The organism is Campylobacter concisus, assembly GCF_002913225.1.
Lineage (GTDB): Bacteria > Campylobacterota > Campylobacteria > Campylobacterales > Campylobacteraceae > Campylobacter_A > Campylobacter_A concisus_J.
The window spans coordinates 1-56,210 of the sequence record NZ_PPAW01000057.1 but is presented as its reverse complement, the minus strand read 5'-3'; the positions used below and the strand labels follow the sequence as shown (position 1 = coordinate 56,210).

Below are 56,210 nucleotides of genomic sequence, written 5' to 3'. Positions count from 1 at the left end.
GAACAACCTACTGCAAAAAATGCCATACAAACTATTAAAAGCAATTTTTTCATCGTTATCCCTTTATGTGGTTATTTTTGAAGTCTGGAGGCGACACCCGGATTCGAACCGGGGATCAAAGCTTTGCAGGCTCATGCCTTACCACTTGGCCATGTCGCCGTTTTGGTGGTGCCCGAGACCGGACTTGAACCGGTACGGTAAAAACTACCGAGGGATTTTAAGTCCCTTGCGTCTACCATTCCGCCACTCGGGCAAAATTTAATGGAGCGGGAAACGAGATTCGAACTCGCGACCCCAACCTTGGCAAGGTTGTGCTCTACCCCTGAGCTATTCCCGCGTTAAAGGTTGCAATGTTACCCAAAAGTTGCTTAAAAATTTATTTTATAAAAACAACTTTCAAAAAAATGTAAGCCATAAAAAGATAAAATACCAAATCCTTTTGGGGTTATAGCTCAGCTGGGAGAGCGCTTGAATGGCATTCAAGAGGTCGGCGGTTCGATCCCGCTTAACTCCACCAACAGACGTTTTCAGGGCTTTTCAAACCTTGCCAAAAAATGCTTCTTAAAGCCCAAATTTAGGGCTTTTACCACTTTTTAAGCTCTCATCTCTTATCATTGCATTTCATCTAATATCACTCTTTTGAGTGTATATCTGAGTGTAAAAAAATATTTTTAGTAACTTTTTACACTCAAAATTAAGGGTTACGAAATGGCAAGCTTTGCGAACGATTTAGCACTAAAAAAATTTACACTCAAAAATAAAATTCGTGAGTGGATAAAAGATGACGGAGTGAAATTTTTATATGTGCTTGCATACAAGACCCAAAAAGAAACCACCAAAACATTTTATTTCAAGTATCAAGAGAGCGACGAGAAGCGAACAACAAAACAAATCAAAATAGGCAAATACCCAAGTATCACACTAGCTGAAGCAAGAGCGAAAGCTTTGGAGCTTGAGAGGCTAAGAGATAGGGGCGAGGACTTGCAGACAGCCACGGCCAAGCAAAAGGCTATCACGTTTAAAGATGTAGCCGATGAGTGGATAGACAAAGAGCGGAGTAAAGGGCTAATCGCTTTTAATAAGCAAATCGGACGTATCGAAAAAAATCTAATCCCATATCTAGGCAGTAAAGAGATAACCGAGCTAAAACGCAGGGACTACGCCCACGCAATAGAGAAGATACAAGCACGAGAGGCAAAAAGAGGGATAACACATGAAACATCGTTAAGAACTTTTAGGCTACTTCGTAAAATTTTAGATTTAGCAGTAAATAAAGGCTACATCGAGCATAACCCAACAAGGGATATTATCTTTAACGACGCTTTCAAAACCTCAACAAATAACCACTTTAAAGCCATAACAGAACCTAAAAAGCTAAAAGAGCTATTAGGAGCAATGCAGGACTATCAGGGCTCATTTTGCACCAAGCAGGCATTAATATTTGGCGTGAATACCTTTTTGCGTAGTGCAAACGTGAGGGGGCTAAAATGGCAATACGTGGATTTTGAGAATGATTTAATCACGTTTCCAGGCGAGGCGATGAAGTTAAGAGAAGTTTTTTATATGCCAATGAGTAAGCAGGTCAAGAAGCTTTTAAAAACAATGCTGGAGCACAAAAGGGGCGATTTTGTCTTTCCTAGTGGCATAAGTGCGACAAGACCGCTAAGCGATAGCACACTCAACCAGGCGATTAAGCGGTTAGGCTTTGGCGATGAAATGGTATTTCACGGCTTACGCACAACAGCAAGCACGCTACTAAATGAAAACATCAAAAATCACGGCTTTAATAGCGACGTGATAGAGCTTTGCCTAGACCACAAAGAGCGAAGCAGTGTAAAAGCAATTTACGACCGAAGCCAAAGGCTAGACGAGAGGGCAAGATTAATGCAGTGGTGGAGTGATTATTTAGATGAGTTGAAAGGGGAGTAAGTGACAAAAGAACAAAAAGAGCAACAAGCACTAGAAAAATTACAAAAAGAGGCAAAAGAGGAAATTATTGCTGATATAGAAAGACGAGCAAAAAAGCAATTTACTAATACCCAAAAAGACGATTTAACAAATAAAATGTATTTTTTAGATTATTTTTTAAATGCTGAAAACGAAAAGCATATTATTTTTGTGGTAGCAGTAGCCCTTTCTGGATATATACTTTTTAAAAAGAACAGCAGAATAAAAGACGATACCGACAAGGAACTAGATTATTACAAAAAAAGAGCCGAACTCTGTAAGGATATGGAGCAACATTTTTCAAGTTTTGTGAAGCGAGATATTATCGAGTTTAAAGAACTAGAACTACATGCAAAATCATTAAAAGAATATTTTGAAAGTAGGTACGATAATATTAAATTAAGCAGAACTAACGCTCACAAAGATGCAGAAGGCATACTATTTACCAACCTCATAAAGCGCGGACAAGTGCATAGCGAAAGGATAAGCCACACAGACCTTTTGTGTGCCATAAAAGATTTAAGAGTAGCGGTAAAAAAATACTCTAAATAAAAATTTACATTATTTTTGATGTAAATTTTTTATTTTTTTACATCATTTTTCAATACTAAAAAATTTTTCTAACATCGATTTTAACGCCACTTTTACACTAGCTATTAACATTTTTATTTATTAGTATTCTCACATCAAACCAAGACAAACTAACAATACTTGCAAGTTTTTAACGTTAGCTTTTGTAAATCAAGACAAAGGATAAAAAATGACACAAGCACAACACTTATTCAACAAAAAAGAGGCGGCGGAGTTTCTAGGCATAGGCTTATCAACTCTTTATCGTTATCAAAAAATGGATGACTTCCCAAAACCTATTATTTACACAAATCAAACTATCCGCTTTAAACGTGATGACCTCGAAGCTTTTATGTATAAAAAGCAAGGCGGAGCGACACCAGAGCAAGGGGGTGAAAGATGAAGCCCTTAAAACCAAAATATGACGATATGAGCGAGGAGGATTTTTACTTAGGCTTTATGCTAATAGTAAAAGAGCGTAACCCTAGCCTATTTAAAGCCATAAAAGAGGGCGAAACTAGCAAGCAGACTGATGAAGCCTTAGATGTAGCCCTTAGCTTTTACGATACATCGCTACAACTAGCAAGAGAGATTAACAAACTAGAGGACAAAATCCGACGGCTAAAATCTAAGTCGTCGAACAATGCACCTCAACGCAAGAAAGGATAATAAGATGAGGTTAGAAATAACAACAGCAGGCAAAGGCGGAGCGATTATCGCTATCGAGCCTAAAAAGATAAAAGAATTTACTAGCCATTTAAGAACTTACGGCGTTTCGAGTGTGAAAGAAGCACCACAAGGGCTAATAAATATGGCTTACGATCTATTTTACATCAACAAAAATTTAAGAAAGCAGGTAAGAGAACTAACGGAGCAAGGATACAACGATGAATACAATAGTAACGTTTAATAATTTAGATTTAGAAGTTTTGGAGTATAAAGATACGTGGAGCTTATCTAATAAGCAAGTCGCAGACGGATTTGGCGTTAGCGAAAGCACCGTAAGAGAACAAAAGAGGACGGGCGAATACGTCGAGGGCGTGCATTTCTATCTGTCAGAAAATCTGACAGGTAACGCAAAGCAGACTTTTTGGACTAAAAAGGGCGTTATTACTTTGGGCTTTAAATTGCGCGAAACTCCACAGACGATTTTATTCAGGGACTGGGCGAGCGATTTTATCCTAAACAGCAGTAACCGCCCTTTGGATATTCAAAACGTCTTAGCAGACCCGCGCGTATTCGCACAGCTGGCATTAAGATACGCGGACGAGCAGGACAAAAATAAACAGCTAGAGCATAAGATAGAAGCTGACGCGCCTTACGTAGATTTCGCGCGAGCCGTTGAGGTTAGCAAGGGCGATATTAAAATAGGTGAATATGCGAAAATCCTTTGTAATAAAGATAAGAGCATAGACACGGGCGAGATACGCTTATTCGCTCTAATGCGCGAGCTGGGGATTTTGATGTTTAATAACGAGCCTTTGCAAAAGTATCTAAATATGGGCTATTTTAGGCGCAAACCGCAGACATTTACGAAGCCAAACGGCGAGCAAGGGCTAAGCTTCATCACTCTAATAACGCCAAGGGGTCAAGTAAAGTTAGCTAAAAAGCTAATCGAGGCTATAAAAGCTAAAAATACGCCTCGAATAAAGAGTTAATTAAAGAATTTTAAGGGCGGTCAAGCCGAGCAAGTTTAGCCGCCCTTAACAAGGTTACAAACGTGGATATTTTAGCAGAAGTTGAGAGTATTATCAACACAGCCGAGAGCAAAATTTACATAGACACGATAAGGGCGACTTTTTACAAAAAGGCTATCACGCAAAAGATCCATAAAAAAATCGACCTTTTAAAATCAATCGCTCGAAAATATGGCAAAAAATGGCTAAAGCTGGATAAACAGACAGCAAAAGCCGTCAAGATAGAACGCCGTTATGAGTTTCGAGATTATGAGATAGTAAATATTTATGCTCTTAGTGACTTGCCTATTTTTTACGCTACTTTAAAATCGTCAGGCAATGAGCCACAAAAGGCGTTATTTGAAGTTTATGGACTTAGACAATACAACAAGACACCACCACCAAAAGAGTTAATAGTGGAGCTCCTAGGCGTGATTAATAACGTTTCATCTCTTGACCTTTGTTTTGATAAGGATAGCCCCTTTAACCTTGAAGCCTTTTGCGATGAGGTTATTAACTTTGAAAATACCAAGTATCTAAAAAACAACGATGTATTAACTAGAGTGTATTTTTATGACAAGGCAAAAAAGAATAATCTAAACTTGCCTATCTACCGAGCCGAAGCCGTAGTTAGCATAAATCCCAAAAGCAAAGATAACCCCTTGCCTCTCAAACAAAGGCTAAATTTACAACTCCCTTATGTCCTAGATGAGTTTAAATCCATACTAGACAAGACCACTAAAGAGCAAGGCATAATCAAGCCCTACAAGTCAAAAGATAACAAAAGAGAGCTAAGAGCATAACCAGCCGAGATTTTGGCTCGTTACCTCAACGCACGGATGTTTTATGCGTTAGCCTAATTTTTGGCTTACGTAGCAAAGCCTTTAAATGTGAGCTTTGTCCGTCCCCTTAAAATTAAGGACGCGAGCCGACCCATAAAAATAGGCTATCCGCCCAACTAGCTCTAACAATAAAACCCAAACAGCCCTATTGTCAAAGCTCGAGCCTTGAAAGTGAAACGTAAAAGCTACCTACGTTAAACGTAGCCAGCTTTAAAATAGGGGCTAAAATATCGGTTACATCATCGTTTCAGAAAAAATTGAAACGATGACAGCTAAAGGGGTGGGTAAAAAATACCCCCTCCTTACAAAAGGGGGCAGTTTTCTACATTTTTGACGAAAACCCTAATAAAAAAATAGTTATTCAAAAAAAATTGAAAAACCCTAGCAAAAAAAGAAAACGGCTTTTAACCTTAAGCCAAAACAGCCATTTTTTAGCTTGCTTAAGGTTTCATAAAAAAGGGTATTGCAGAGAATGCCACCGCTTGCCATATTTTTAGCGTTTTTCGTCTATCTTTTAAAATCAAAAATCAAAGCCAGCACCGAGGGGCTAGAGCTTTGCACGCAAGCCACGTACGAGCGAAAATCACAATTTAAGAAAAGCAACGTATAGTGTGCCCTTGTAAAACTACCCTACAATGACCTTTTTATTACAAAAAATCTCCCCTTATCCTTAAATGAAAAAATTAATTATCAAGGGGCTAAAAATAATCGCGGTCGGCGGTTAAAAAGACGAGCAAGCTAAGCACTAGAAAGAGCGTAAAAGCCCTATTCTAAGCGTAATTTTGAGCTGGGTGAATTAAATACATACAGCTTTTAAAGGGGGTCATTAGTAATGACACCCTAGGGGTAACACGTGTAACGTTACATATAACGGACGAAAAAAGTCGCTCGTTACAAATAATGTTAATCCTCTTTGTTTTCTACCTCATCAAATATCGCTTTTATATCATCGTATTTTTTAGCCTTGATATGGCTAGTTAAAAAAGGCTCTACCCAATAAGGAATATTTTGAGAGCTACCCCAATTATTTACAGATGAGGGCAAAACTCCAAGCAAATCAGCAAAGCCTTTTTTTGATAAATTTGCACGTTTCAATAAATCGTTAAACTCTTTTTTATCCATTTTTACCCTTTATATAATTATTTAATTAGCTAATAATAGCAAAATATCATTAAAAAAGTATATTAGAGCTTGACAAGATATTTAATTAAGTATATAATTAACTAAAAAAATACTTATTTACATACTTTTAAAGGAGAACAAATGTTAATCCCAACCAATTCAGAAAGACCAATGTTTAAAAGGTTTTGCGAGTTTATTATCGAGCAGAACAACGGCAACACAGAGGCAAGCGAACAAACGCTTTATGATGTGGCATATTCGCTTTTTTATGAGAGCCATGCGCTAAAAGGCGAACGAGATAGAGCATTTCAAAGCCTAGGCAGAACAAACGCTTTATTTGCCAAATCAGAGGAGCAAAACGAGCAATTAAAAACCGAGATAGAGCAAGCAAAAGCAAAGTTTGAGAAGCTGGCTAGTAATTACGTAGCCTTGTGCGATGAAAACGATGAGCTAAAAAGCAAACTATCACTAAAGGAGCAAAAATGAAGTTAGTTTTTAACAAAATCAATGAGAATTTTGAGTTAGGCGTTGAAATAACTTGCGTATTAGGACAAGTATCAACGCTAATGCTGGCACTAGCAAATAAACACGAGAGCATAGACGACAAGGAGAGGCTAAACGCTACTTATTTACTAAGTGGCATTTTACTCGATATTGCCTCAACGCTTGATAATTATGCGCTAAAAGACACAAAAGCGACTAAGGAGCAAAAAAAATGACAGCTAAGAGATACGTAAAATTATACGAGCTTGAAAAGGCTCAAAGCTTTGATGAGCTAATAAGCACACTAGAGCAAAGCGAGAACCTCAGCAAAAGAAAAGCCATTTATCAAGCAGGGGCTAAAGCGTGGCTATTCGTAGATTATTACATTAACGAACTCAGGCACGCAGAAGCACAAGTAAAGCACTTAAAAAGACAGCTTGACCGCCTAAGTCCTAGCGATAAAAGCAAAGAGGACTTTAACAAAAATAATCCCTTAGAAGCCAAAGGGATTTTTAAATGGCATAAGCCCTTAAAAGGTGCGAGCTTGCAAAACGATATGCGAGCAAGCTAATCATAATCTAAAGGGGGCGAGGCTAGCCCCTAACCTCATCACTCCACGAGAGGACAAACAGCCTTTTTCATAAAATACTAAAAAAATCAAAAAGGCTAAATCAATGCTACCAAAAGAGCTTAACACGCTAGAAACCTTTTTTAAAATTCTCGATAAGTTTTACCCAGACTGGGAGAAGCGAGCAGATGATTATTACCTAACCGAAATAGCCTTTTTAATCCTAAAAGTGTTTAACAGCCCTTACACGGACGAAACTATCATTAACAATTTAAGAGTTATGAAAGTAAGCAAATACGATAAAGAGCTAGCTAAAATTTACGCTTTGCCACTAGAGGCTTACAAGTGGATTATGACAAATAGAATGAAGCCAGACAGAGCAAAGGCGAGCGTAAAACGATATGTAAAAAATGCGATACAAAATCCAAATTGCGAATATGAAAAATCCATTTTGCAAAAATGCGAAATGGAGCAAGTTAAAATACAAAGAAACGATATTTAAAGGAGCAAATAATGGCAAAAATAACAGACAAGATCAGAGAAAAAATATTAGCTGACTTTCATACTGGATTTTTTTCGATCAGGCAAATAGCAGAAAGAGCAGGAGTTAGCCACGTAGCAGTCCATAAGATAGTCAAAGGATTAACACCAAAATTTAAAGAAAAAATTAACGCAGAAGTAGCCTTTAAAACGGAGTTAGCAGACGAAAATTTACAACAAATTAACAGCGTAAATGAGGTAATAAGTGAGGCTACAAAACACCTCATCTTTTTTCAAAACGCAGCATTAACAAATCAAAAAAGAGCTAATGAAATGCTAAAAAATGCCAAAACAATAGGCGACATTGAAGCTCACAGCAGGATAACAGCAAGAAATAAAGAGACCATACTAGGCAAAGAGCCACAAACGATTATTAACAATAACAATACGCAGCAAAACCAAAAGCCAGAGCTAGACTTGTCAGGGCTAAGTGATGATGAACTCGAAACACTTGACGCAATACTCTCAAAAGCAAATTAAAAACGAGCTTGCAAGACGTAGCTTAATTCGCTTTGTAACTGAAATCAACCCAAGCTATCAGGTCGGCTGGTTTAACAAAGAAATTGCAGATAAGCTAGAGCGTTTTTATCTCAACATAATGGAGGGTAAGCAACCTCGTTTAATGATATTTGCACCGCCTAGAAGTGGCAAAAGTGAGTTATTTAGTAGGGCTTTCCCAGCGTGGGCTTTTGGTAAAAACCCAAATTTGCAAATAATCGCCAGCTCATACTCGAGCGATTTAAGCACAAGAATGAATAGGGACGTGCAGCGTATAATAATGAGCGAGCCTTACGCCGAAATTTTCCCAGAAACAAAACTTAATTCAAAGCGTGTCGTAACCGTAACGCAAAACGCCCTTAGAAATAGCGAAATATTTGAGATTGTAGGACACACGGGCGCGTATAGGAGTGCTGGCGTAGGCGGAGGTATTACGGGTATGGGTGCAGATATTTCAATTATTGACGACCCTATTAAGGACGCAGCAGAAGCAAATAGTGCAACTTTTAGGGATAGAGTGTGGGACTGGTATGTTACAACCCTTTACACAAGACTAAGCCCTAAGAGTGGCATATTATTAGGCATGACAAGGTGGCACGAGGACGACTTAGCAGGACGGCTAATAAAAGAAGCTCAAAAAGACGGCGACAAATGGGAAATTTTATCCTTTCCAGCAATAGCCGAACACGACGAGGAGCACCGAAAAGAGGGAGAGGCATTACACCCAGAAAGATACGATTTAAACAGACTATTAAAAATAAAGAGTGCCTTAGGGTCTTATGCGTGGAACGCCCTTTATCAACAGCACCCAAGCACTAAGGGCGGAGATATTATACAAGGGGCGTGGTTTGGTCGTTATGATGTAGCACCAAGAATTAAGCGTGTAGGCGTTTTTATGGATACAGCCCAAAAGACTGGCGAGCAAAACGATTACAGCGTTTTATTATTAGCTGGCTTAGGATATGACAACGCCATTTATCTACTAGACCTAAAACGTGGCAAATGGGACGCAGTAGAGCTTGAAAATACTACTAAAGATTTTTTTGCCAAGCACAGATCAACATATAACGGACTAATGTTTTACATAGAGGACAAATCAAGCGGAACGGGGCTAATTCAAAAAATAAAACGTGAAAATAATATCCCAGTAAGAGCCGTAACGCCACAAAAGGATAAATACACTAGAGTTTTAGACGTTGTGGGCTACATTGAGAGCGGATACGTAAATTTACCTAGTGTCGCAACGTGGGTTAGTGATTTTGTGGATGAGTGCGAGAAATTTACCGCCGATAACAGCCACTTACACGACGACCAGGTCGATACGCTCACAATGGCAATTAGTGAGTTTAAAAATAAGCCTAGTGGTATTTGGGGACACATTTCAGACTAAATTTTAACAATACAAGCTAAAATAATCAAAAGAAAGGGTTACAAATGCAGACATTAACAATACGAGCAGACGAAGCATTAATAAGCCAAATAGTAGCGATAAGTAAGGCTCTAGCTAACACGACTAATCAAAAGCTAATTATCGATGAGGATTATCCGATTTACGACGACGGCAAGACGATGAAGCAAAGGATAGCCGATTACGAAGCGGATATTGAAGCTATCAGACGCGGAGAGCTTGAAACCTATCCACTAGAAACGTTAAAAGCCGAGATGGAAAAATGGTAGTTAGACGCACAGCACGTTTTAACCACGAATTAAAAGCTGCGTTTGACTTCATAGCCAAAGACAGCCTAAACAGAGCACGAGAGTTTAGAAACGAACTTGTCGCAAAGATAGAACGCACAGCACAGACACCTTTTATTTGCCGTAAGTCTATTAATTTTAATGATGAGAGCATTCGTGACTTGATTTTTAAAAGTTATGTGATACCTTACTTGATAGATGATGAGGTTATTTATGTGCTAGGCATTTACAAGGCTAACGAGTGGCAAGCGTGAAACGTATAAAAGCGATAACGTTTCACAAAATAACCTTAATTAAGTTTTCGAGCAAAAAAGAGATGAAAACTAATTTTTCTTAAGCCAAAACGACTACTTTAAGCGTCTGAAACTTAAATCATTTAACTTTACAACTTCACAATCCCCTATTTTAGGCACTTATGATAGTTTTGTATTGAAAACTAAACTTTTCATAACCAAAAATTTAATCGCTTGAACCTTAAAAAACTCGAGTGCAAGTTTGAGTGTAAAAATTATTGATTTTAATTTTCTAAAAATACGATAATAACGGACTTTAAAGCTAAAATCATTTTTCGCTTAACTCCACCATGATTTTATTTTCTTTTTTTACTTACAAAAATTTCTACGTTTTTCATGAAATTTTAACTAAAATATATAAAAATTCAGAATTCTTCCGATATATTACGAAATGATGAATTTAAAACAATATGTAAATGAAATTTTAAAAGATCACCGCGACGAGCGTGTATTTAGCTTTGAATTTGATGGGCAAAAATTTTGGTTAAAACGCATTGAAAAGAGCATCGAAGGTGGCTTTTTAACTAAAATTTTTAAACCAAACCCTTATATGTCATTTGCTGCTGAGATAAAAAAGCTTAAAATTTTAAACGAAGCAAATGCTCCTGCGCCAAAACTCGTTTTAAAAAGCGATGAATTTTTCGTTATAGAAGATGTTGGCGAGCCAGTTGCTAGACTATTTAAATATAGTAACGATGAAAAATATAAACACGAAATTTTGCTAAAAGCAGCCCGCGCACTAGCTGGACTTCACGCGCTAAATTTCGCACACGGACGCCCAGCACTTAGAGATATCGCCATAAAAAATGGCGAGATAAAATTTCTAGATTTTGAGTCAAAATTTTTTACTCACGACATAGAACTTCAAAAATGCCGCGACCTATTAGTTTTCATCCACGAGCTCTGCCGACAAAAAATTTCACATGAGCTGGTAAAAGAAGTGGTCAATGAATACATTAACGCTGGTGGCGCTCAAATTTACTCGCGCTCGCTACAACTAATAGTAAAATTTAAGCCACTTTACTACCTGCTAAAGCCATTTAAATCTCTAAACAAAAAGGATCTAAACGCAGCCATCAAAACCTTTGAGTATCTCCTGCCGATCACTCAAAATAGATAAATTTACAAGGCAAAAAGCGCTTTTTGCCAATAGAACTCTTTTCCTAGTGGTCTATCGTGCCAATGAGTAGCCAAATTTTCTCTCATAACTTAAAAAACCTTCTAAATTTTATCTCTACTTAACAAAAAATAAATTAATATTCGTTATTAAAATCTAAAAGGAGATATATGCTTTTCAAGCGTAACAAAATCATTTTCAACATCCACCTAATAATCGGTCTAATCGCGACTATACCGCTACTTATCATGACGCTTGCAGCGCCATTTGCCTCTTACAGAGAGGAGATAAAATCTGCGATAAATGAAAAATATATAAATTTAGCACCTAGCGAAAAGCCAAATTTAAGCTTAAGCGAGATCCTCGCCAAGGCAAAAAGTGAGATCAAATTTGACACGCTTGAAAACGTACAAATCGGCGGTGAAAACAAAGCTTATAGCATCAGCGTCACTAAAGATAAAAAGCTCTTAAATTTCTTTATCGATCCAAGAAGTGGCGAGGTGATCAGCGAGGACTGGGGCGAGAAAACTCGCATGATAATACTAAGCCTGCATAGAAATTTAGGCCTTGCCCTGCTTGATAGCAAAGTCCCAGCCAACATCGGCAAGCAAATAGTCGCCATTAGCTCGATCATCATGGCTCTGCTTGCCATTAGCGGTCTCATCCTCTACGCCCCAGCGATCAAGCGAAATTTCCTAAATTCGCTCAAAATCAAGCCAAGTGCAAAAGGCTATGCCTGCTTTTACAACCTCCACACGAGCCTTGGCACATACGTGGCGATCCTGCTTGTCGTGATGTCGCTAACTGGCCTTTACTGGTCTTATGGCTGGGTCAGAAACAGCGTAAATAGCGTATTTTTCGAGCTAAAACCAAGTCAGGCGCAAAGGGCAATGCCTCAAAGAAATTTAATCCCAATAAGCGATGAAAAATTTAAAGAGATCGAGGCTGCAGAGCAAATTTTTAAAGAAAATGTCACGCTAGAGCTAAAATCTCTTACGATAAACGTGCCTGAAAACAATCAAAGCACCTACACTATAAACTACGAAACTAGCGAGAGTCAGGTAGGCAAACTAAAGCTTGACGCAAGCGCTGGCAAGATAAAAGAAAATAAGCTTGTTAGCAAGGCTGAAAGTATCCCAGAAGCTAAAAAAGCGGGCCGCAAGGTGCTTAGCTTGCACACTGGAGAGATGTTTGGTGAGATCGGTCAGATCGTCTTTGCCCTATCTTGCGTGATCGCCGTTTTACTAATAATAACTGGCTTTTTGATGACCATAAAAAGGACTAAGGCACTCTAAATAAAAGTAAATTTTTACCTTGCTTTGGGTAAGATTTTAAGAAATTTTTATCACAGACAAGAGAAAAATTTATGAACAGAAAACGCATTTACAACCCAAGTTCAAATGAAAATTTGACAGACAGAAGAGTCTTTAACGGCAACCCACACGGCATTTTAAATTTCACCAAGGCGAAATACGAGTGGGCGTTAAAGCTTTGGGACCTCATGGAGGCCAACACCTGGTTTCCAAAAGAGGTCGATACCACAGACGACGTGCGCGACTATGCCTACAACCTCACAGAGGCTGAAAAACGCATGTACGATCTCGTCTGGAGCCAGCTCATCTCGATGGATAGCTTCCAGACAAACAACCTAGCTGACAACATCAACCCTTACATCACCGCACCAGAGATCAACGCCGTGCTAAGCCGCCAAGCCTACGAAGAGGCAAACCACAGCAAGTCTTACGCTGTCATGGTCGAGGCGATCTGTGACAACACCGACCTCATCTACGAGATGGAGAAGCACGACGACGTCTTGCGCGAGAAAAATGACTACATCTCAAGCGTCTACGAGGAGCTTGCGGGCGAAGTGACTGACGAGAAGCTACTTCTTGCGATGGTTGCCAACCAAATTTTAGAAGGCATCTACTTTTACAGCGGCTTTACGGCGATCTACGCTCTAGCTCGCGCTGGCAAGATGCTAGGCTCAGCGCAGATGATCCGCTTTATCCAACGTGACGAGATCACGCACCTGCTTTTGTTTCAAAACATGATAAATTCAGTCCGCAAGGAAAGACCTGACCTCTTTACGCCTGAGACTGAGGCGAAAATTTATGATATGTTTGAAAAAGCTGGGAATTTAGAGATCAAATGGGGTAAATACATCACCCAAAACCAAATAATGGGCTTTACAGACGATATCATCGAGCAGTATATCCACTATCTCATCGACCAACGCCTAGTTGCGATCGGTCTAAAACGCAAATACAACGTCGCTCATCCGATCAAATGGGTCGATGACTTTGCGAAATTTAACGACCAAAAGTCAAATTTCTTTGAAGCAAAGGTGACAAACTACAGCAAAGGAAGTATCAGCTTTGACGACTTTTAAAAATAGTATCTTATCCCTTGCCTGCGTGCTTTTGGCTGGGTGTGCGAGCAGTAGCCAAAGGATCGTTGACATGGCAAACCGAGATAATCTCGTAAATTTCCCCGCCCACAAACTTGTTAAAGTAAAAGAGACAAGCCAAGCGGAAGTCTATCAAGAGATGCCAAACGGCGAAATTGCACCAAGTTTCGCACCGCTAGGATCTGTTCTAGGAAATGACGTGATGCTTGACATAAACAAGCAATGTGGCTTTGAGGCAAAAGACCTAAAAGAGATAAGAGTGGTCTTGCATGATGAGGTTAGAGGTCTTGGCTTCGAGGTCTGGATTTTTAACGACCCGCTCTCGCAGAGGGAAGACAAAACCACAGCTATAAGCGTTATTTTAAAAGCTACGCCAAACATCGGTGGCACGGATATAAACTACAAAATTCCAAAAGACTGCCATGATGAAAAACCTATGATATTTGTATTTGAAAAATAGATGAGAGAAAATTTAAACCTAATAAGCCTAACTTTAAAGGCAAAAAATGCTACCGAGCGCCTAGAAGAGCTTGCAAATTTAGTTGAGGCTGCGCCAGAAAACTCTCTCCTGCTTGCAAGTGAGCTTTGCATCAGCGGCTATGACTTTGACGGCTTTTTTGCTGGGGCGAACAAAGCGATGCTTGGTGGCATGATAGGCAGCTTTGATGCGATGCTGCTTGAGCGCTTGCAAGAGGCGCTTAGCCCAGATAAATTTCTAGGTTTTACGCACCTTACTAGCCTAAACAAAAGCGTAGGGCTCGCTCAAATTTCAAATATAAATCCACACCAACCAAAAATTTATAACGAATTTTTACTTCTTAACTCAAACAACGTCTTTCATTCGCAGTTTAAGGCTGAGCTTTTTAGGCCAAATTTAGAGCATGAGATCTTTACCGCCGGCGAGGTGAGCGATATAAATGCCTTTACATTTAAAGGGCTAAAGCTTGGCGTGCTGATCTGTTTTGAGCTGCGCGATAGCAGGCTTTGGGCAAAGCTAAAGGGGTGCGACATCATCATGGTGCCAACCATGTGGGGCAAGGCCAGAGAGGAAGCCTACCTCAGCCTTTGCAAGGCACTTGCGATCGCAAATAACTGCTACGTCATGATCTCAAGCTCGCTAGATCTTGAGACCGCCGGGGTCTTTTTGCCAGATGGTACGCTAGAAGCAAGCGCGGTTTTTGACGCAAATTTGATAGCGCAGATAAAGAAAAATTTAGGGCTTTTATAAATTTTAAGATAAGCTTTAAATCGTATAATAGCGATTTAAAATTTGTTTAGGATAGAAATTTTGACCCAATTAGAAGCGATAAAATGCCAAAATTTAGCTAGCGACATAGCCGACGAGATCACGCTAAGTCCGCTTTTGTTTGACGCGATATCAACGACCGAGCGCGAGATTTTCGTGCCTATCGCTGCACATGCTTACAAGCTTGACGCACAGCCAATCCTTGGCAACCAGTGGATTAGCTCGCCGCTAACGGTGGCAAAGATGACGATGGCGCTAGAGTGCGAAAATATGGACAATATCCTAGAGATAGGCTGTGGAAGTGGCTATCAAGCAGCTATTTTAAGCAAACTTGCACATAGAATTTTTAGTGTCGAGCGCATAGAAAAGCTAGCCATGGATGCCAAAAAACGCTTCGAGGCGCTAAAGATCAAAAACGTGCACGTAAGATATGATGATGGCAACAACGGCTGGCGAAGCTACGCGCCGTTTGATAGAATTTTACTCTCGGCTGCTGCTGATGAGATCTCGCCAAATTTATTTAGCCAGCTAAAAAATGGCGGTATCTTGGTCGCTCCGATGAAAAAAGATGGCAAGCAGTTTATCGCTAAATTTAGAAAAGACGAGAGTGGAAATTTAGAAAAAGAGTTTTTAGACGAGTGTCTTTTTGTGCCACTTCTTGAGGGCAGAGAGTAGAGGCATTGCCGCTACTGCCACCTAACTAGCCACTCACCGCTAGGGTGCTGCGTAAATATAATATCATCAAATTTTGTAGTTTCTTCGCCATCTGCTGTGATAAATGTAACGCTAAAACTAAATGCGTTTTTGTCGATAAATTTCACATTTTCTATACTAAAGATATCTACGCTGTCGCTACAAGTGCCACTAGTCCTTTTAAAATGGCTATCATCTCTTCTTAGCGCAGGTGCCCTTGTGCCACCCTCCATAAATTTATCATTTTTATTAGCCTTATAGCATGCCATATTTGCTAAAAATTCCTGCATCCTAGGCTTTGCGCTATCAAATTTAGCTTGATGCCCCTTTGGCACCCTAATGCCTAAAATAGCGCCTGGCGCCGTCTGACCAACCAAATCTCTACTTTTTGTTAGCATTGGCTCGCTTTTTGGTTCGCAAAAGGCAAGGCTACCAAAAACGGCACAGAGCACAATGGCAAGAAGCGATTTGGTTTTCATTTTTCTCCTTTTTAGATAAGAGCCATTCTACCTCACATCACTTAAAGGTTGCATGAGTTATAAATTTAAGATCAAATTTGAGTTTTTTGGGAGAGGCAAAGCCTAAGCCTTGCCATAAATTTAGAATTTATAAGTGTAGCCTGCGTAAATTCCCACACTTGTATCTCTTAGCTGAGCGCCGCTATTTTTCTTATAAAATGTCTTATCAGCTTTTAAGCCAAACTCAAGCGCGTTGTGAGCGTCAAACGAGTACTGACCGCCTGCTTTTGCGCCAACTAGCAAACCTTTAAAATTTTTCTTGCTAGTTTCGTTTTCAAATCTCTCTCTAACGCTTAGATAGCCAAGACCAGCGTAACCACCAAGCACAGCTTTAAAGTTTTCAGTGATGTTTGGAGCGTAGTCAGCATTTTGGTTTTAAAGATATTTAGTGATTAAATTTCAAACGACTAGGCAGAAAACTATAAAATTTCTCGTATAAGAAGCTGCGGCGTAACAAGCCCGCGGAACGAATTTTTAGACACGCAAAAGATGATATCCACCATCTCACCCACCCTAACGTGCCTTGTGAAGTTGAAAAATAGCGCCTCAAGCGTTTTATTATCTTTTTGCAAGATAAGTTTTAAGTGGTTTTGATCCCTGCCTATAAGCCTCTCGTTTTTAACGACGGCATTTTCTATCTTAAAGACTGGGCGTGGATTTTTCTGTCCGTATGGCTCGTAAAATTCCAAAATTTCAAGCAACTCAAAGTCGATCTCGCTTGGCATTATGTCGCCAAGTAGCTCGTCAGAGCTTTTGCACTCTTGCATATTTAGACATGAGCAGCTTTTATTTATCGCCTCTTTAAATTTTTCCAAATTTTCAGGCGCAAGCGTTAGCCCTGCTGCACCTTTGTGACCGCCGTAGCTTGTTAGCAGATCTTCGTGGCTTGCGATGAGTGATAAGATATCAAGCTTGCCAACGCTTCTAGCACTGCCTTTTGCGCGGCCTTTATCGATGCTAAAGACGATAGCTGGCTTTGCGAAGTGCTTTGCCAGGCGGCTGGCCACAATGCCTATCACGCCCTCATGCCACTGCTCGCCCCAAGTGATGATGACCTCATCGTCCTCTTTTACGTCCTTTAACGAGCACTCAAAGAGTTGGCGCTCCTCCTCTTTTCTGGAGTTGTTAAATTCAATGATCGTATCAAGGTAGTTGTAAGCCTCTTCGATACTCTTTGCACGCAAAAAGTTAAATGAATTCATCGCATCATCCATGCGTCCGGCTGAATTTATAAGAGGCGCTATAAGAAAGCTGATATCATCACACTCAAATTTATCCTTGCCGTAAAACTCTTTTATGACGTAAAATGCCGAGCGTTTCGAGGCATTTAACTTGCAAATACCCATGCGAACGAGCATCCTGTTCATATCTCTTAGCTCCATCATATCAGCGATTATCGCGATGGCTAAAAGCTCTAAAAACTTGCTCATATCGTAGTTTAGCTTGCAAACATCCTTTAGTGCTCCAACCAAATACCAAGCCACTTCAGCACCGCAAATTTCGATATTTGGAAAATTGCAATCCTCTTGTTTTGGATTGATGATAGCGTAGGCTTCTGGTAAAACGGCTGGTGGCATGTGGTGATCTGTGATGATGAGATCTATGCCTTTTTCTTTGCAGATGCTAGCTGCCTCATTTGCTGAGATGCCGTTATCGACGGTGATTATTAGACTCACATCGTTTGCAAGCTCGTCGATGATCTCAGGGTTTAAGCCGTATCCGTCCTTAAAGCGATTTGGGATCTTTACTAGGTAGTTTTTTACACCAAAGTCATCAAAAAACTCGGCTAAAATCACACTTGAAACCACGCCATCAACGTCATAATCGCCAACAATGGCAATATGCTCGTTTCTCTCGATCGCCTCTTTGATGCGATTAGCGCCTTTATAGATATCTTTTAGGGCGCTTGGCGTTGGAATTTCACTAAGTTTTTTGTGTATGTCGTTACAAAATCTACGTGCTAGTAAATTCCTAATATCCTCTTTAGTTAACATAGCTTTGGCAAGGACTTTTTGACGCTCTGCCAACTTTTACTAATGCTATTTGCTCACTTAAATTTACGCCCAAACTGCCAAAAATTTGGCAACAAAAATGCTTTTTTTTCATCGTAATCTTTCGTCTTTATTTTGAATGCTTTGATTATATCTTTTTGAAATTTAATTTCTTATAATTTTCATTGAAAGTAAGATTTTTAGGGCAAAAAACTTTTGTTAAATTGATACTCTTTATAAATTAGCCATTGTAAATTTGAGGTAAAAAATGAGAGAAATTTTAAGTAAAAATAAGGGGTCATAAGACCCCAAAAGTTAAAATTTATATGTGTAGCCTAGGTAAGCGCCGACATCTGTTGCTTTAAAATCAAGATTATACGCTGAAGGATACCAAGTTTTATCAGTTTTTAAGCCAAATTCAAGTGCATTATTTTTATCAAAACTATACTCGCCACCTACTTTAGCACCCAATAGCCAACCAACTTTTGTAACATCATACATCTCTATAACAGCACCTTTATTGTTATATGCATTAAAATTTATTGTTGAAAGACCAGTATAAAGACCAGCAATTAATTTCCAGTCTTCAGTTATAGTTGGTGTATAGTCGCCACCTACTACAAATTTATGATTTGTCCATTTTGCATCCACTATACTGCCATGGCTATCTTTAGCTTTAGCGTGGTAGAAGTATCCACCATAGACTCTGGCCATATCAAAGTCATAACCACCCTTTATACCTATGTTTGGTCTATTATCCTTTAAACCACCAGTTAGCTTTGAGTTAAAATCATAGCCACCCTCAACCCCAGCAAATCCACCTTCAGCCAATGCAAATGAGCTAGCAAGTGAAAGTGCTAAAACACCTTTTAAAACACAATTTTTCATATTAATCCCTTCAATAGTAATTATGATGCAATTTTATGTATCATATACTTTATCTTTACTTAAATATTTTTGCAAATTTATCATTTTACATGATTAGCTAGGCTTGCTTTGATAAAGCCTAAGATCACAGGGTTTGGTCTAGTTAGGCGGCTAGTAAATTCAGGGTGACATTGCACGCCTACAAACCACGGATGTCCTTTTAGCTCGATCGCCTCTACTAGTCCGTCGCTTTCGCCACTTACTATAAGGCCAGCCTTTTCAAAGACCTCTTTGTATTTTGGATTTGCCTCGTAGCGGTGGCGGTGGCGCTCTTTTACGCTCTTTGCGTTGCCATAAATTTCAGCCAAAAGCGTCTTTGGCTTGATGTCACAGTTATAAGCACCAAGTCTCATCGTGCCGCCAAGTGGGCTTGTGTGCGTTCTTATCTGCTTTTTGCCGTGGGCGTCGATGAAGCTATCTATTAGATATATGATAGGATTTTTGCACTCTTTGTTAAACTCCATAGAATTTGCATCTTCTAAGCCTAAAACATCCCTTGCAAACTCGATCATCGCTAGCTGCATACCAAGGCAAATTCCAAGATATGGGATCTTATTTTCACGAGCAAATTTTATGGCCTGCATCTTGCCTAAAACGCCTCTTTCACCAAAACCGCCAGCTACCAAGATGCCATCCACATCCTTTAAAAGCTCATTTACGTTGCTCTCTTCTATCTTTTCGCTATCTATCCAGCGTAAATTTACTCTAGCGTCTAAATTTGCTCCAGCATGGATGATGCCCTCAGTTAGGCTCTTGTAGCTCTCTTTTAGATCGATATATTTGCCTACAAAGGCGATTGTTGTTTCGTTTGTTGGAGCGATAATCCTTTTTACTAGGCTATCCCAGTTTGCCATGTCTGGTTTTAGCTCGCCAAAGCCTAAATTTTCAGCGATCGGCACTAGGATGTCTTGCTTTAAAAATGAAAGTGGAATTTGATAGATACTTGCGCTATCTAAGCTCTCTATAACGCAGTTTTTCTCTACGCCACAGCTTGCTGCGATCTTATCTTTTAGCTCGCGGTTTAGCGGCATTTCAGACCTGCAGATGATGATATCTGGGCTTATGCCGATACGTCTTAGCTCGCCTACGCTATGCTGAGTTGGCTTTGTCTTTAGTTCGCCAGCTACTTTTATAAATGGCACTAGTGTTAGGTGTATATTTAGCGCTCTTTTTTTGCCAACTTCTACTCTTAGCGCTCTTATCGCCTCTAAAAATGGCAAGCCCTCGATGTCGCCAACGGTTCCGCCTATCTCAACGATGAGCACATCTTTGCCCTCGCCCGCTTTTTTGATACGATCAACTATCTCGCCAACGATGTGGGGGATCACTTGGATAGTCTTTCCAAGGTAGTCGCCACGTCGCTCTTTTTCGATGACTGAGCTATAAACTCTGCCTGTTGTGAAGTTATTATCCTGACTTAGGCTCTCATCTAAAAATCTCTCGTAGTGACCAAGATCTAGGTCTGTTTCAGCGCCATCGTCTGTAACAAAGACTTCGCCGTGCTCTAGTGGGCTCATCGTGCCTGGATCTACGTTGATATATGGGTCAGCTTTTAAAACGCTCACCTTTAAGCCAGAATTTTTAAGTAATGTCGCGATAGACGCAGCTGCGATGCCTTTTCCAAGTGAGCTTAAAACGCCACCTGTGATAAAAATATACTTCGTCTCTTTTGCCATCAAATTTTCCTTAACTTTAGTTATTTTTTAATCTGCCGATTATACCCCTTAAATATTTAGTAAGGCATTAATCGTGCAATTTTTAAAAATTATTCTTTAAATTTTTTTGTTATAGACTTCAACATCATGATTAAAAACTGCTTAAAAAACATCGCCTCTTTATATATAGACGGCTTTAAAAATATGAAAATAGGCAAGAAACTATGGCTTCTCATAGCGATAAAGCTTATCATTATGTTTGGGATATTAAAGGTCTTCATCTTTGATGAAACTCTTAATACCAAATTTCAAACTGACGAAGAAAAAAGCGAATTTGTAATTCGTAATTTAATAAAGGAATAAAATGTCTGAGATGGATTTTGTTGATTGGTCTAGGGCTCAGTTTGCGCTGACTGCCATTTACCACTTTTTGTTTGTCCCGCTTACGTTGGGGCTAAGTTTTATCATCGCCATTATGGAGACGATATATGTCAAAACTGGTGACAAAGCCTGGCTTGAGATAACGAAATTTTGGCTAAAGCTCTTTGGTATAAATTTCGCTATCGGTGTAGCTACTGGCATCATCATGGAGTTTGAGTTTGGTACAAACTGGGCAAACTACAGTTGGTTTGTCGGCGATATCTTCGGCGCTCCGCTTGCGATCGAGGGCTTGCTAGCATTTTTCATGGAGAGTACATTTTTTGCCATTATGTTTTTTGGCTGGGAAAAGGTCAGTAAGAAATTTCACCTGCTTTCAACATGGCTTGTTGCGATCGGTTCAAATTTAAGCGCACTTTGGATCTTGATCGCAAATGGCTGGATGCAGTATCCAATAGGCATGAAATTTAACCCAGACACAGCTAGAATGGAGATGCAAAATTTCTTCGAAGTTGCGTTAAATCCACTTGGCATTAGCAAATTTTTACACACAGTAACTAGTGGCTACACTATCTCAGCTATTTTTGTGATAGGAATTTCTGCTTGGTTTTTGATAAAAAAACGCCACATCTTGCTAGCCAAAAAAAGTATCGTCGTTGCTAGCGCATTTGGCCTTATCACTTCAGCATTTTTACTACTTAGCGGCGACGAGAGCGCATATCTTGCAGCTCAAAAGCAGCCTATGAAGCTAGCAGCCATGGAGGGACTTTACAAGGGTGAGCAAAATGCTGGCTTAGTTGCAGCCGGTATTTTAAACCCAGTTAAAAAGCTTGGCGATGACACTGAGCCATTTTTACTTGAGATAAAGGTGCCTTACGCACTTGGCATCATGGCAAACAGAGAGCTTGACTCATTTACACCAGGCATAAATGACCTACTTTATGGCAACAGCGAGCACAATCTAATAAGCGTAGAAGAGAAGATGGCAAAGGGTAAAGTAGCTATCGAAGCTCTTAAAAACTACAAAGAAGCCAAAAAAGCAAATGACGAGAGTCTTATGAAAAGCTCGCTTTCAAATTTAGAGAGCAACCTAAATTTCTTAGGATATGGCTATCTTAAAGACGCAAAAGATGCTGTGCCACCAGTTGCACTTACATTTTATAGCTTCCACATCATGGTCGCGCTTGGTACATATTTTATAGCTCTTTTTGCTATTACGCTCTATCTAAATCTTTCAAAAAAATATGAATTTGAAAACATAAGAGCATTTTTGTGGATCTGCCTCTTTACCATACCGCTTGGCTACATCGCAGCTGAGGCTGGCTGGATAGTAGCAGAGGTTGGCCGTCAGCCATGGGCGATACAAGATCTCATGACCGTTGGCGTAGGAGCTACAAATTTATCTGACTCAAATGTCAAAATTTCATTTATATTATTTGCTGTTTTATTTACGGTCTTGCTGATTGCCGAGATCAAAATCATGCTTAAGCAAATAAAGATAGGATTTAACGATCATGCATAGTTTAAGCTTAGAAAATTTACAAATTTATTGGTGGTTTATAGTTAGCCTTCTTGGCGGACTTTTGGTATTTATGATGTTTGTTCAAGGCGGTCAGTCGCTCATCTTTAGCCTTGGCAAGGACGAGCTTAAAAAAGATATGCTCATAAATTCTATCGGTAGAAAATGGGAGCTTACATTTACGACGCTTGTTATGTTTGGTGGCGCATGCTTTGCGGCGTTCCCGCTATTTTACGCTACTAGTTTTGGTGGCGCTTACTGGGTTTGGCTGGCTATTTTGTTTTGCTTTATCATCCAAGCTGTAAGCTACGAGTACCGCAAAAAGCCTAATAACTTCTTGGGTGCTAGAACTTATGAAATTTTCCTTTTCATAAATGGCTCACTTGGCGTTATCCTTATCGGCATGGCGGTTAGCACATTTTTTAGCGGTAGTGATTTTGTGCTAAATGAACATAACTTTGTCGAGTGGAAGACTCCATTTCGTGGTCTTGAAGCTTTATCAAATCCTTACTTGTACTTGCTTGGCATAGCGATGTTTTTCCTATCTCGCATAGGCGGCTGCTTATATCTTATGAATAACATTGCTGATGGCGAATTTATACAAAACGCTAAAAAACAGCTACTTGTTAATACCGTGCTATTCTTGCCATTTTTCTTAGGATTTCTTGCGTGGATACTTACAAAAGATGGCTTTGCATACGACGCAAACGGCGTAGTTAGCCTTGTGCCTTACAAATACGCTATAAATTTGATCGAGATGCCTATCGCTGGCATATTGCTTCTTGTTGGCGTGCTTTTGGTGCTTGTTGGAATTTTCCAAGGAGCATTTACAAAAAGCATTCGCGGAATTTTTGCTTACGGCGTTGGCGTTACGCTAGCTGTGACCGCGCTATTTTTGATAACAGGACTAAATGGCACAGCATTTTATCCGTCATTTAGCGACCTTTCTAGCTCGCTAACTATCAAAAATGCAAGCTCTAGCCACTACACACTTGGCGTTATGGCCTATGTTAGCTTGCTAGTGCCTTTCGTGCTTGCCTATATCGTCATAGTTTGGAGAGCGATAGATAGCAAGAAGATCACGCAAGATGAGATTAAAAACGATCATCACGCATACTAAGGATAAAAGATGTTAGAAGCAGGAATTTTTTTGGTACTTTGGCCAGTGACATTGTTTGCTAGCTATAAATTTGTACTCTTTGCTTTAAAGAAATTTGACGCAAACAACTAAAATTTAGGGGCGTTTCGCTCCTAAATTCTTCTTTTATCTTTACCTCTTAAAACGACCTCTTTATAAATTTACTTAAGCCTCTTTTCATATAAGCGTTAGTTTTGTGTGAAATTTGGGGAGTAAGATATCATTAAATTTCACAAAGGAGCGAAAATGAGCAAGAATTTCTTAGGCTCTGTTGCCCTTGCGGCTGTTTTGGTGAGTGGTTTTGGCTTTAGTGCTCTATGGTAAGGAGCGTGGATTTGACTTTTATAGCGCGGTTACTAGCAATGTCGAGTGGCAGAAGGATAAAAACACCTACTTTATCTCAAGCTCAAATGTAAATTTACTACGCCCTGACAAGACTATCAAGATGGTCTTAGTCGAGATCGACCCAAAGACAAATGATATAAAATTTGAGATGGATGTGGATTCTGCTTCAAGAGATGATGTCGCTTATAGAGCGATGGTTATCGATCCTGAAGTGTTTAGTTATTAAATTTTGGTGTGAGACCCCCTCTCACACCTAGTGTATTAGTTATTATTTTGAAATTTATAAATTTCTTCTTTGACACTAGTTAGGTCAAAATTTATCGCTCGCTCTAGCTCTAGCAAACTTACATCTTTGTCTATCTCAAGAGCCATCGCTATCTCATTTAGCTCTTTTGCTTCCTCATTTGCGAGGATCGCACTCTTAAAACTAGCCTCATCTATCTGGCCAAATTTTAAAAAGATCGACTTAAATTTATCTTTTAAAATTTCTCTACTTAGCTTTTTATCTTCTAAAGCCTTCTTCGTGCCACCATTTCTGTTACAGGTTCTAAATATAAAATCTATTGTTTCATTTACTTCATCGAGTAAATTTTTTGTCTTCTCGCTTTGCATACAAACTCCCTTCACCGCAAACAAATCAACCAAATATCATCTTGATATAAATTAATTTTAATACTATTTTATAATTAATTTTTTAAATTGTAAATTGTACCTAGGTACGATATAGTTACATTTATATATTTTATTTTTTGTAATATTTTTATAAAACAGGATGTTTGACCCTGTTTTAAAGAGAGTTTAGACCCAAGAAATGGGTCTAAATTTTATATTGAGGGAATTATATTGACATCTTCTATTGTAAGAGTAAATGTCTGACCACCATCAGTCACTTTATATGTATTAGGATTGCCATCTGCTTCCCTAGAAGTTGTAATTTCTGGTGTGCCATCTTCAAATTTGCCAACACCCAATACACCTTTTACAGTTAATGATGTTGCATTCTCACCACCTACATTTTTTATAAAATTGGATATATCTGATGCTTGGAAAAATCTAAACACTCCATCAAATTCAGACATATCAAGCACCTCAAAGCCACTTATCTTACCAGCATTTGTTGTCTTAAACGAGTCATCGTGGATTTTTAGCGCATCTATGCCGTCGCCACCTGTTATAGTGCTGTTATCTAACGATACGCCCTTACCAAGATCGACCGTGTCATTTCCATCACCACCAGTGATAGATGAGTTTTTTATATTTATTTCATCGCCTATTTTGATGGTATCGTTACCTTCACCTGAATTGACAGATGTTTTATCTAAATTTGTATTTTCAAATTTAAATTGATCATTACCATTGCCACTTTTTATTTCAGAGTTATATATGCCTGCACTGATGAAATTTAGCATATCACCTGTGTCTGAGTCACCAGAGTCGATATCTACACCATTAAGTCTTGCACCAGTAACATTTATAGTATCATCACCCTCACCTGTTTTTATAAAGCTGGCAGTTCTAACACCTTCATACTCGCTTCCATCTGTCGATCCATGATTAGACCAGTCATCTATCAAATCATGTTTTATATTTACAACATCATTATCAGCTCCCGTATCTATCTTCACTGATTTTAATGATGTCACTGTTATTCCACTCTCGATATTAACAGTATCTTCTCCTTTGCCAGTTTTAAAAAGCACATCTCCTAATGTCGCATCACCTCTAACGGTAAATTTATCATTACCATCATGGCTTGTAATCATAGTATTTAGCACAGTTCCGCCATCTATTATTACAGTGTCTTGATTTTTCTCTCCACCAGCATTACCCATATCTATTTTTGTAGAGCTAACACTGCCATATTTCATTTCACCATTTATTTCTGCATCAGATTTTTCTATCTTAAGCACATCGTCGCCATCGCCCATTTTTATGACATCATTACCATCGTCTTTAAAGTCAGACAACCCACTTCTAAACTCTACGCCTTCTTTTATAGTTATCGTATCATCGCCATCTTTTGTGTCGATGATAGTTTTCATAGTGTTATTGCCATTGTCTGGATCATAGTTTATAAAGCTGCGGTTTATGGTAGGTTCTACACCTTCGTAATCATCTGGATTTATGTCCTGTGTGATGTCGATCTTATCATCATTATCGATGATCTTACCCTCAGCCTTGCCAGATGTGATAACTGCGTTGTTTGTAGTCACGCTAAGAGTTACGCCCTCTTTATAAACGCCGTAGTCTTTTATGCTAGGAGCGATATTTGTGCCGAGATCTTCGCTGCTTGCGCCCTCGTTTTGGTTGCCAGCTGTTTGACCGTAGTCATCTAGCACCTGCACCCTAACCTTTACGTTTGCGATATCACTTGGTGCGACGCCACTTATCGTGCCGCCATTTTGTATCGCAGTCCAGTTATTTCCGCCATCAAGTGAATACTCCATAGCGTTTGAGTAGTCTCTGCCTGCACTTGCACCACTTAAATTTAGCGTTAGATCAGTAGGTGTAGTTGAGCTTGTAGCAGCTGATAGGCCTAGATTATAAACTAGATACTCGTTTGGAGTCGCCTCTCTTGCCTCGCCACTACCATCAAGTGATATCTTGATGGCCACTGGAGTGTTAGCTGCTGATCCGCCTATATCGCCAGCACCAGCGTCATTAGCGTCCGCATAGCCGCCGATTGGACTATTAAAAGAGTCAAAGGCCCTATTTGAGTCTGTTAAATTTCTATAATCATCAGTAATGTTTGAGTAGTGACCACCCTCTTCAAAGCTTGCAGCACCTAAGCTTACACCATCTCCACCAGCTCCAGCTGCTGCGTTACCACCAGCTGCTGTCTCTTCAAGATCTGTGATGTTTGCGCCATCAAGAAGTGCTTTTTGTATAGCACTTACATCAGCTACGCTATCATCACCAAAGCTCTCATTGTGAGCTACGCTCTTGTCTAAATTTAGGGTATCTTTTCCGATGATCGCAATGTCTTTGCCATCGTTTGCAGTTATGACTACTTTTGAGTCAATATCAGTTGTTTGTATAGTCTCACCAAGAAAAATTTCATCGCCTACTTTTAACACTCTTTGTGTGCCGTCCTTTGCAGTTGCGATTACACTTGATCCTTGTGAGATGCTTTTTATAATGCCGATTTTGTTTGACATGGTTATCCTTGTTAAATTTTTCCTCGCATTTTAATGAATTTTATAATTCATGTATATTGTACCCAGGTACAATAAAGCCCTTAAATTAGGCATTTATGACACATATATGACAATTTTATGTTATCAATTTATATATCATTTTGATCAAAATGAGGCAAATTTCATTTTATCTGTCTTATCTTTTAAGAGAGAGTTAAATTTAACGTGTTATTTTCGTTATAAAACTTATTAAAAATTTTCTTTTAAATTTTGTAAAAACTTTTAAAATTTTTGATACTTTAGATGTGATAAAATCCTCTCAAATTTTAAAAAAAGGATCAAATTTGAGAAGCGATATAATCAAAAAAGGCTACACAAGAGCCCCACACCGCTCACTTTTACGTGCGACTGGGCTAAAAGACGAGGACTTTAATAAGCCATTTATCGGCGTTGCAAACAGTTTTATAGAGATCATACCTGGGCACTTTTTCTTAAACAAATACGCACAAATTTTAAAAGATGAAATTTGCAAAAATGGCTGTGTGCCGTTTGAGTTTAACTGCATCGGCGTGGATGATGGCATAGCGATGGGGCATGGAGGCATGCTATATAGCTTGCCTAGCCGCGAGATCATTGCAAACTCGATAGAGACCGTGATGAACGCTCACGCGCTTGACGCACTTGTTTGTATGCCAAACTGCGACAAGATCGTTCCTGGCATGGTTATGGGCGCTTTAAGGGTCAATGTCCCAACCATTTTCGTAAGCGGCGGCCCTATGAGAAAAGGCCACACCAAAGATGGCAGGCCGATCGATCTTGCGACTGCGTTTGAGGCGGTTGGTAAATTTGAGACCAAAGAGATAGACGAGGCCGAGCTAAGAGATATCGAGTGCAACGCATGTCCAAGTGGGGGCAGCTGTAGCGGTATGTTTACGGCAAATTCTATGAACACACTTTGCGAAGCGATGGGTATAGCGCTTCCTGGCAACGGCACCATACTAGCGCTAACACCAGAGCGCGAAGAGCTCATCAGACAGGCTGCTCGCAGAATTTGCCATATCGCCCTTGATGAGAAATTTAAGATAAGAAACATACTAAATGAAAAGGCGATCCGCAACGCACTTGTCGTTGATATGGCGATGGGTGGCAGCAGCAACACCGTCCTTCACATGCTAGCCATCTCAAGAGAAGCAGGGGTAAATTTAGAGATAAAAGAGCTAAATAAGATCAGCCAAAACATCGCTCACATTGCTAAGATTAGCCCAAGCTTGCCAAACGTGCACATGGAGGATGTCGGCAGAGCTGGCGGTATGAATGCGGTGATAAAAGAAATTTCACGCAGAGATAACGGCATGTTAAATTTGGACAACCTAACAGTTAGCGGCGAAACTTTGGGCGAGCGCGTAAAAGCAAGTGACATCAAAGATGAAAGCGTCATTCACAAGGTGGAAAACGCCTACTCGCAAGTTGGCGGACTTGCCATTTTGTTTGGAAATTTAGCCGAGCAAGGCTGTGTCATCAAGACGGCTGGCATCGTTGGTGAGCGTAAATTTAGCGGCAAAGCGGTCTGCTTTAACTCGCAAGATGAAGCCATAGCTGGCATCTCAAGCGGTAAGGTCGATAAAGGCGACGTCGTCGTCATCCGCTACGAAGGCCCACGTGGGGGACCAGGCATGCAAGAGATGCTAAGCCCTACTTCGCTCATCATGGGGCGAGGACTTGGCGCAGACGTAGCGCTCATCACGGATGGTCGCTTTAGCGGGGCAACAAGAGGTCTAAGCATCGGCCACGTAAGCCCAGAAGCAGCTGAAGGTGGCATGATAGGCTTGCTACAAGATGGCGACATCATCGATATAGACGTCGATAAATACGAGATAAACGTTCGCCTAAGCGAAGCCGAGATCGCTGAGCGCAGGGCTAAATTTAAGCCAGTCGATAAGGCGCTAACCTCTCGCTGGCTAAGGCAGTATCAAAAGCTAGTCACAAACGCAAGTAACGGCGCGATATTAGAGGCGTAAGCTAAAACTATCAAATTTAAGCCTAAATTTTAGGCTTAAATTTACTTCGCTCCGTGCCAAAGTAGGCGGTTTTTGCCTAACTTTGTGTCGATACTCTCTTTTATAATGGAGCAGATATACTCTTTTGAAAGCCCTATAGCCTCCTCTAGGCTCTTTCCCTTTGCTAGATAGCAAGCAAGCGCTGTTGAAAAGCTACATCCCGTGCCACTCATAATAAGCGGGCTAGCAAGCGGGGTTTTGAAATTTTGCAGTGAGCCATCTTTTCTATAAAGCGTATCTATGCTATTTCCCTCGCCCACTCTTTTTTTCACGATGATATCGCAAGGCAGATCTTTAAAATTTTCACCAAAAAGGACATTTGCCTCGTCTAAATTTGGCGTGGCGACGGTGGCAAGCTTCATTAGCTCTTTTAGCTTTTCTACTGCGCTATCTTTTATGAGCTTGTGGCCGCTCTTTGAAACGCAGACTGGATCAAGCACGATCTTGCACTTTTGTGTGAGTAAAAACTCATACACCACGTCCATTATCTCCTCGCTAAAGAGCATACCGATCTTTATGGCATCAAAGCTAAATTCCTCCGCAAGCGTGCTAAGCTGGTCTTTAACAAAGCTAGGTTCAAGACAAACTACGCTTTTTATCGCGTCTGTGGTCTCAGCAACAAGCGAAGTGACTGCCGTTGCGCTATAGCAGTTTAGCCTAGCGCATGTCTTTATATCAGCCTGAAGTCCTGCTGTGCCGCTATTGCAAGAGCCTGCGATGATTAAAATTTTCTTCATCGTTTTCCTTTTGTAAATTTTGGCTTATTATAAGAGATGTTAGTTAAATTTGAGTTTTTAAAAAGATTTGAGCCAAGAGGCTCAAATTTATGAAAGTTTATTTAGATCGTTATCGATCTCGATATATATCGTAGTTGCGTCAAAATTTGTATGCTCGTAAGAGTTATCTACTTTTAGCTCATTTGAGTCAGATAAAATCTCATCATTTGCGCTATGTTTGTCTGCTAAATTTTCACTGTCCTCAAGGCTATTTGAGCTGTTTTCAGTCTCATTTGTCTGCGTTTTTGCAAACATATCTTCTACTTTTTCATTCATCTGATCAAGTATCTCAGCGTAGTTTTCTCCAAGAAGCGCTCTAAAAAGCGCATCAGTATCGATGCTATTTTCAGCGCTAGTATCAGCACTTACCACGCTACTATCAAGCCATATCGTGTCATATCCATTTAGTGATATGTCGCTACCATCCACTGCTGTGATAGTCACGCTAGCACTTTGGCTCTCGCCCTTTATACTCTCTCCGATATAAACCTCATCATCTACGTTTAGAACTCTTACACGGTCGTTTTTATCTATCGCTATAACATCAGATGTGACGCTTTTTACCTTGCCGGCTACAGCTGCCATCTTTATTCCTTATTTTATTTTTTGATTTATTCTAGTGTTTTTTATTAAATTTGTATATTGTACTTTGGTACAAAGATGGTTTTAAGAGCGTTTTTTGGGAGTAAAATAGAAATTTAAAAGAAGAAATTTGGGCTAAAAAGCCCAAATTTTATACAAGTTGTTTGTTTATATCGTTATCGACATCTATATAGATAGTCGTCGGAGTAGCTGAGCTTGTTTGACCCTCATATCTTGTATATCCATGCTCGACATTAGTTTGGTCATTAGTTTTTGTAAATCCTTTTAAAGAGATGCTGTCATCATTTTTGCCATCTATCTTCAAGATAGTATTTATGTTGTCAGTAATACTTAAAGCATCATCTGGTTTTAAATTTAACATTTTTATGGCTTGAGTGTCGTTACCATCAGCGTCTGCACCAAGCTGAATTTTCTCAAAATTTTGGATAGTGCTATTAAATTCTTTACCATTTATCTTATTAAAATCAATAGTGCTATCCTTTGTCACTGGACGCATAATGAGCGTATCAGTGCCCTCTCCACCATCAAGTCTTTGAACTAGCGACATACCTCCGTTATAGTTAAACACAACTCTATCATCGCCACTTCCAGCATTTACCTTATCGCCTATTTTTGAACCATTATAGTTGCCTAAGCCTGAATCAATATAGTCATCGCCACTTCCAGTAGTTATCACATCATCACTATTGCCAGTTATTATCCTGTTTTTACCATTTCCTGTTGTGATGACATTTTCTCCACCACCTGCATGTATGATGTTATCGCCATTTCCAACATTGATGATGTCGTTGCCTTCACTTGTTTTGATGACATTATTATTGTCATTGTCTGCAACTACTCTTGTATTTTTAGCGATATCAGAAATTTGTAGATAGACATCACTTGCTTTTACATCGCCGTTAAATATAGCTCTAAAGTGCCCATCATCATCTATATCCACACTATCTATTTGTATTATATTGCCATTAGCATCTCTTATAGTGATACTATCTTTCAAAGATATGCCTTTTGCTGCCTCTTCAAAGTGTTCTTTTAGTGTATAGCTTGCAACATCTCCATTTTCACTTAGTTTTCCACTCCATGTGGTTTTTCTAGCTGCTGCATCGTAGTTAAAATTTGAGTTATCTATCGTTGCAGCTGTTGCATCGATCGTAAATTGAATAGAGTTAAAGAGAAATTTATCGCCATTTCCATATTTGCCATCGATAGAAAGTTTATAAACTCCATCTTGCATTCCTTCAAGACCACTAAATATTTTATTATTAAAGCCAGTGATCCTATCGTAATGTTCTGGTGTTACATTTCCAATAGGACCTTCATTTCTAGATTGAATTGCAAGATTTTTTATCTCGCCAGTATCAACATTTGTTGCTACAAAATTACTTGCAGGTATTTCTCTATCTTTTGGCACTACGGCTCTTATATATGGGACAGCGTCATTTGAAACGATCCTTGAGCCATCGGCTCTAAAGCCATCCTCGCTCATATCCATAGTGCCCCAAATTTTTTCAGCTGAGCGACCAGTAGCATTTGTAGTTGTGTCGTTACTATTTTCAAACTGCGTCATAGCTGGAACTAAAATTTCATTTACATGAGTATATTTTGTGCCAGCTTTATCAGTCATCTCAACTTCGATCTTATCGCCTAGTTTTATCTTGTGGTCGTATTTAACACTTAGCACGCCATTAGTTAGCTTAGTTATGTCAAAAGGGACGTTCTCAGTAGTTCCGTCAGCTTTTAACATTTTTATACTATCGATCTTATAGCCATCCTCATAGTTTTTGAGGTTAAAATTGATCGTATGTTTTAACCCATCATTGTCATTTTCTATAACCTTGATCTTTTCTATAGTAACCGGTGTCTTATCAACCACAAAATCACTCACTACCGTGCTTTTTGTCTCGTTATCGCCATTTTTAAAGATAGCAGTTGCTTTGATCTTATAGTTGCCATCCTCTAAGCTATCAGATGTAACTTCAAATTTACCATTTGAAAATTCGCTTTGATTAAGCACTTTTGTAAAGACCTTATGTCCGTCTTTATCAAGCACAACGATCTCAGCGCTGGCTGCGTTTTTATCTATCTCACCTGTAAATGTCGGAGTCTTGTCGCTTAGAACAGGTAGTGGTGCGTTGGTTGAAAATTTATCAGTTTGAGCGATGTCATCAGTTGTATATTTATAATATTTAGTTGCATCGTTTATACCTGTGTTTGTATTTGCACTTACAACGCTTGCATCATTATCTATCGCGTTTATTAGGTCTGTCGCGACATTTATCTTACTTGATTCTGCCTCTGCCTCGTTGCCTACAAGGTCGCTAACTTTTGCGGTATATGTCGCTTTTGGATCGATCGTTTTAAACTCAACTTCATATTTACCATCTACCACTTTAGCTGTATGGCTCTCGCCTGTGCTTGATGTGACAGTTACGATCTGTCCATCTTCTACATTATCAACAGTTCCTGTGATCTTTTGAGTTACTTTATAGACATTTCTTGTTTCAGGATCTATGTAGCTATCAAAGTCAGTTGAATTTAGTTTTATGCCACTTGCTTCTGAGCCAAGTATGCTCTCAGGTCCGTTATTTTTTGAAACGGTTAGTTTTAACTTGCCCCAAAAGATATAGTTTGCATAGCTCATATCAAAGTTATAGTAACCTGCTTTATCAACGTGTAAAGTTGTAACTGTGGCACTATTTTCTGAGTGGATAGTGTCATAATCGACCATGATCTTACCATCAACCTTAAACCTTACGCTATCATCAGTGCCTTTTGCGTCAAATTTATAGTCCCCTTGCTCAAGATACATAGTGCCTTTTAAATTTACCATCGCACCAGCTGTTGTGTTTTTGCCGATAGGAGCTGGTCTTAGTTCTTTTATCTCACTGCCTTTTGCGTTGTCGATAAAATACTCAAGTGCTTTGAAATTTGGAGCTACCCATTCATTATTTGGAGTTACTACATTACCATCAAGATCGACCTTGCCGACCATATTATGAGCACCATCAAGTCCTGAGGCTGCGCCTGGATCAGTTTCCAAAAAATCTCTATCGCCACCTTTACCTTGTTGGAAATTTAGCTCTTTTGCTTTAAAGCTTGCCCAAGGTTTGGTATTTGAAGTATAAAGATCAATAAAATCATTTTGTTTCATACCGTTATGAGCGTATGTTGTATTATTAAAGGCATAAGGTCTTAGCTCAGTGCCACTAATGCCTGGTTCTTTAATGTGGTTAAACCAAAAACTTCCTTTTAGTCCGCTACTCATCTCAGACTCTTTTACAAGGCTCATCTCTGTTTCAACATTTATAGTGATCTTTGCAGTCGTATCAAGTACGAAGTCGCCACTATCTGTTGCAGTATTGCCGTCTCTTCCAGTAGCTACTATTTTTACTTCATAATTGCCATCATGATTGCCATTTACGCTTAACTCGTTAGTTGTAAATTTAAATTTACCATCAGCATAGTCGCTTGGATTTAGAGTTTTTGTAAAGACTTCGTGTCCGTCCTTGTCAAGCACGCTAACAACCGCTCTTACAGCAGCTGGATCTACTGTGCCGCTAATAGTTGGAGTAGCGTCATTTGTGCGGGGTACCATTTGCGCATCATCTAGGCTGTGGTCGCCTTTTATAGTGCCAAAGTCATCAGTTAAAGTTTTGATATCAACACTGATTGGAGATATCACATCTGGTGTCTTGCTGCCAGCACCTGCGTTGCCGTCATTGTAGCCGCCGATTGAGTTCTCTGGAGCTTGAAAGGCTCTGTTTGAATCAGGTAAATTTCTATAATCATCAGTAATGTTTGAGTAGTGACCACCCTCTTCAAAGCTTGCAGCACCTAAGCTTACACCATCTCCACCAGCTCCAGCTGCTGCGTTACCACCAGCTGCTGTCTCTTCAAGATCTGTGATGTTTGCGCCATCAAGAAGTGCTTTTTGTATAGCACTTACATCAGCTACGCTATCATCACCAAAGCTCTCATTGTGAGCTACGCTCTTGTCTAAATTTAGGGTATCTTTTCCGATGATCGCAATGTCTTTGCCATCGTTTGCAGTTATGACTACTTTTGAGTCAATATCAGTTGTTTGTATAGTCTCACCAAGAAAAATTTCATCGCCTACTTTTAACACTCTTTGTGTGCCGTCCTTTGCAGTTGCGATTACACTTGATCCTTGTGAGATGCTTTTTATAATGCCGATTTTGTTTGACATGTTCTTTACCTTTTTGTTTTACTTCAATAATAGTATATTTTATTATTTTAAAAGAGCTTTGTCTATTGTACTATGGTACGACTAAGATATACCCACTCTCGCTGATGTTTTTAAATTTCACGCCAAGCTCGCGTTTTAGGCGAAGCACGACATTTTGTATCGCAGCCTTGCTCACCTCGGTACTCTCATAGACAAATTCCTCTATCATCTCGTAGGTGACAAGCTTGTTTAGGTTGTAGGCAAATAGCCAAAATATCTTATTTTGCAAAAAGCTAAGGTATAGCTCATTGCCATTTTTATAAATTTTCTCTTTTTTTAAATTTATACTCACCTCATCACTTAGTCGCACTAGCTTCTCATCTCGCTCGAAGCTTAGGCTTATCAGCATCGATCTAAGATCCTTTATATCGATAGGTTTTTTCAAAAACAAGGTCGCGCCCTGCTCATAACTCTTGATCAAATTTTCATCGCTATCGTATGAAGTAAAGACGATAAATTTCTGATGAGGCTTTAGCTTTTTTATCTCATTCATCATCTCAAAGCCATTTAGCACTGGCATGTGAATGTCGCTCATCACGATGTCAAAGCCCTGTTTTTTAAATTTCTCCAGCCCATCTTGCCCATCTTTTGCACCTACGACCTGACCGCAGTATGGCTTAAGTCCAGTGATGATGAGCTCCCTTGCCATCTCGTCATCCTCAGCTACTAAGATAGATACTTTTTTTAAAATTTCTAGTGCCTCTTGCATCTTTTAACCCTTTAAATTCCTCTCAAAACTTAGCTCAAAAATCGTTGGCTTTATGTTATGCGCAAGCGTGATATCGCCATTTAACTTCTCACGTGCGAGCTTTTTAGCGAAGTAAAGTCCTATGCCATTTCCTTGCTTTTTAGTCGTGTTTAGCCAGGTAAAAATTTTCTTACTCATCTCGTGGCTTACGCCGCCGCCATTATCGTAAACGCCGATGTAGCACTTATCTTCAAAGCTTCTAAATTTTAGCTCTATCACGCGCTTTAGTGGCTCATCTTTGTAGCTCTCAACTAGTGAGTCCTTTGCGTTGTGGATTAGGATTAGTAAAATTTGCTGGATTATGTTTTCTATCTGACAGACTTTCATCTCTTCAAATCCGCTAAATTTCACGCTCACATTTGCACGGCTAAGCTCTGTGTGCATAAGTGTTATTAAATTTCTAACGCTTGTTTGGATCTCAAATTCGCTCACATTTTCAGCGCTTTTGTAAAAATTTCTAAAAATTTCGATTGTTTTTGAAAGTAGCTCGATCGAGCTTTGCCCTTTTTTTAATAAATTTAAAAGCTCCTCATCGCTTAGCTTGCCCTCTTTTTTTAGCATTATCGCCGAGCTTAGCATAAGTTTTAGCGAATTTACTGGCTGGATGAACTGATGACTTATGCCGCTTATCAGCTCCCCAGCCTCGCTCATCTTGGCTCTGTGCGCCAGCAAGGTCTCATACTCATCTTGCACCTTTTTTATCTTGTTATACATAAAGTTGTGCAGGCTGTTTGCCAAAAATGCAAGTGCGACGAAAGCAAAGAGTAAATTTAGAGCATTTTTTAGCGCCTCTCTTGTCATGGCTAAAATTTCTTCTTCGTTGTTTGTGCCAGCTCCGATAAACCAGTTCATCGTCGGTATCTCGGCTACTTGGATCAAATTTTGCCCTATCTTTAGGCTGGTGATGTCCTCATCTTTTAAAAATAGCTCCTTAAATTTCTCCTCGATCTCTCTTTTTAGCGTCGCATCGGCCATCGATGTGAGTATCTCGCCGCTGTGAGTTACTAAAAATGAGTAAGAATTTGGTGCAAGGCTAAAGTTTTTGATGCTATCAAAGATAGTGCCTATGCGCACGACGCCACAAAGTGCCGCCTCAAATTTATTATCCTTTTCAACTGGCACACATAAATTTAAAGTAGAGTCCTTTAAAATTTTGTGATTTTGCATGAAATTTACGCTTGGGGCATTTGTATTTTTTGTCTCGACATACCAGATAAGCCCCGCTCGCTCACGCTTTGACATCACCTCTTCTGAGATCTTTTGCCCATCTACAAAGATCTCGCCATCCTCTCTTAGAAGCTGCATGAGATCAAATTCTTTTGCATTTTCTTTAAAGAGCTTTATGAAATTTGCCACCTTAGCATCGTCATCTATGATGCCAGAGTTTTGGATAAATTTTGACGCACGGACGAGCGAATTTAAGCGCTCATCAAGCCAAATTTGAAAGTTGCTAACGATGTTTTTACTAACTGCGATGTTGTTTTTATCAGATAGTTCGATGATCTTTTCTTTTGCATTGTTGTAGCTATTTAGCCCAAGAAGTACGACAAAGAGGCTTGCTAGCAAGATGATCGCATAAATTTTAATATTTTGTGATTTTAAATTAATACCCATGCGCGCAGTATATCCTAAGTTAGCCCAAAAATAGGGCTAACTAAAATTTATTTCTTAAAAGATAAAAGCTTTGAAACAAGCATAAGTGAAAGCACAACAAAACAAACGCCAAAACCAAGCAGCGTGCAATCTGCCATCGACATAAATTTAGAAGACGGCACAAGATACCAGCCGTCTGCGTAAAGATCAACTATGCTCTTTTGCAAATCGCTTAGCACCGCTCCATCAGGCACCATAGGGCTGTCATAGCCGCAGTCGCCCGTTGGCATAAACCAGTCAGGCGCCCACTTCTCAAGCGGCAAGCCAAATGGATAGTGTGGCTCAGTCGAGCAGCCCTGCACGCCAAAAGGATCATCGCCATGCACTGCGTCGTGGATTTTAGCTAGTTTTACGCTATACATTATGCCCTGCACCGCTCCCCAAAAGGCAAAGACGTAGCCAACTAGAGCAAAGAGTAAATTTTTTGGATTTATGATAGCGATCACACCGCCAAGCGCCATACACAAAAAGGCAAAACGTATATAGACGCACTGCTCACAAGGAGGCATATAGGCGTAGTTTTGAAAGAGCGAGTGCGCGATAACGATAAGCGCGACGCTTACAAAGACTAAGATCGCCCAAGAGATGCGTGAGTCTTGAAATTTAGCCATTTTTTTAAAAAAGCTCATGTGACGCCTTATTTTTTAAGAAGCTCTTCGATGAGTGCTGCCATGCCGTCAAGCGAGCTGATTGATTTTGTCATGATGAGATATTTGCCATTTATGACAAATGCTGGCACGCCTTGAATTTTAGCCACGTCATAGCTCTCATCCCACTTTTTAAGTAGCTCAGTCACTTTTGGATTAGCCAGCTCTTTTTCGTAGTCTGCTTTGCTAACGCCAGCTGCATCAAGGCCGGTTTTCAAAAAGCCCTCAGCGTCTTTGCCATCGCTCCAGCGCTCTTTTTTGTCGTGGTAAGCTTTATAGTAGGCAAATTTAGCCTTTTTAAATAGTGAATTTTCATCAAACAAGCTCACTCCCTTTGCCTCGTCCATAACGATAAGCACGGCAAAGACCTTGCTCGCAACCTCGCCGTAATCACCCTTTGTCTTTAGGTGAAATGGCTCGTATTTTAGGCCAGGAATTTTCTCAACTACCTTTGGAGTGACGCTCTTGTCGTACTTGTAGCAAAATGGGCAAGCGTAGCTAAAAATTTTAACTAACGTGTTTTGTCCCACACTTAGTGGCTTTTCAAGCTTGACATAGTCCTCGCCCTCGCTAAATGCACTCGCACTGATCGCTCCAGCAACTGCAACGGCAAAGATAGCCTTACTAAATTTAGATAGAAAACTCATGATGATCTCCTTTGGATGATTTATTTTGAGTTATTCTACAACCAAGCTCAACCGCACTTTTAACGCTAGAATAAATTTTGGCTGAAATTTATCTTTTTTAAATTTATGATGATGGATTTGGTGATTTTGTATTTTGTTAAATTTATAAAAATAATATACGTTATCAATAAAAATTATTATTTACATATTTTAATTATTTGGTTATAATCCGCTCAAATTTTATCAAAATAGGAGTCAAAATGAGACAGTATGAAACATACAAATGCGAGAAATGCGGCAACGAGATCGAAGTTCAAAAAGTTGGAGGCGGCACACTAACCTGTTGCGGCGAAGAGATGAAATGCATCACTGAAAATTTAACAGCGGTAAATTTGATGAAGGCATTTGCTGGCGAGTCACAAGCTAGAAACAAATATGAGCTTTACGGCGATCTAGCTAAAGAAGCAGGCTATCACGCGATAGCTAGACACTTTTACGAGGCAGCTGAAAACGAGAAATGGCACGCAAGGGCTGAATTTAAGAAATATCACGAGATGATGAACGATCCGATCGATAAGATGGATAAAAATTTACTTGACGCTGCAGCTGGCGAAAACTACGAGCATACGACGATGTATCCAGACTTTGCAAAGATCGCAAAAGAAGAAGAGTTAAAAGATGTTGAGAGGCTATTTAACGCGATCGGCAAGGTTGAAGTTGAGCATGAAAGAGAGTATTTAGAGCTTAAAAAGATGCTTGATGAAGAGGGCTTTTTTGAGAGCGACGAAGAAGATATCTGGGTTTGCGAGGTGTGCGGACACGTTCACAGAGGCAAAAAAGCTCCAGGCGCTTGCCCACTTTGCAAAGCTCCAAAAGAGTATTTTAAGCGCGAATTCTTAGGCTAAAAAGCCAAAAATTTAGCCAAGGCGCTTGTCTTGGCTAAATTTAATAAATTTAAATCTATTTAAAATAAAAAAGTTATATAATCTCCTTAAATTTTCACAAGGAGAAAGAGATGAAAAAATCACTTTTAGTTTTAGCTACTCTTGGCTTTGCACTAAGCCTAAACGCTGCAGATCTTACAGATACTTGCAAGTCTTACTTCTCAGACATCGACAAAATGGTCGAAGCTTACAAACAAGCTGGTCAAGAGCAACAAGTAAAAATGTACGAAGATCAAAAGAAACAATCAATGGATCAACTTGCTGCACTTCCAAAAGAGCAACAAGACGCTACTTGCAAACAAGCTAAAGAGATGTTTGCTCAAGTAATGGATCAAATGAAAAAACAAGGTCTTTTAAAATAAACCTTCACGTGGCTAGCTCTCTAGCCACTCTTTAAATTTAACTCTCTTTTTTACATAAATTTTGCGTGATCTTTGCTACAAATGGCGAAACTAGCAAAAGCACAGGATACGCCACCACAAAGGCTTTTACATAAGCAATTAGCCAAATTTTCACAAAACCATCAACAAAGCCAAGGTTTAGATACGTCAGCACAAATGACATAAAAAACGCCATAAATGCTGACATTATAAACGCAAAAACATATCTATAAAATTTTATTGGTATCAAATTTCCACCTAAATTTATTTACAAACAAAGCTACATGCCTTGCTTGCGTCACCGCCTATGTATGTAGCCGCCTTTGGATAGGCACACACTAAAAATTCCTTGCCGGCGCAGCTCTTGCTTTGTGCCAGCATGCTCTTTAGCGCTTCGCCCTTTTCATGCCACGCCTCAAGCGGACCCACGTCTATGCCGTTGCCGCTCTCACTCCACATCTATCATCTCGTTATGTAAGATTTTCACATCTTTTAAACTCACACATCCTGCCTTATCAAGGGCAAATGCCGAAGTGCCAAAAAGTGCCAATGCGCAAAAAAGTGAAATTTTCTTCATAAATCTCCTAAAATTTTACCTTGCTAAATGAGGTCTCGTTTTTTAAACCAAAGCCATCAAATTCATCTATTAATCCAGCTCGCTCTTTGGCGTAAGCCTTGTAGTTTGCGCTGTGGCGGTAGCTCTCAAAGCTAGCCTCATCTTTGTAAATTTCAACCAGCACCCACTTGCTAGGCGCGTCTTTTTGACTAAAGGCAAACTGCGCGTAAGCTCCCTCATCTACGCTTTTTTGCATATATTTTTTCACTAGCTTTTCAAATTTCGCATCACTCTTTGCCAAAAGGCTTAAATTTGTGATGTGAAAGTAGGCATCTTTTAGGCGCTCTGGGGTTAAATTTTTAGAAAAAGTAGCCCGTTTTTTCAAGCTTATAGCCTTTTTGCTAGCTAAAATTTCAGCACTCGCACTTGCAAATTTCTTATAGTGCGCTGAAGCTACGTGCTTTTTATAAGCCGCCTCGTCCTTGTAAAACTCAAGCACGTAAAATAGCTCTGGCTTGCTCTTTGCGCTCGCAAAAAAGATCGCCTGTGTGTCTGGCTCGCTCTTTGCGCTTAGTATATTTTCCCTGCCAAGCTGCTTTAACAAAGTCTTGTTATTTGGCGTCACAAGCAGCTCCTGTAAGCTCACTTTCGCCTCCGCCCCAAAGGCAAAAACCGCCAAAACCGCTAGTAAAAATAGCTTTTTAAACATCAAATTTCCTTATCACTTCGCCTTTTTCATATCAGCCTTAGCTTTTATCTCTTCTGCACCTTTTAGATCGATCTGTGCTTTTTTAAAGGCTTTACGTGCTTTTTCTAAGCGGTTAGAGTTTTTGACACTTGGGTTATCAGCATAGGCTTTTTCTGCCTCTTCTAGCTTAAATTTCTTGTCACCATAGCTCTTTTGAGCTTTTTCAAGGTTATTTGTAGCTTTATCGCCACCTAGTAGCTCAGCCTTTGATGTGACCTTGCCAGTGACTGGATTTCTACCGATAGTGGCATCAAAGTCACGTTTGCTATCTTTTTTGTTCTCACGATAGCACTCTTTTTTTCCTCCTATTAATGTGCCGCCTATATCACGAGGTCTGTTTTTAGGATCACTGCAATCAACCGCTGCTAAACTAATAGATGAAAACAGACTAAGCAATAAAACACAAATTAGTGCCTTACTTTTCATCTTTACTCTCCTTGAAAATTTTAAAATTTCTCATACTTTCTCCTTTAAATTTATCTCTCAACCACTCTTTTTACCCAAGCAAAAAGCTCGTCTAAGTCGTAGTCGCCGCCGTGTCCTTGCCCCCAGACCGCTTCAAAATCAACCTCTTTGCCAGCATTTTTAAGCGAGAGTGCGAGCATAGCAGGCACGGCAAGGGCTAGGTCGGTGTCGTTTGTGCCCTGCCTTATGCGGTAAAATTTCGCCGCCTCTTTGTTTGCGGTGTAGTTCATCGCATTCATCATCTTTATGACGCTAGCCTCCGCCATCTCGCCCACGCTGCGCTCTTTGGCAAATTTAGTAAAGTGCTTTGCAGGCGTTTTGCTATCGCCAAAAAGGTCGTTTTCAGCATTTTCAAGAGCTAGGCCGTCAAAGGCAACTGGCGCTTTGGCACGTTTTAGCGAGGCGATGAAGTCTTCTAGCTTAAACGTATATCCAAGCGAGCAACCCTGCGTGTCAAGAGTTATAAATTTAGGCGTGAGCGTGCTTTTGTCGCTACTTTTTGTAGCGGTAAATGCCTTTGAGATGAGGGCGTTTATATACTCTTTGAAGCTACCCTCGCCATTTTCATCAAGGCTTAGCGTATGACCTTTGGCATCTTTTAAATTTAGCGAGTTTAGATAGGCTGGGAATTTAGTTTTTAGCTCACGTGAGAGCTCTTTTTGTGTGGCGTTTAGCTCGCCTACTATCATCTTTGGCTTTTTGCTCCTGTCGTTAAAGCTAGCCGCGTCAAGACTTGCAAAATCAATCCTTTCAAATTTATCCAAATCCCCAAACATCCACTCATACGCCTCGTCCTCATGCTCTAAATTTGTAACAGGGCAGTAGGCTGAGACGGCATAAATTTGATCGTCCGCCTTCGCAGCGCCTAGCTCGCTAAGATATGGCTCATGCTCTTTTGCGTTTGCGCTAGCACCAAGCAGTGCCGACATCGCGCCGCCTGCGCTCGTGCCGTTTGAGATGATCTTGTTTGCGTCGCCTGGCATAAATTTGTCATTAAATTTAAGATATCTAACGGCCGCTTTTAGATCGACTATCGCAGCTGGGGCTTTGCCGATGAAGCTCTCGCCATCTTTTAGCGTCCTACCCCTAGCGCCAACGCTTGCCACGACGTATCCTCTAAGAAGCGCTTCGAGAGTGGCATTTGGCTTTTCGTTTTTGGTTTCTGGCTTTTGCGGTTTGGCTGGCATGTAGCCGCCTATGCCATTTTGCATAAAAATAGCCGTAGTTTTATCGTCAAATTTACCCTCTGGCACGTAAAAATTTAGCACCTCATAGTCGCTCGTTGGCTTTGTCACATAGACTATGCCCTCATAAGCTCTAAATTTAAGCGTCCTCTCGCCAACTTGCACGCTTTTTAGCTCAAATTTACTCTCATCAAATTTAAGCTCACCACCAAAGCACGCCCCAGCCAAGCAAACCGCCAAAACTAGGTATTTTGCACTTTTCATACTTCGTCCTTTAACCGATAATGGCTGCCTTTTCCTCAAATTTCGCCGTCCCGTCAGCATAAAACTGCCCACCAGCTACGTAGTGAGGCGTCCTTAGCCCATCATCTAAATTTTCAAATTTCCAGTGACCACCCTCAAAAACGCGCGTATCGGCGTAGGCTGCCAAGACTTTGGCCTTAAAGAGGTCAAACTCACTCTCGTTTTTGGCGTCTTTGATGATCTCGCAAACCATGTAGGCTGCGCACTCTTTTAGCAAAGGCACGCCATTTTCGTAAAACATCTCCACGCCAGCAAGCTTGTTTTTGTCGCTGTGCATGCTGGTCGTGCCAAGTCTTGCGATAAGGGCGGTATCTTTGAAAAATGGCACGCAAAGGCCAAATTTACCGCTCTTTTCAAAAAGCGTGCGTGTAAATGAGCTAGAGGCTACGACTGCTGTTATCTTGTCGTAGTCTAGCGGGCAGACCCAAGAGGCGCTCATCGCGTCCTCGACGCCCTCGTGGCTTGCGCAGATGATGAGCGTTGGGCCGTGGTTGATGAGGCGGTAGGCCTTGTTTAGATCAACTTTTTGTAGTGCCATTTTGCTTCCTTGATTTGGCTTTATTTATCTATATTTTTTGCATCATACTTGAGGGCATAGTCAAATTTTGGCTTACTTAGGCTAAACTCAAAGCTATCTCTATCGACCGAGCCAACGCAGCAGTGGCTATCATAAAGGCGAAGCAAAAACTCCGCCATCTCTTCACTCGTGTGATACTTTTTAAACGCCTTGTCGTAGTCGTAGCTCTCTTTGCTAGTTGCCACCATGCCAAATTCTGTCTTTGTGGCAGCTGGAGCTAGCACTTTTGCCTGCATTTTCGCCTGCTTATCTTGTGCTAGCTCGTGGTAAAGTCCCTCGCTAAAGGAACTTACGAAAAATTTGCTAGCGCAGTAGGTCACGGCGTTTGGCACGATTTTGTAGCCACCTATTGAAGAGATGTTTATAAGCTGTGTATCTTTGTCTTTATATTTTTTAGTAAAGAGCGTTGAGAGCGTGACAAGTGAGATGATGTTTAAATTTATCATCTGAGTGATCTTGTCTAAATTTTGCTCGCCGACCTTGTTATAGTCGCCAAAGCCAGCGTTGTTTATAAGCGCTTTTAGCTCAAATTTTTCTAATTTTTGCCAAAGAGAAAGGGCATTTTCTTGCTTTGAGAGATCGCAAAGCTCTATCACCACATCGACATTTGCAAATTTAGCTATCTCGCTTTTTAACTCTTCTAAAAGCTCGCCCCGCCTTGCGATAAGGATCAAATTCTCCCCGCGCCTTGCAAATGCCTTTGCAGCGGCCGCTCCTATGCCTGAGCTTGCTCCAGTGATGGCGATGTATCTTTTCACTTCGCATACTCCACCGGACTATAAATTTTCACACCCTCGCTGTGGTCATCTTGCGCTACTTGCACGATCACTTTAGCGATATCAGCCGCCTTCATCGGACGATACTCATCAAAAAAGCCTTTTGGGATAAATTTAAATGCTTTTGCCGCCAAATACTCGCCAAGTCTAAATTCCTTTCTCTCAGCCTCGATAAGTGGCAGCCTAGCGATATGAAATGAGCTATATCCAAGCTCTTTTATCTTTGCTTCTGCCTGACCTTTTGCCTTTAGGTAAAACGAGCCTGACTTTCTGTTTGCCCCTGCAGCCGAGAGCAAAACAAAGCGTTTTGCACCGCACTCCAAGCCAAATTTGGCGAAATTTATCGGATAGGTCACATCGACTTTGTAAAACTGCTCTTTGTGCTTTGCCGCCTTCATCGTCGTGCCAAGCGCGCAAAATACGTCATCAGCGATAAATGGCACCTCATCTTTAAAATCATCAAAATTTACTATCTTTACTTCAAGCTTTTCATGAGTAAATTTTAGCTCGCTTCTAACGAGAGCGACCACCTTGCTATAGTGCTCACTCTCGCATAAATCTTTTAAAATTTCACTTCCTACAGCGCCGCTGGCTCCTGCTATAAGGGCGACTTTTTTCATGTTTATCCTTTGTAAATTTTGGATAAATTCTATCTCGCTAAGGCAAAAATTTCGCTTATGGCCTCTTTTGTATAAATTTGCTCCAAGCCCCTGCCCTTGGCGTAGTCATAAACTAGCGCCATGATCTCGTCTAAATTTGACTCATCAACGCCGATCTCTATGAGGCTTGTTGGTGTGCCGACCTTGCTAAACCACTCTTTTAGCTTCTCTATGGCTACGTCTGCGTCATCAACGCCAAAAATTTCTTTACTAAAGCGCTTAAACGCCTTTAAATTTCTACTCTTATACCACTTCATCCAAGCTGGCATAACCACACTTAGCCCAGCTCCATGCGCGCAATCAACCACCGCACCTATGGCGTGCTCGATCATGTGATTTGGATATGAGTAGCCAGCCGTGCCGACGTAAGTTAGACCATTTAGCGCCATCGTCGCAGCCCAGGCAAACTCGCCTCTAGCATCGTAGTTTTCAGGCTCTTTTAGTAAAATTTCAGTCGTTTTCATGACCGTTTTGATGTTTGCCTCGATGTATAAATTTATGATCTCAGGCTGGATGCTCGCCGTAAAGTAGCCCTCGATGCTGTGAGCGATGATGTCTGAGGCTGAATAGACCAAGTACTCCTTGCTAACGCTTGCTTGAAGAAGTGGGTTTATAACCGACACTTTTGGGTAAAGACAAGCGCCGTGCATGGCAAATTTCTCTTTTGTGGCTTCGTTTGTGACGACTGCGCCGCCGTTCATCTCTGAGCCAGTTGCAGCTAGTGTTATGATGTCAAAGATCATAAGCGCTTCTTTTGGATCTTTGCCCGTAAAAAAGTCCCAGACATCGCCGTTATATCTAACTCCAGCAGCCACGGCTTTGGCACTATCAAGCACCGAGCCACCGCCTATGGCTAGCACGCTATCGACGCTCTCTTTTTTAGCTAAATTTATAGCCTCATTTACCTTGCTTAGCACTGGGTTTGACTTCACGCCACCTATCTTGCAAAACTCGATGCCATTTGCGCTTAGGCTCTTTGTGGCGATGTCAAAAAGTCCGTTTTTCATAATCCTATCGCTGCCGTATATTATGAGCGTCTTTTTTACGCCAAATTCTTTCATGTATTTGCCGATGTTTTGCTCTTTGTCTTTGCCAAATTCTATTCTAGTTGGGTTGTAAAATGTGAAATTTTGCATAGTTTCTCCTTGTTTGTTTTTGTGGTTTGGGATAAATTTTAGTTAAATTTTCTTATTTTTAGCTATTTTTATCTGCACTAAATTTAGAAATTTCTTAGTCTGATAGGTAGTTTTGATGTGATCTTATCTGGATCGAAGCTGTTTTTTGGATCGCCTAAGCCTCCAAAATTTTCGCCAGTGTTAAAGAATTTTTGTAAAAAGTAGTTGCCTCTGTATCCAAGCTCGTAAAGTAGCTCAGACATCTCGCTGATATCCTTTTCGCTTAGCAAGTCCGCATGCACGGTCGTTCTCACTTCAAATTTGAAATTTATTTCTATGAGATATTTTAGCGTGGCAGCAAATTTCTCATATAAATTTGAGCCAGTGATGCCGATAAATTTCTCTTTTGGGGCTTTAAAATCAAGCGCGATGTAATCAATCAGCCCCTCATCTATCGCCTCTTTTAAGACGTCACAATACGAGCCGTTAGTATCGACCTTTAAGCTAAAACCGCGCGCCTTTACCTCGCGTGCTAGCCTTAAAAAGAGAGGGTTTGCTGTACATTCGCCACCGCTAAAGACTATGCCATTTAGCTTGCCGACCCTGCGGTCTAAAAAGTCGCAAACTTCGCTAAAGCTTATAGTGCCATTTGACTTTACGACCTCGATGTTGTAGCAGTATCCACAGCGCATATTGCACCCTGCAAACCAAATGACAGCTGCCACTTTGTCTGGATAGTCAAGCGTCGTAAATGGCGTTATACTAAAGACTCTTTGCAAGTTTTTGACCCCTTTTTTAAATTCAAAGGCACAAGGGGCGTGCCTTTGGCTTGCATTTTAGTTTATTTTTTTAAATTTATTCTTGTTTTTAGGCAAGAAATTTATCTCTTGCAACAACTTGCGTATTCGTCAAATTTAACACGCTCTTTGTGCTCACCTTTTTTGCCGAGGTTAAAGCTCTCAACTGGTCTGTGATAGCCCATAACACGAGTATAAACGACGCATCTTGTGCGCTTTTCTTGCACTTTTTCTAAAATTTCTTTTTCTGTCATTTTCTCTCCTTATTTGGATTTTTTCTTCTCTTTTTCTATAAGCTCTGCATCACAAAGTGGGCAAAACTCATGCTCGCCAGCTATGTAGCCATGTTTTGAGCAGACGCTAAAGACTGGCGTTATCGTGATGTATGGGAGTTTGTAGTTTGAGATTATACTCTTTACAAGCTCTTTGCAAGCTTTAGCCGAGCTTATGCGCTCTTTCATATATAGGTGAAAGACGGTGCCGCCAGTGTAGGCGCTTTGTAGCTCATCTTGCAGATCAAGCGCTTCGTAAGCGTCGTCTGTGAAATTTGCAGGTAGCTGGGTTGAGTTTGTGTAGTAGATATTATCGCCCTCGCCTGCTTGGATAATGTCTGGATAGCGCTTCTTATCCTCTTTGGCAAAGCGGTATGTCGTGCCCTCAGCAGGAGTTGCCTCAAGGTTGTATAAATTTCCGCTCTCTTCTTGAAATGTCCTTATCTTATCACGTAAAAAGCCAACCATCTCAAGGGCAAATTCTCGTCCAAATTTAGTTGAAATATTCTCTTTATCATCAGTGAAATTTCTAAGTAGCTCGTTCATGCCATTTATGCCGATCGTACTAAAGTGGTTGTTAAAGTGCTTTAGATACCTCGCCGTGTAAGGATAAAGCCCTCTTTCATACATCTCTTTTATAAATTTACGCTTTTTCTCTAGGGTTGATTTAGCTAGTTCTAAAAGGTAGCTTAGTCTGTTATAAAGTGCGACCTTATCGCCTTTGTAGTTGTATCCTAGGCGGGCTAAATTTATAGTGACGACGCCTATTGAGCCAGTCATCTCAGCGCTTCCAAAAAGACCGCCGCCACGCTTTAAAAGCTCTCTTAGATCAAGCTGCAAGCGGCAGCACATAGAGCGCACATGACCTGGTTTGTAGGCGTTTTCGTTTTCTATCTTGTTGCCATTTTCGTCATAAGTGTATTGCGAGCCGATGAAATTTTGAAAGTAGCTTGAACCCATTTTTGCGGTATTTTCAAAGAGCACATCTGCCACTTCGCTATCCCAGTTAAAATCCTCTGTGATATTTACCGTCGGTATCGGAAATGTAAAAGGCTGCGAGCACTTGTCGCCAGCTGTTAAAACCTCGTAAAATGCCTTATCTATGCGCGCCATCTCAGGCTCAAAGTCCTTGTAGGTCATATCGATCAAATTTTTCCTACCACGCTCGTTTGCTTTTTTCAAAATTTTCTCATCTTTTACATTTGTAAAAAGGTGTATATCATCGCTCGTTGGGATCTGATCCCTAAGGTCGCTTGGGCAGGTGATGTCTATGGTTACGTTTGTAAATGGGCTTTGTCCCCAGCGTGCAGGGACGTTTAGGTTGAAAATAAAGCTAGTGATCGCCTTTTTGATCTCGGCGTCGCTTAGATCGTCTTTAAAAACATAAGGTGCAAGGTAGGTGTCAAAGCTAGAAAACGCCTGAGCACCCGCCCACTCGCTTTGTAAAATGCCTAAGAAATTTGCCATCTGATAAAGCGCCTCTCTAAAGTGCTTTGGAGCTCTGCTCTCGACCCTGCCACGAACGCCGTTAAAGCCCTCATTTAGCAAGGCTCGCAGGCTCCAGCCAGCGCAGTACCCTGTAAGGCAGTCTAGGTCGTGGATGTGGTAGTCGCCGTTTCTGTGCGCTAGCCCCTCTTCTTTGTTATAAACAGCGTCTAGCCAGTAGTTTGCTATGACTTTACCGGCGGTATTATTGATAAGGCCTGCGTTTGAGTAGCTGGTGTTTGAGTTGGCTGAAATTCTCCAGTCGGTGCCGTTTATATATTCATTTATCGTCTGGGTTGAGTTTATATAGGTCGTGTCGGCGTTTAGGCCTAAAATTTGCTCGCGTTGGAGCTTGTGCGTGTGGCGGTAGAGCATGAAGCTCTTTAAAACTTCAAAATGTCCGCCGTCAAATAGCTCTTTTTCGATCGCATCTTGGATGTCCTCGACTGTTATCGCACTTGATTTTTGAAAGATATCTTGGACTACATTTGTAAAAACTTGCTCGTCATAAGCTTTATTTTCGCTTGCAAATGCCTTTTTTATAGCATCTACTATCTTGTATGCTACAAATTCTTGCCTTGTGCCATCTCGTTTTAAAATTTCACGCATCACTTGCTCTTTTCTGATTATTTTTTTGATATGGAGTTTAAAAGTATAGGACAAGAAAGCTTAAAAGATAGATAACTATTTTATTTTGTTTAATAATATTTATCAAAAAATATAAAATTTTAGAGAGTTTTATTAAGTATATTTCTACGTATATTAAGGGTTTTAAATTAAAATTTGATTATTTTTACTTAAATAATTATTTTAATTTTATATTTTAAAATAGTCTGTTTAAAATTTTACAAACCGATCAAGCTTATTTGGGTATCATTATGATGACGACGGATATTTAGATGAAGTAGATCAAAAAGATCTGGCGGGGCTAATAAACGCTAAAAAACGTGGTGAATTAGAGTGTGTAAATTTAGATGAATTTGACCTAGAGATGAGACCATATTTAAAAAGAGAAAGGTCTAAATGAAGCTTTTATTAAGCAAACGCTTTCAATCAGACCTTGAAAAGATTTTAAAATTCTACTCTCAAAAAATTTACACCAAAGGCGTGAAAAGATCACATCACTACTATTTTGCGTTTCTTCTATCTGCTTTCTCTTTTATCTCTTCTGCTGCCTCTAGGTCAAGCTGCGCTTTTTTAAAGGCTTTACGAGCTTTATCAAGGCGGTTAGAGTATTTAGTGCTAGGATTGCTTTGATAAAGCTCTTCTGCCTCCTCAAGCTCGGTTTTAGCCTTACCGAAATTCTGTTGCGCCGCCTCAAGGTTATTAGTAGCTTTGTCGCCGCCTGCTAGATCGGCTTTCGACGTTACTTTGCCCGTTACTGGATTACGTCCGATAGTTAAATCTAAATCACGTTTTGCTGTTTCAGCATTGAGGTTACGATAACACTCTTTCTTCCCCCCCCCTTAATACTCCGCCTATGCTACGAGGTCTATTTTTTGGGTCGGAGCAATCTACCTTTTCTTTGGTTGTATTATTCATTTCTTTATGAAATACATCATAATTTCCATAAGCGCTTAAGTTGAATACACCTAGAAATAATGTAAAAATTAATACTTTAATTTTCATTTTTTCTCCTTTTCTTTATTTAACTCTTTTTCTAACTCTTCATAATCAACTATTTTTACAATTTCAGGCTTTAAACCAAGAGCAGGCGGAATTTTAATAACGCAAAATTCTTCGCCCTCGAAGTCAGTAACAAAAGTAACTTTATCGCTCTTATCTTCTAGTTGTTTTACTTTTTCTTGCATTTTTATTCCCCCTTACTCTTATCTTGTTCTTTTGAGCTATCTAATCCTTTTTTCTTACGTAATCTTCTAAACGCACTTGAGAAAGTAGTTAGGCTCATACCTAGCTCTTTCTCCTCTACTAAAAAAGAGTGTATAGTTTTCAAAGAGTAGCCCTCTTCGTAGAGTTCGTTTATATCTAAAATATAATTATCAAGCTCACTTTTTCGCTCTCTCTTAATGCCTTTGTTAAAACCTCTTTTTAAAAACTCTTCTTTAAAACTTTTCTCACTCATCTTTTATCCTTTGTTGCAAGCAAAGGATAATTTTACCTACTGACATCCCTCACACTCGATCGAGCGGTCAGCCACGTCGTTTAGTTTTTCGCTATCTGGTGACTCTGAGCGTAGATAATAAGTTGATTTTAGTCCAAGCTCCCATGCAAGCGTGTAAATTTCACTTAGATATCCGCCGCTTGCTTTGTCTAGGCTCATAAAGATATTTAGGCTTTGACCTTGATCTATCCATTTTTGGCGGATCGCGCCTGCTTTTATAAGAATTCTCTGATCAAGCTCATAAGCTGGCGTGTAAAACTGCCAAGTATCAGGGCTTAAATTTGGCACGACATTTGGGATCATGCCGCTTAGGTTGTGCTCGAACCACTTGCGTTTATAGACTGGCTCGATGGTCTGAGTAGTGCCAACAAGGATCGAGATCGAACTAGTTGGAGCGATCGCCATTAGGTAGCCGTTTCTCATGCCATCGCGCTTAACCTTTTCTCTTAGCTTGTCCCAGTCGCAGACATTTTCATCAAATAGCCCGCCTTTGTCGTTTAAAAGCGCTTTTGCGTTCTCGTTCGCGGTGTCAATCGGCATGATGCCTTTGCTCCATTTTGAGCCTTCAAATTTTGGATATATACCCTTTTCTACGGCTAAATTTGAGCTAGCATAGATCGCGTTGTAGCTTATGTTTTCCATTATGCTATCAATCAGCGCCAAGTGCTCATAGCTGCCCCATTTTACGTTTTTCTCAGCTAGCATTTGCGCCTCGCCCATGACGCCAAGGCCGATCGAGCGAGATGATAGGTTTGTGTGTTTTACCTTTTTGTGTGGGTAGAAATTTAGGTCTATAACGTTATCAAGCATCCTAATAGCTATCGGTACGACACGCTCGATGTCCTCTTTGCTGTTTATCTTGCTTAAATTTATACTTGCAAGGTTGCAAACTGCCGTTTTGCCCTCGATGCTCTCTTTTTCTACGATGAAAATTTGCTTGCCTTTTAGGCTATCAAGCGCGCTAAGCTTTTTGGCTTTTTTAGTTATGCCACTATCGACCGTGATGTCCTCTTCTTCGTCGAATAGCTCCTCGCCGCCATCTTCATAAGTGATCTTGATCTTATAGTAGTTTGGCGCTGTGTTTTGGAAAATTTCGGTGCATAAATTTGAGCTTCTGATGATGCCCTCGTGGTCGTTTGGATTTGCTTTGTTGGCATTGTCTTTAAAGCACAAAAATGGCATGCCTGTTTCAAAATAGCTAGTTAAAATTTTCTTCCAAAGCTCTTTTGCAAGGATGGTGTTTTTCTGGATATTTTCGTCGTTTTCATACTCCAAATATCTCTTCTCAAACTCCTCGCCGTAAAGGTCGCAAAGGTCGCTTACTTGAGCTGGGTCAAAGAGGCTCCAACGGCCATTTTCTTTGACACGCTTCATAAATAGGTCGTTTATCCAAAGCGCAGGGAAAAGCTCGTGCGCACGGCGTCTCTCTTCGCCTGAGTTTTTACGCAGATCAAGAAAATCGCTCACATCCATGTGCCAAGGCTCAACATAAACGGCTATCGCGCCCTTTCTAGTGCCTAGCTGATCGACCGCTACTGCGATGTCGTTTGTCACTTTTAAAAATGGTATGATACCGCCAGCTGCGTTTTTGTGTCCGTCGATACTGCCACCCATCGCACGCACCTTGCTCCAGTCCCAGCCGATACCGCCGCCAAATTTTGAAAGAAGCGCCATCTCTTTGTAGCTATCAAAAATGCCCTCGATATTATCAGGCGTACTACCTACGTAACAGCTACTTAGCTGGTGGCGTGTAGTCCTTGCGTTTGAGAGCGTTGGCGTGGCTAACATCACTTCAAATTTAGAGATGAGGTCGTAAAATTTCTTTGCCCAGCCTTGGCTGTCTAGCTCGTTTTGCGCAAGAAACATCGCGATCGCCATAAACATGTGCTGTGGCAGCTCGATCGGCATGCCACTCTTATCTTTGATGAGGTAGCGATCATAAAGCGTCTTGATACCAAGATATGCAAACTGCAGGTCGCGCTCAGGCTTGATGTAAGCGTTTAGGTCTTCAAGGTCGTACTTCTCTTTTAGCCCAGGAATGATGCGGCCTACCTTTTCGCCCTTTGCGAGGTAGTCTTTTAGGTGGTTGTAGCCGTTAAAGCCAGTCACTTTGTGATAAAGGTCGAACAAAAATAGCCTCGCAGCGACAAATGTCCAGTTTGGGCGGTCGATGTCGATCTTATCAACTGCTGTTTTTATAAGAGTTTGCTGAATTTCCTCAGTCGTTATCATATCTCTAAACTGAATTTTTGCATCCACCTCAAGCTCGCTAAGACTTACGTTGCTAAGCCCTAGAACCGCTTCGTTTGTGTATTTTTTGATCTTGCTGATATCAAGCTCTTCTGTTCTGCCGTTACGTTTTATAACTTTCAAAAATATCTCTCCGTTTTAAATTTTAATTTGAGATTTTATCCAAAAAGATATAAAAACTCTCTTTGCCAAATAAATAGAAAATGATAAAAATAGAGCTTATCAAGTGCTTTAGCCAAAGCTCTCATTTGCAAAAGCAAACGGTGCAAAAACGCTAAGTGTGATGACTAGGTTAAATGGCCGTCGTTGCTGCTAAATTTGACAAATAAATTTAAAAAGGTAGCGGTTGATTTGTGGCTGGGGCAAAGTTGTTAAATTTACTCGTGACGGCTGCGATGAATACGCTAAAGCTGTTTGTGATTAGGGTAGTTGTAAGGGGCTAAATTTACCCCTTGCGTTTAAATTTATTTGCCAAAGACTCTGGCGAAAATTTTATCTACGTTTTTGGTGTAGTAGTTGTAGTCAAAGCACTCTTTGATCTCATCTTTGCTAAGGCTCTTAGTTAGGTCCTCGTCGTTTAGCAAATTTTGTAAAAATAGGCTGTGGCCTTGCTCGTCGATCGCTTTTTTACCCTCTTGCAAGTCCGCCCAGACCTTCATGGCGTTGCGCTGAACGATCTTGTAGGCGTCCTCTCTAGAAATTCCACGCTGCGGTAGCTGCAAAAGCACACGTTGCGAAAATACCAAACCGCCTGTTAAATTTAAATTTTTCATCATATTTTCTGGGTATACGACTAAATTTGCTATCAAATTTTTGATGCGAACCAGCATAAAATCAGCCGTGATAAACATATCTGGCAGGATAAATCTCTCAACCGAGCTGTGGCTAATGTCGCGCTCGTGCCAAAGTGCGACGTTTTCAAGAGAAGGCGTGACGTATGAGCGTAGCACCCTGCAAAGACCGGTGATGTTTTCGCTAAGGACTGGATTGCGCTTATGTGGCATCGCGCTTGAGCCCTTTTGTCCTGGACTAAAGTACTCCTCCGCCTCATAAACCTCGGTCCTTTGGTAGTGTCTAATAGCAACTGCGATCTTCTCGCAAGTAGAGGCTAAGATAGCCATTGCACTCACCACGTGGGCGTAGCGGTCGCGCTGGATCACTTGGTTAGAGGCTGGAGCAGCTTTCAGACCTAGCTCCTCGCAAGTTAGCTCTTCAAATTCCATCGGTGCGTGGGCTAAATTTCCCATAGCGCCTGAGAGTTTGCCATAGCTGATCGTATCTTTTGCGTCTTTGATGAGCTTTAGCGCCCTTGCGATCTCGTCATACCAGATGGCAAGCACAAGGCCAAAAGTTATCGGCTCACCGTGGATGCCGTGGCTTCTGCCGACCATGAGCGTATGCTTGTGCTCGTTCGCTCTGTCTTTGACCGCCTGCATAAACTCCTCTACGTCGCTGATGATGAGCTCTAGGCTCTCTTTCATCTGAAGTGCGACGGCTGTGTCGATACAGTCGCTTGAGGTCATGCCGTAGTGTACAAACCTGCTCTCATCGCCAAGGCTCTCGCTGACACTTGTCAAAAATGCGATGACGTCGTGCTTTGTTGTCTTTTCTATCTCGTCGATGCGAGACACTTCAAATTTAGCATTTTTGCAAATTTTCTCGCAGTCGCTGTCGCTTATGAAACCAAGCTTATTCCAAGCTTTAACGGCAGCTTTTTCTACCTTGAGCCAAGCGTCGTATTTTGCTTGTATGCTCCACTTTTCAGCCATCTCTTTGCGTGAGTATCTTTCGACCATTGTTGAACCTTTTGTGTTAGTTTGCTTTTGTCCTGAAAGTATAAATTTGGCTTTTTGAGCCAGAAATCACGTCGTGCAATTTCTCTAAATTTAAGTTTTGATTATATAAAATCCGGGCTGAAATGTCGGTTATACACTTATAAATTTGGGCTTAAGATAGCTCGCTCATTTTTCAAAAGGATCATTTTTGCCCTATGTAAATAAATTTATCGCCACTGCAGATCATCAAAAAGCTTATGAAATTTTACTGCAAAACGGCTTTAATATGAGCCAAACCCAGCGCCTCATCGATAAGGGCAGGCTGATCTGTGGCGGCAGTGTCGTGAGCGAGAAAAATGCCGTTTTATGTGGCGATGTATTTTTGATCGACTATGAGGCGGAGCCAAAGTGGCTTAAGCCGATCTTTGAGTGCGAGAGCTTTGCCGTCTTTGACAAGCCAAGTGGGGTGCTCAGCCACCCAAATGGCAGACACTGCGAGTACTCGCTAAATGATGAAATTTACACACTTTTTGGGCGAGATGCGAGCGTAGCACATAGGCTAGACTTTGAAACAAGTGGCGTGATAGTCGTGGGAAAAGATAGAAATTCTACGATAAAACTAAAGAAAATCTTTGAAAACAGAGAGGTTTCTAAAAGCTACGTCGCGATGGTACAAGGCAAGATCGAGCGAGAATTTACGATCAACGCTAAGATGGATCTGGCAAACAACTACGACGATGTGAAGATGCGAATGCAAATTTGTGAAAATGGCAAGAGTGCTGTGACTAAAATTTTGCCGATAAAGTATTTTGATGACATCGATACGACTTTAATTCGAGCTATCCCATTCACTGGCAGGCAACATCAAATTCGCTTGCATTTGTTTCATGTGAAACACAAGATCCTTGGCGAACCACTTTATGGTTTGTCTCGTCCGCAGATCGAGAAAATTTTAGACAAAGAGATGAGCGAGAGTGAACGTATAAATTTAACTGGAGCAAAAAGGCTCCTACTTCACTCGGACGAAATTTCATTTAAATTTGATGAATTTTTTTACAAAATAAAAAGCAAATTTGACGCCGAAAATGAGTTTTATAAATTTGCAAAAGAAGTAAATAATCAAACTATTTAAATTTTAAAA

60 protein-coding genes, 4 tRNA genes and 2 pseudogenes (1 of these 66 running past the window's edge) are annotated in these 56,210 nt (G+C 40.4%); 30 read left to right on the top strand and 36 right to left on the bottom strand.

Going from position 1 to position 56,210, the window contains the following annotated elements:
- The 4 genes from CYP26_RS10310 to CYP26_RS08950 form a co-directional block, all read right to left on the bottom strand.
- Nucleotides 1-53, bottom strand: the 5' portion of a protein-coding gene (locus tag CYP26_RS10310; protein WP_021086361.1) for a hypothetical protein. 103 nt of this gene lie to the left of the window's left edge; 53 of the gene's 156 nt are visible here — the first part of the coding sequence; its start codon is at nt 51-53; the stop codon falls past the left edge of the window.
- Nucleotides 54-85: 32 nt separating this feature from the next.
- Nucleotides 86-159 (bottom strand) — tRNA-Cys (locus CYP26_RS08960).
- Nucleotides 160-166: 7 nt separating this feature from the next.
- Nucleotides 167-253 (bottom strand) — tRNA-Leu (locus tag CYP26_RS08955).
- Between the two features lie 9 nt (nt 254-262).
- A tRNA-Gly gene (locus CYP26_RS08950) sits at nt 263-337 on the bottom strand.
- A gap of 104 nt (nt 338-441) precedes the next feature.
- Here CYP26_RS08950 and CYP26_RS08945 point away from each other — a divergent pair.
- The 8 genes from CYP26_RS08945 (at nt 442) to CYP26_RS08910 (ending at nt 4,996) form a co-directional block, all read left to right on the top strand.
- Nucleotides 442-517 (top strand) — tRNA-Ala (locus CYP26_RS08945).
- Nucleotides 518-708: 191 nt separating this feature from the next.
- On the top strand, nt 709-1,929 hold the full coding sequence (locus CYP26_RS08940; RefSeq protein ID WP_103631156.1) for a tyrosine-type recombinase/integrase: 1,221 nt from the start codon (nt 709-711) through the stop codon (nt 1,927-1,929).
- The gene (locus CYP26_RS08935) at nt 1,930-2,499 is read left to right on the top strand and encodes a hypothetical protein (protein WP_103631155.1); all 570 of its coding nucleotides are present in this window, start codon (nt 1,930-1,932) and stop codon (nt 2,497-2,499) included.
- A 208-nt stretch (nt 2,500-2,707) separates the two neighbouring features.
- Entirely contained in the window at nt 2,708-2,920 is a 213-nt protein-coding gene (locus CYP26_RS08930) for a helix-turn-helix transcriptional regulator (protein ID WP_103631154.1), read from the top strand.
- Entirely contained in the window at nt 2,917-3,186 is a 270-nt protein-coding gene (locus tag CYP26_RS08925) for a hypothetical protein (RefSeq protein ID WP_103631153.1), read from the top strand. Before CYP26_RS08930 ends, CYP26_RS08925 begins: the two co-directional genes overlap by 4 nt.
- Nucleotides 3,187-3,190: 4 nt before the next feature.
- A complete protein-coding gene (locus CYP26_RS08920; RefSeq protein WP_103631152.1) occupies nt 3,191-3,427 on the top strand; it encodes a hypothetical protein in 237 nt (78 codons plus the stop codon).
- Nucleotides 3,405-4,175, top strand: a complete 771-nt coding sequence (locus CYP26_RS08915; protein ID WP_103631151.1) for a phage antirepressor KilAC domain-containing protein — start codon at nt 3,405-3,407, stop codon at nt 4,173-4,175. Before CYP26_RS08920 ends, CYP26_RS08915 begins: the two co-directional genes overlap by 23 nt.
- A gap of 62 nt (nt 4,176-4,237) precedes the next feature.
- A complete protein-coding gene (locus CYP26_RS08910) occupies nt 4,238-4,996 on the top strand; it encodes an aspartate carbamoyltransferase (protein ID WP_103631150.1) in 759 nt (252 codons plus the stop codon).
- Between the two features lie 942 nt (nt 4,997-5,938).
- Here CYP26_RS08910 and CYP26_RS08905 read toward each other — a convergent pair.
- Entirely contained in the window at nt 5,939-6,157 is a 219-nt protein-coding gene (locus CYP26_RS08905) for an acyl carrier protein (RefSeq protein WP_103631149.1), read from the bottom strand.
- Nucleotides 6,158-6,298: 141 nt separating this feature from the next.
- On the opposite strand from CYP26_RS08905, the gene CYP26_RS08900 reads away from it, so the two are divergent.
- The 14 genes from CYP26_RS08900 to CYP26_RS08835 all read left to right on the top strand — a co-directional run bounded on the left by CYP26_RS08900 (nt 6,299) and on the right by CYP26_RS08835 (nt 15,679).
- Nucleotides 6,299-6,643 carry a hypothetical protein gene (locus CYP26_RS08900; RefSeq protein ID WP_103631148.1) on the top strand — a complete coding sequence of 115 codons (345 nt, stop codon included), beginning with the start codon at nt 6,299-6,301 and terminating at the stop codon, nt 6,641-6,643.
- Entirely contained in the window at nt 6,640-6,876 is a 237-nt protein-coding gene (locus tag CYP26_RS08895; RefSeq protein ID WP_103631147.1) for a hypothetical protein, read from the top strand. The genes CYP26_RS08900 and CYP26_RS08895 overlap by 4 nt, the downstream gene beginning before the upstream one ends.
- Nucleotides 6,873-7,211, top strand: coding sequence for a hypothetical protein (locus tag CYP26_RS08890; RefSeq protein WP_103631146.1), 339 nt, complete (start codon nt 6,873-6,875; stop codon nt 7,209-7,211). Before CYP26_RS08895 ends, CYP26_RS08890 begins: the two co-directional genes overlap by 4 nt.
- A gap of 103 nt (nt 7,212-7,314) precedes the next feature.
- A complete protein-coding gene (locus CYP26_RS10550) occupies nt 7,315-7,710 on the top strand; it encodes a hypothetical protein (protein ID WP_258031470.1) in 396 nt (131 codons plus the stop codon).
- Between the two features lie 11 nt (nt 7,711-7,721).
- On the top strand, nt 7,722-8,228 hold the full coding sequence (locus CYP26_RS08880) for a glutamyl-tRNA amidotransferase (RefSeq protein WP_103631145.1): 507 nt from the start codon (nt 7,722-7,724) through the stop codon (nt 8,226-8,228).
- On the top strand, nt 8,182-9,636 hold the full coding sequence (gene terL / locus CYP26_RS08875; RefSeq protein WP_103631144.1) for a phage terminase large subunit: 1,455 nt from the start codon (nt 8,182-8,184) through the stop codon (nt 9,634-9,636). Before CYP26_RS08880 ends, terL begins: the two co-directional genes overlap by 47 nt.
- Nucleotides 9,637-9,680: 44 nt before the next feature.
- Nucleotides 9,681-9,923: a hypothetical protein gene (locus CYP26_RS08870; RefSeq protein ID WP_021083829.1), complete on the top strand. Its 243-nt coding sequence runs from the start codon at nt 9,681-9,683 to the stop codon at nt 9,921-9,923.
- Nucleotides 9,917-10,195 (top strand): type II toxin-antitoxin system RelE/ParE family toxin, encoded by a 279-nt coding sequence (locus CYP26_RS08865; RefSeq protein ID WP_103631143.1) that lies wholly within the window; start codon nt 9,917-9,919, stop codon nt 10,193-10,195. Before CYP26_RS08870 ends, CYP26_RS08865 begins: the two co-directional genes overlap by 7 nt.
- Before the next feature lie 430 nt (nt 10,196-10,625).
- Nucleotides 10,626-11,354, top strand: coding sequence for a spore coat protein (locus CYP26_RS08860; protein WP_103631142.1), 729 nt, complete (start codon nt 10,626-10,628; stop codon nt 11,352-11,354).
- A 167-nt stretch (nt 11,355-11,521) separates the two neighbouring features.
- Nucleotides 11,522-12,646: a PepSY-associated TM helix domain-containing protein gene (locus tag CYP26_RS08855; protein WP_103631141.1), complete on the top strand. Its 1,125-nt coding sequence runs from the start codon at nt 11,522-11,524 to the stop codon at nt 12,644-12,646.
- A 71-nt stretch (nt 12,647-12,717) separates the two neighbouring features.
- Nucleotides 12,718-13,740, top strand: a complete 1,023-nt coding sequence (locus CYP26_RS08850; protein WP_009494790.1) for a ribonucleotide-diphosphate reductase subunit beta — start codon at nt 12,718-12,720, stop codon at nt 13,738-13,740.
- A complete protein-coding gene (locus CYP26_RS08845) occupies nt 13,727-14,218 on the top strand; it encodes a hypothetical protein (RefSeq protein WP_103631140.1) in 492 nt (163 codons plus the stop codon). Before CYP26_RS08850 ends, CYP26_RS08845 begins: the two co-directional genes overlap by 14 nt.
- The gene (locus CYP26_RS08840) at nt 14,219-14,986 is read left to right on the top strand and encodes a carbon-nitrogen hydrolase family protein (protein ID WP_103631139.1); all 768 of its coding nucleotides are present in this window, start codon (nt 14,219-14,221) and stop codon (nt 14,984-14,986) included.
- 60 nt (nt 14,987-15,046) lie between these two features.
- Nucleotides 15,047-15,679, top strand: a complete 633-nt coding sequence (locus tag CYP26_RS08835) for a protein-L-isoaspartate(D-aspartate) O-methyltransferase (protein WP_103631138.1) — start codon at nt 15,047-15,049, stop codon at nt 15,677-15,679.
- An 11-nt stretch (nt 15,680-15,690) separates the two neighbouring features.
- On the opposite strand, the gene CYP26_RS08830 is transcribed toward CYP26_RS08835, so the two are convergent.
- From CYP26_RS08830 to CYP26_RS08810, 5 genes are all read right to left on the bottom strand, one after another.
- Complete coding sequence (locus CYP26_RS08830) at nt 15,691-16,176, bottom strand: hypothetical protein (RefSeq protein WP_103631137.1); 486 nt, start codon at nt 16,174-16,176, stop codon at nt 15,691-15,693.
- Between the two features lie 120 nt (nt 16,177-16,296).
- Nucleotides 16,297-16,542, bottom strand: a complete 246-nt coding sequence (locus CYP26_RS08825) for a hypothetical protein (protein ID WP_103631136.1) — start codon at nt 16,540-16,542, stop codon at nt 16,297-16,299.
- Nucleotides 16,543-16,634: 92 nt separating this feature from the next.
- The gene (gene recJ / locus CYP26_RS08820) at nt 16,635-18,209 is read right to left on the bottom strand and encodes a single-stranded-DNA-specific exonuclease RecJ (protein WP_103631135.1); all 1,575 of its coding nucleotides are present in this window, start codon (nt 18,207-18,209) and stop codon (nt 16,635-16,637) included.
- A gap of 312 nt (nt 18,210-18,521) precedes the next feature.
- On the bottom strand, nt 18,522-19,094 hold the full coding sequence (locus CYP26_RS08815) for a hypothetical protein (RefSeq protein WP_103631134.1): 573 nt from the start codon (nt 19,092-19,094) through the stop codon (nt 18,522-18,524).
- A gap of 80 nt (nt 19,095-19,174) precedes the next feature.
- Nucleotides 19,175-20,809, bottom strand: coding sequence for a CTP synthase (locus CYP26_RS08810; protein ID WP_021088456.1), 1,635 nt, complete (start codon nt 20,807-20,809; stop codon nt 19,175-19,177).
- 126 nt (nt 20,810-20,935) lie between these two features.
- On the opposite strand from CYP26_RS08810, the gene CYP26_RS08805 reads away from it, so the two are divergent.
- The 4 genes and pseudogenes from CYP26_RS08805 to CYP26_RS08790 form a co-directional block, all read left to right on the top strand.
- A complete protein-coding gene (locus tag CYP26_RS08805) occupies nt 20,936-21,151 on the top strand; it encodes a DUF4492 domain-containing protein (protein WP_009295224.1) in 216 nt (71 codons plus the stop codon).
- A gap of 1 nt (nt 21,152) precedes the next feature.
- Nucleotides 21,153-22,688, top strand: coding sequence for a cytochrome ubiquinol oxidase subunit I (locus CYP26_RS08800; protein WP_103631133.1), 1,536 nt, complete (start codon nt 21,153-21,155; stop codon nt 22,686-22,688).
- Nucleotides 22,678-23,805, top strand: coding sequence for a cytochrome d ubiquinol oxidase subunit II (locus CYP26_RS08795; protein ID WP_258031476.1), 1,128 nt, complete (start codon nt 22,678-22,680; stop codon nt 23,803-23,805). Before CYP26_RS08800 ends, CYP26_RS08795 begins: the two co-directional genes overlap by 11 nt.
- Before the next feature lie 334 nt (nt 23,806-24,139).
- A pseudogene (locus CYP26_RS08790) lies at nt 24,140-24,394 on the top strand (aryl-sulfate sulfotransferase); the annotation flags it as partial.
- Nucleotides 24,395-24,429: 35 nt separating this feature from the next.
- Here CYP26_RS08790 and CYP26_RS08785 read toward each other — a convergent pair.
- Nucleotides 24,430-24,780, bottom strand: a complete 351-nt coding sequence (locus CYP26_RS08785) for a hypothetical protein (protein WP_021088445.1) — start codon at nt 24,778-24,780, stop codon at nt 24,430-24,432.
- 212 nt (nt 24,781-24,992) lie between these two features.
- The gene (locus CYP26_RS08780) at nt 24,993-27,326 is read right to left on the bottom strand and encodes a hypothetical protein (RefSeq protein ID WP_103631131.1); all 2,334 of its coding nucleotides are present in this window, start codon (nt 27,324-27,326) and stop codon (nt 24,993-24,995) included.
- 323 nt (nt 27,327-27,649) lie between these two features.
- On the opposite strand from CYP26_RS08780, the gene ilvD reads away from it, so the two are divergent.
- Nucleotides 27,650-29,323 (top strand): dihydroxy-acid dehydratase, encoded by a 1,674-nt coding sequence (ilvD, locus tag CYP26_RS08775; protein WP_103631130.1) that lies wholly within the window; start codon nt 27,650-27,652, stop codon nt 29,321-29,323.
- 41 nt (nt 29,324-29,364) lie between these two features.
- Here the strand turns inward: ilvD and CYP26_RS08770 are convergent, their stop codons facing one another.
- From CYP26_RS08770 to CYP26_RS08740, 7 genes are all read right to left on the bottom strand, one after another.
- The gene (locus CYP26_RS08770) at nt 29,365-30,099 is read right to left on the bottom strand and encodes a hydroxymethylpyrimidine/phosphomethylpyrimidine kinase (RefSeq protein ID WP_103631129.1); all 735 of its coding nucleotides are present in this window, start codon (nt 30,097-30,099) and stop codon (nt 29,365-29,367) included.
- Nucleotides 30,100-30,186: 87 nt separating this feature from the next.
- Complete coding sequence (locus CYP26_RS08765; protein ID WP_103631128.1) at nt 30,187-30,723, bottom strand: hypothetical protein; 537 nt, start codon at nt 30,721-30,723, stop codon at nt 30,187-30,189.
- A 148-nt stretch (nt 30,724-30,871) separates the two neighbouring features.
- Nucleotides 30,872-34,948 (bottom strand): Ig-like domain-containing protein, encoded by a 4,077-nt coding sequence (locus tag CYP26_RS08760; protein WP_103631127.1) that lies wholly within the window; start codon nt 34,946-34,948, stop codon nt 30,872-30,874.
- Nucleotides 34,949-35,018: 70 nt separating this feature from the next.
- Nucleotides 35,019-35,696: a response regulator transcription factor gene (locus CYP26_RS08755; protein ID WP_103631126.1), complete on the bottom strand. Its 678-nt coding sequence runs from the start codon at nt 35,694-35,696 to the stop codon at nt 35,019-35,021.
- Nucleotides 35,697-35,699: 3 nt separating this feature from the next.
- Nucleotides 35,700-37,349, bottom strand: a complete 1,650-nt coding sequence (locus CYP26_RS08750; protein ID WP_103631125.1) for a sensor histidine kinase — start codon at nt 37,347-37,349, stop codon at nt 35,700-35,702.
- 47 nt (nt 37,350-37,396) lie between these two features.
- Nucleotides 37,397-38,017: a protein-disulfide oxidoreductase DsbI gene (dsbI, locus tag CYP26_RS08745; protein WP_103631124.1), complete on the bottom strand. Its 621-nt coding sequence runs from the start codon at nt 38,015-38,017 to the stop codon at nt 37,397-37,399.
- 8 nt (nt 38,018-38,025) lie between these two features.
- Nucleotides 38,026-38,682, bottom strand: coding sequence for a thiol:disulfide interchange protein DsbA/DsbL (locus CYP26_RS08740; protein ID WP_103631123.1), 657 nt, complete (start codon nt 38,680-38,682; stop codon nt 38,026-38,028).
- Nucleotides 38,683-38,921: 239 nt separating this feature from the next.
- Here CYP26_RS08740 and CYP26_RS08735 point away from each other — a divergent pair, with 239 nt between their 5' ends.
- Nucleotides 38,922-39,566, top strand: a complete 645-nt coding sequence (locus CYP26_RS08735; RefSeq protein ID WP_103631122.1) for a ferritin family protein — start codon at nt 38,922-38,924, stop codon at nt 39,564-39,566.
- Nucleotides 39,567-39,676: 110 nt separating this feature from the next.
- Nucleotides 39,677-39,967 carry a DUF5339 domain-containing protein gene (locus tag CYP26_RS08730; RefSeq protein WP_021089936.1) on the top strand — a complete coding sequence of 97 codons (291 nt, stop codon included), beginning with the start codon at nt 39,677-39,679 and terminating at the stop codon, nt 39,965-39,967.
- A gap of 37 nt (nt 39,968-40,004) precedes the next feature.
- Here CYP26_RS08730 and CYP26_RS08725 read toward each other — a convergent pair whose 3' ends face one another.
- The 17 genes and pseudogenes from CYP26_RS08725 to purB form a co-directional block, all read right to left on the bottom strand.
- Complete coding sequence (locus CYP26_RS08725; RefSeq protein ID WP_346311044.1) at nt 40,005-40,193, bottom strand: DUF2798 domain-containing protein; 189 nt, start codon at nt 40,191-40,193, stop codon at nt 40,005-40,007.
- Between the two features lie 56 nt (nt 40,194-40,249).
- Complete coding sequence (locus tag CYP26_RS08720) at nt 40,250-40,444, bottom strand: hypothetical protein (protein ID WP_258031469.1); 195 nt, start codon at nt 40,442-40,444, stop codon at nt 40,250-40,252.
- On the bottom strand, nt 40,434-40,562 hold the full coding sequence (locus CYP26_RS10545; protein ID WP_258031468.1) for a hypothetical protein: 129 nt from the start codon (nt 40,560-40,562) through the stop codon (nt 40,434-40,436). The genes CYP26_RS08720 and CYP26_RS10545 overlap by 11 nt, the downstream gene beginning before the upstream one ends.
- 7 nt (nt 40,563-40,569) lie before the next feature.
- Entirely contained in the window at nt 40,570-41,250 is a 681-nt protein-coding gene (locus CYP26_RS08715; protein ID WP_103631120.1) for a putative quinol monooxygenase, read from the bottom strand.
- 12 nt (nt 41,251-41,262) lie between these two features.
- Entirely contained in the window at nt 41,263-41,715 is a 453-nt protein-coding gene (locus tag CYP26_RS08710; RefSeq protein ID WP_103631119.1) for a hypothetical protein, read from the bottom strand.
- Nucleotides 41,716-41,765: 50 nt separating this feature from the next.
- Nucleotides 41,766-43,202, bottom strand: a complete 1,437-nt coding sequence (locus CYP26_RS08705) for a subtype B tannase (RefSeq protein ID WP_181000896.1) — start codon at nt 43,200-43,202, stop codon at nt 41,766-41,768.
- A gap of 10 nt (nt 43,203-43,212) precedes the next feature.
- On the bottom strand, nt 43,213-43,779 hold the full coding sequence (locus CYP26_RS08700; protein WP_103631118.1) for a flavin reductase family protein: 567 nt from the start codon (nt 43,777-43,779) through the stop codon (nt 43,213-43,215).
- Between the two features lie 20 nt (nt 43,780-43,799).
- Nucleotides 43,800-44,576 (bottom strand): SDR family NAD(P)-dependent oxidoreductase, encoded by a 777-nt coding sequence (locus tag CYP26_RS08695; RefSeq protein ID WP_103631117.1) that lies wholly within the window; start codon nt 44,574-44,576, stop codon nt 43,800-43,802.
- Nucleotides 44,573-45,214: an NAD(P)H-binding protein gene (locus CYP26_RS08690; protein WP_103631116.1), complete on the bottom strand. Its 642-nt coding sequence runs from the start codon at nt 45,212-45,214 to the stop codon at nt 44,573-44,575. Before CYP26_RS08690 ends, CYP26_RS08695 begins: the two co-directional genes overlap by 4 nt.
- A gap of 29 nt (nt 45,215-45,243) precedes the next feature.
- Entirely contained in the window at nt 45,244-46,389 is a 1,146-nt protein-coding gene (locus tag CYP26_RS08685; RefSeq protein WP_103631115.1) for an iron-containing alcohol dehydrogenase, read from the bottom strand.
- An 83-nt stretch (nt 46,390-46,472) separates the two neighbouring features.
- Entirely contained in the window at nt 46,473-47,147 is a 675-nt protein-coding gene (locus CYP26_RS08680) for an anaerobic ribonucleoside-triphosphate reductase activating protein (RefSeq protein ID WP_103631114.1), read from the bottom strand.
- Nucleotides 47,148-47,248: 101 nt separating this feature from the next.
- Nucleotides 47,249-49,531: pseudogene (locus CYP26_RS08675) on the bottom strand (ribonucleoside triphosphate reductase).
- Between the two features lie 828 nt (nt 49,532-50,359).
- A complete protein-coding gene (locus CYP26_RS10540; RefSeq protein WP_258031467.1) occupies nt 50,360-50,551 on the bottom strand; it encodes a hypothetical protein in 192 nt (63 codons plus the stop codon).
- The gene (locus CYP26_RS08665) at nt 50,548-50,733 is read right to left on the bottom strand and encodes a hypothetical protein (RefSeq protein ID WP_103631112.1); all 186 of its coding nucleotides are present in this window, start codon (nt 50,731-50,733) and stop codon (nt 50,548-50,550) included. Before CYP26_RS08665 ends, CYP26_RS10540 begins: the two co-directional genes overlap by 4 nt.
- Before the next feature lie 2 nt (nt 50,734-50,735).
- Nucleotides 50,736-51,005 carry a hypothetical protein gene (locus CYP26_RS08660; RefSeq protein WP_103631111.1) on the bottom strand — a complete coding sequence of 90 codons (270 nt, stop codon included), beginning with the start codon at nt 51,003-51,005 and terminating at the stop codon, nt 50,736-50,738.
- 36 nt (nt 51,006-51,041) lie between these two features.
- Complete coding sequence (locus tag CYP26_RS08655; protein WP_103631110.1) at nt 51,042-53,417, bottom strand: ribonucleoside-diphosphate reductase subunit alpha; 2,376 nt, start codon at nt 53,415-53,417, stop codon at nt 51,042-51,044.
- Nucleotides 53,418-53,758: 341 nt separating this feature from the next.
- Complete coding sequence (purB, locus tag CYP26_RS08650) at nt 53,759-55,090, bottom strand: adenylosuccinate lyase (RefSeq protein WP_103631109.1); 1,332 nt, start codon at nt 55,088-55,090, stop codon at nt 53,759-53,761.
- Between the two features lie 187 nt (nt 55,091-55,277).
- Here purB and CYP26_RS08645 point away from each other — a divergent pair, with 187 nt between their 5' ends.
- Nucleotides 55,278-56,201, top strand: a complete 924-nt coding sequence (locus tag CYP26_RS08645; RefSeq protein ID WP_103631108.1) for a pseudouridine synthase family protein — start codon at nt 55,278-55,280, stop codon at nt 56,199-56,201.
- Nucleotides 56,202-56,210: the final 9 nt, after the last annotated feature.

Excerpts from the sequence above, each read along its gene's own strand:
- recJ (WP_103631135.1), bottom strand. The coding sequence starts at position 18,209 with ATGTTAACTAAAGAGGATATTAGGAATTTACTAGCACGTAGATTTTGT.
- CYP26_RS08900 (WP_103631148.1), top strand. The coding sequence starts at position 6,299 with ATGTTAATCCCAACCAATTCAGAAAGACCAATGTTTAAAAGGTTTTGC.
- CYP26_RS10545 (WP_258031468.1), bottom strand. The coding sequence starts at position 40,562 with ATGAAGAAAATTTCACTTTTTTGCGCATTGGCACTTTTTGGCACTTCG.
- CYP26_RS08940 (WP_103631156.1), top strand. The coding sequence starts at position 709 with ATGGCAAGCTTTGCGAACGATTTAGCACTAAAAAAATTTACACTCAAA.
- CYP26_RS08720 (WP_258031469.1), bottom strand. The coding sequence starts at position 40,444 with ATGTGGAGTGAGAGCGGCAACGGCATAGACGTGGGTCCGCTTGAGGCG.
- dsbI (WP_103631124.1), bottom strand. The coding sequence starts at position 38,017 with ATGAGCTTTTTTAAAAAAATGGCTAAATTTCAAGACTCACGCATCTCT.
- CYP26_RS08785 (WP_021088445.1), bottom strand. The coding sequence starts at position 24,780 with ATGCAAAGCGAGAAGACAAAAAATTTACTCGATGAAGTAAATGAAACA.
- CYP26_RS08665 (WP_103631112.1), bottom strand. The coding sequence starts at position 50,733 with ATGCAAGAAAAAGTAAAACAACTAGAAGATAAGAGCGATAAAGTTACT.
- CYP26_RS08705 (WP_181000896.1), bottom strand. The coding sequence starts at position 43,202 with ATGAAAAGTGCAAAATACCTAGTTTTGGCGGTTTGCTTGGCTGGGGCG.
- CYP26_RS08925 (WP_103631153.1), top strand. The coding sequence starts at position 2,917 with ATGAAGCCCTTAAAACCAAAATATGACGATATGAGCGAGGAGGATTTT.
- CYP26_RS08750 (WP_103631125.1), bottom strand. The coding sequence starts at position 37,349 with ATGGGTATTAATTTAAAATCACAAAATATTAAAATTTATGCGATCATC.
- CYP26_RS08880 (WP_103631145.1), top strand. The coding sequence starts at position 7,722 with ATGGCAAAAATAACAGACAAGATCAGAGAAAAAATATTAGCTGACTTT.
- CYP26_RS10550 (WP_258031470.1), top strand. The coding sequence starts at position 7,315 with ATGCTACCAAAAGAGCTTAACACGCTAGAAACCTTTTTTAAAATTCTC.
- CYP26_RS08905 (WP_103631149.1), bottom strand. The coding sequence starts at position 6,157 with ATGGATAAAAAAGAGTTTAACGATTTATTGAAACGTGCAAATTTATCA.
- CYP26_RS08765 (WP_103631128.1), bottom strand. The coding sequence starts at position 30,723 with ATGGCAGCTGTAGCCGGCAAGGTAAAAAGCGTCACATCTGATGTTATA.
- CYP26_RS08755 (WP_103631126.1), bottom strand. The coding sequence starts at position 35,696 with ATGCAAGAGGCACTAGAAATTTTAAAAAAAGTATCTATCTTAGTAGCT.
- CYP26_RS08740 (WP_103631123.1), bottom strand. The coding sequence starts at position 38,682 with ATGAGTTTTCTATCTAAATTTAGTAAGGCTATCTTTGCCGTTGCAGTT.
- CYP26_RS08895 (WP_103631147.1), top strand. The coding sequence starts at position 6,640 with ATGAAGTTAGTTTTTAACAAAATCAATGAGAATTTTGAGTTAGGCGTT.
- CYP26_RS08685 (WP_103631115.1), bottom strand. The coding sequence starts at position 46,389 with ATGCAAAATTTCACATTTTACAACCCAACTAGAATAGAATTTGGCAAA.
- CYP26_RS08915 (WP_103631151.1), top strand. The coding sequence starts at position 3,405 with ATGAATACAATAGTAACGTTTAATAATTTAGATTTAGAAGTTTTGGAG.
- CYP26_RS08850 (WP_009494790.1), top strand. The coding sequence starts at position 12,718 with ATGAACAGAAAACGCATTTACAACCCAAGTTCAAATGAAAATTTGACA.
- CYP26_RS08760 (WP_103631127.1), bottom strand. The coding sequence starts at position 34,948 with ATGTCAAACAAAATCGGCATTATAAAAAGCATCTCACAAGGATCAAGT.
- CYP26_RS08855 (WP_103631141.1), top strand. The coding sequence starts at position 11,522 with ATGCTTTTCAAGCGTAACAAAATCATTTTCAACATCCACCTAATAATC.
- CYP26_RS08700 (WP_103631118.1), bottom strand. The coding sequence starts at position 43,779 with ATGGCACTACAAAAAGTTGATCTAAACAAGGCCTACCGCCTCATCAAC.
- CYP26_RS08890 (WP_103631146.1), top strand. The coding sequence starts at position 6,873 with ATGACAGCTAAGAGATACGTAAAATTATACGAGCTTGAAAAGGCTCAA.
- CYP26_RS08690 (WP_103631116.1), bottom strand. The coding sequence starts at position 45,214 with ATGAAAAAAGTCGCCCTTATAGCAGGAGCCAGCGGCGCTGTAGGAAGT.
- CYP26_RS08840 (WP_103631139.1), top strand. The coding sequence starts at position 14,219 with ATGAGAGAAAATTTAAACCTAATAAGCCTAACTTTAAAGGCAAAAAAT.
- purB (WP_103631109.1), bottom strand. The coding sequence starts at position 55,090 with ATGGTCGAAAGATACTCACGCAAAGAGATGGCTGAAAAGTGGAGCATA.
- CYP26_RS08725 (WP_346311044.1), bottom strand. The coding sequence starts at position 40,193 with ATGTCAGCATTTATGGCGTTTTTTATGTCATTTGTGCTGACGTATCTA.
- CYP26_RS08800 (WP_103631133.1), top strand. The coding sequence starts at position 21,153 with ATGTCTGAGATGGATTTTGTTGATTGGTCTAGGGCTCAGTTTGCGCTG.
- CYP26_RS08730 (WP_021089936.1), top strand. The coding sequence starts at position 39,677 with ATGAAAAAATCACTTTTAGTTTTAGCTACTCTTGGCTTTGCACTAAGC.
- CYP26_RS08830 (WP_103631137.1), bottom strand. The coding sequence starts at position 16,176 with ATGAAAACCAAATCGCTTCTTGCCATTGTGCTCTGTGCCGTTTTTGGT.
- CYP26_RS08870 (WP_021083829.1), top strand. The coding sequence starts at position 9,681 with ATGCAGACATTAACAATACGAGCAGACGAAGCATTAATAAGCCAAATA.
- CYP26_RS08770 (WP_103631129.1), bottom strand. The coding sequence starts at position 30,099 with ATGAAGAAAATTTTAATCATCGCAGGCTCTTGCAATAGCGGCACAGCA.
- CYP26_RS08660 (WP_103631111.1), bottom strand. The coding sequence starts at position 51,005 with ATGAGTGAGAAAAGTTTTAAAGAAGAGTTTTTAAAAAGAGGTTTTAAC.
- CYP26_RS08865 (WP_103631143.1), top strand. The coding sequence starts at position 9,917 with ATGGTAGTTAGACGCACAGCACGTTTTAACCACGAATTAAAAGCTGCG.
- terL (WP_103631144.1), top strand. The coding sequence starts at position 8,182 with ATGATGAACTCGAAACACTTGACGCAATACTCTCAAAAGCAAATTAAA.
- CYP26_RS08710 (WP_103631119.1), bottom strand. The coding sequence starts at position 41,715 with ATGAAAAGTAAGGCACTAATTTGTGTTTTATTGCTTAGTCTGTTTTCA.
- CYP26_RS08860 (WP_103631142.1), top strand. The coding sequence starts at position 10,626 with ATGATGAATTTAAAACAATATGTAAATGAAATTTTAAAAGATCACCGC.
- CYP26_RS08930 (WP_103631154.1), top strand. The coding sequence starts at position 2,708 with ATGACACAAGCACAACACTTATTCAACAAAAAAGAGGCGGCGGAGTTT.
- CYP26_RS08815 (WP_103631134.1), bottom strand. The coding sequence starts at position 19,094 with ATGAAAAATTGTGTTTTAAAAGGTGTTTTAGCACTTTCACTTGCTAGC.
- CYP26_RS08805 (WP_009295224.1), top strand. The coding sequence starts at position 20,936 with ATGATTAAAAACTGCTTAAAAAACATCGCCTCTTTATATATAGACGGC.
- CYP26_RS08780 (WP_103631131.1), bottom strand. The coding sequence starts at position 27,326 with ATGTCAAACAAAATCGGCATTATAAAAAGCATCTCACAAGGATCAAGT.
- CYP26_RS10540 (WP_258031467.1), bottom strand. The coding sequence starts at position 50,551 with ATGAAAATTAAAGTATTAATTTTTACATTATTTCTAGGTGTATTCAAC.
- CYP26_RS08920 (WP_103631152.1), top strand. The coding sequence starts at position 3,191 with ATGAGGTTAGAAATAACAACAGCAGGCAAAGGCGGAGCGATTATCGCT.
- CYP26_RS08810 (WP_021088456.1), bottom strand. The coding sequence starts at position 20,809 with ATGGCAAAAGAGACGAAGTATATTTTTATCACAGGTGGCGTTTTAAGC.
- CYP26_RS08715 (WP_103631120.1), bottom strand. The coding sequence starts at position 41,250 with ATGTTTAAAAAGCTATTTTTACTAGCGGTTTTGGCGGTTTTTGCCTTT.
- CYP26_RS08735 (WP_103631122.1), top strand. The coding sequence starts at position 38,922 with ATGAGACAGTATGAAACATACAAATGCGAGAAATGCGGCAACGAGATC.